Origin of the sequence: Paraburkholderia ferrariae NBRC 106233 (assembly GCF_000685035.1) — a bacterium.
Taxonomy (GTDB): domain Bacteria; phylum Pseudomonadota; class Gammaproteobacteria; order Burkholderiales; family Burkholderiaceae; genus Paraburkholderia; species Paraburkholderia ferrariae.
Map to the genome: position 1 here is coordinate 173015 of NZ_BAYB01000013.1, position 54467 is coordinate 227481.

Annotated in this window: 62 protein-coding genes and 2 pseudogenes (2 of these 64 running past the window's edge); 16 read left to right on the plus strand and 48 right to left on the minus strand. The window is 65.1% G+C overall.

Annotation, left to right across the window (positions count from 1 at the left end; translation table 11 throughout):
* The 4 genes from BFE01S_RS16010 to BFE01S_RS16025 form a co-directional block, all read right to left on the minus strand.
* Positions 1–46, minus strand: partial view of an electron transfer flavoprotein-ubiquinone oxidoreductase gene (locus BFE01S_RS16010; RefSeq protein WP_028226394.1) — the 5' end (the start) only. 1628 nt of this gene lie to the left of the window's left edge; only the first 46 of its 1674 coding nucleotides appear in the window; it begins with the start codon at positions 44–46; its stop codon lies beyond the left edge, outside the window.
* Positions 47–216: 170 nt separating this feature from the next.
* On the minus strand, positions 217–1797 hold the full coding sequence (locus BFE01S_RS16015; RefSeq protein WP_042337752.1) for an AMP-binding protein: 1581 nt from the start codon (positions 1795–1797) through the stop codon (positions 217–219).
* Positions 1798–1829: 32 nt separating this feature from the next.
* Positions 1830–2903, minus strand: coding sequence for a hypothetical protein (locus BFE01S_RS45045; RefSeq protein WP_052420900.1), 1074 nt, complete (start codon positions 2901–2903; stop codon positions 1830–1832).
* 50 nt (positions 2904–2953) lie between these two features.
* Positions 2954–4030 (minus strand): ABC transporter substrate-binding protein, encoded by a 1077-nt coding sequence (locus tag BFE01S_RS16025; protein WP_028226396.1) that lies wholly within the window; start codon positions 4028–4030, stop codon positions 2954–2956.
* A gap of 414 nt (positions 4031–4444) precedes the next feature.
* Here BFE01S_RS16025 and BFE01S_RS16030 point away from each other — a divergent pair, with 414 nt between their 5' ends.
* The 4 genes from BFE01S_RS16030 to BFE01S_RS16045 are packed head-to-tail and all read left to right on the plus strand — an operon-like array spanning position 4445 to position 7971.
* Entirely contained in the window at positions 4445–5632 is a 1188-nt protein-coding gene (locus tag BFE01S_RS16030) for an NAD(P)/FAD-dependent oxidoreductase (protein WP_028226397.1), read from the plus strand.
* Positions 5633–5642: 10 nt separating this feature from the next.
* Complete coding sequence (locus tag BFE01S_RS38835; protein ID WP_052420901.1) at positions 5643–6248, plus strand: HutD/Ves family protein; 606 nt, start codon at positions 5643–5645, stop codon at positions 6246–6248.
* A gap of 43 nt (positions 6249–6291) precedes the next feature.
* Entirely contained in the window at positions 6292–7041 is a 750-nt protein-coding gene (locus tag BFE01S_RS16040; RefSeq protein WP_028226398.1) for an electron transfer flavoprotein subunit beta/FixA family protein, read from the plus strand.
* Positions 7042–7971 (plus strand): electron transfer flavoprotein subunit alpha/FixB family protein, encoded by a 930-nt coding sequence (locus BFE01S_RS16045; RefSeq protein WP_028226399.1) that lies wholly within the window; start codon positions 7042–7044, stop codon positions 7969–7971.
* Between the two features lie 174 nt (positions 7972–8145).
* Here the strand turns inward: BFE01S_RS16045 and hutG are convergent, their stop codons facing one another.
* The 8 genes from hutG to dapA all read right to left on the minus strand — a co-directional run bounded on the left by hutG (position 8146) and on the right by dapA (position 16630).
* Positions 8146–8949 carry an N-formylglutamate deformylase gene (hutG, locus tag BFE01S_RS16050; protein WP_028226400.1) on the minus strand — a complete coding sequence of 268 codons (804 nt, stop codon included), beginning with the start codon at positions 8947–8949 and terminating at the stop codon, positions 8146–8148.
* A 5-nt stretch (positions 8950–8954) separates the two neighbouring features.
* Complete coding sequence (locus BFE01S_RS38840) at positions 8955–10193, minus strand: alpha-hydroxy acid oxidase (protein ID WP_084169937.1); 1239 nt, start codon at positions 10191–10193, stop codon at positions 8955–8957.
* 7 nt (positions 10194–10200) lie between these two features.
* A complete protein-coding gene (locus tag BFE01S_RS16060) occupies positions 10201–11637 on the minus strand; it encodes an FAD-binding oxidoreductase (RefSeq protein WP_028226401.1) in 1437 nt (478 codons plus the stop codon).
* A 28-nt stretch (positions 11638–11665) separates the two neighbouring features.
* Positions 11666–12826, minus strand: coding sequence for an ABC transporter ATP-binding protein (locus BFE01S_RS16065; RefSeq protein WP_084169939.1), 1161 nt, complete (start codon positions 12824–12826; stop codon positions 11666–11668).
* Positions 12827–12840: 14 nt separating this feature from the next.
* Positions 12841–13692, minus strand: coding sequence for an ABC transporter permease (locus BFE01S_RS38845; RefSeq protein WP_042337754.1), 852 nt, complete (start codon positions 13690–13692; stop codon positions 12841–12843).
* Positions 13689–14522, minus strand: a complete 834-nt coding sequence (locus BFE01S_RS16075) for an ABC transporter permease (RefSeq protein WP_028226402.1) — start codon at positions 14520–14522, stop codon at positions 13689–13691. The genes BFE01S_RS38845 and BFE01S_RS16075 overlap by 4 nt, the downstream gene beginning before the upstream one ends.
* A 77-nt stretch (positions 14523–14599) precedes the next feature.
* Entirely contained in the window at positions 14600–15670 is a 1071-nt protein-coding gene (locus BFE01S_RS16080; protein WP_028226403.1) for an ABC transporter substrate-binding protein, read from the minus strand.
* A gap of 36 nt (positions 15671–15706) precedes the next feature.
* Positions 15707–16630: a 4-hydroxy-tetrahydrodipicolinate synthase gene (gene dapA / locus BFE01S_RS16085; protein ID WP_028226404.1), complete on the minus strand. Its 924-nt coding sequence runs from the start codon at positions 16628–16630 to the stop codon at positions 15707–15709.
* Between the two features lie 395 nt (positions 16631–17025).
* Here dapA and BFE01S_RS45840 point away from each other — a divergent pair.
* Positions 17026–17992, plus strand: a pseudogene (locus tag BFE01S_RS45840) (IS3 family transposase); the annotation flags it as partial.
* Between the two features lie 11 nt (positions 17993–18003).
* On the opposite strand, the gene BFE01S_RS16095 reads toward BFE01S_RS45840, so the two are convergent.
* The 4 genes from BFE01S_RS16095 to BFE01S_RS16110 are packed head-to-tail and all read right to left on the minus strand — an operon-like array spanning position 18004 to position 24435.
* Positions 18004–19128 (minus strand): ABC transporter permease, encoded by a 1125-nt coding sequence (locus tag BFE01S_RS16095; RefSeq protein WP_028226405.1) that lies wholly within the window; start codon positions 19126–19128, stop codon positions 18004–18006.
* A gap of 2 nt (positions 19129–19130) precedes the next feature.
* Positions 19131–21890: a ribosome-associated ATPase/putative transporter RbbA gene (gene rbbA, locus BFE01S_RS16100; RefSeq protein ID WP_028226406.1), complete on the minus strand. Its 2760-nt coding sequence runs from the start codon at positions 21888–21890 to the stop codon at positions 19131–19133.
* Complete coding sequence (locus tag BFE01S_RS16105; protein ID WP_028226407.1) at positions 21887–22960, minus strand: HlyD family secretion protein; 1074 nt, start codon at positions 22958–22960, stop codon at positions 21887–21889. Before BFE01S_RS16105 ends, rbbA begins: the two co-directional genes overlap by 4 nt.
* A complete protein-coding gene (locus BFE01S_RS16110) occupies positions 22957–24435 on the minus strand; it encodes an efflux transporter outer membrane subunit (protein WP_042337755.1) in 1479 nt (492 codons plus the stop codon). The genes BFE01S_RS16105 and BFE01S_RS16110 overlap by 4 nt, the downstream gene beginning before the upstream one ends.
* 270 nt (positions 24436–24705) lie before the next feature.
* Between BFE01S_RS16110 and BFE01S_RS38855 the strand changes: the two genes are divergently transcribed.
* Positions 24706–25374 carry a TetR/AcrR family transcriptional regulator gene (locus BFE01S_RS38855; RefSeq protein ID WP_042337756.1) on the plus strand — a complete coding sequence of 223 codons (669 nt, stop codon included), beginning with the start codon at positions 24706–24708 and terminating at the stop codon, positions 25372–25374.
* 153 nt (positions 25375–25527) lie between these two features.
* Here BFE01S_RS38855 and BFE01S_RS16120 read toward each other — a convergent pair whose 3' ends face one another.
* A complete protein-coding gene (locus BFE01S_RS16120; protein ID WP_052420903.1) occupies positions 25528–26319 on the minus strand; it encodes a helix-turn-helix domain-containing protein in 792 nt (263 codons plus the stop codon).
* A 26-nt stretch (positions 26320–26345) separates the two neighbouring features.
* The gene (locus BFE01S_RS38860; protein ID WP_042337821.1) at positions 26346–26759 is read right to left on the minus strand and encodes a response regulator; all 414 of its coding nucleotides are present in this window, start codon (positions 26757–26759) and stop codon (positions 26346–26348) included.
* Between the two features lie 223 nt (positions 26760–26982).
* Between BFE01S_RS38860 and BFE01S_RS44340 the strand changes: the two genes are divergently transcribed.
* The 5 genes and pseudogenes from BFE01S_RS44340 (at position 26983) to cowN (ending at position 30452) form a co-directional block, all read left to right on the plus strand.
* On the plus strand, positions 26983–27450 hold the full coding sequence (locus BFE01S_RS44340; protein WP_156967034.1) for a PAS domain-containing protein: 468 nt from the start codon (positions 26983–26985) through the stop codon (positions 27448–27450).
* Between the two features lie 122 nt (positions 27451–27572).
* Positions 27573–29201, plus strand: a complete 1629-nt coding sequence (locus BFE01S_RS38865; RefSeq protein WP_042337823.1) for a sensor histidine kinase — start codon at positions 27573–27575, stop codon at positions 29199–29201.
* A gap of 459 nt (positions 29202–29660) precedes the next feature.
* The gene (locus BFE01S_RS16140) at positions 29661–29867 is read left to right on the plus strand and encodes a hypothetical protein (protein ID WP_028226411.1); all 207 of its coding nucleotides are present in this window, start codon (positions 29661–29663) and stop codon (positions 29865–29867) included.
* Positions 29852–30010, plus strand: a pseudogene (locus tag BFE01S_RS45845) (IS3 family transposase); the annotation flags it as partial. The gene BFE01S_RS16140 and the pseudogene BFE01S_RS45845, both read left to right, overlap by 16 nt.
* A gap of 34 nt (positions 30011–30044) precedes the next feature.
* Positions 30045–30452 carry a N(2)-fixation sustaining protein CowN gene (cowN, locus tag BFE01S_RS41930; RefSeq protein WP_281177401.1) on the plus strand — a complete coding sequence of 136 codons (408 nt, stop codon included), beginning with the start codon at positions 30045–30047 and terminating at the stop codon, positions 30450–30452.
* Here cowN and BFE01S_RS16150 read toward each other — a convergent pair.
* The 18 genes from BFE01S_RS16150 to nifH form a co-directional block, all read right to left on the minus strand.
* Positions 30427–30858, minus strand: coding sequence for a TOBE domain-containing protein (locus BFE01S_RS16150; protein ID WP_028226412.1), 432 nt, complete (start codon positions 30856–30858; stop codon positions 30427–30429). The genes cowN and BFE01S_RS16150 overlap by 26 nt on opposite strands.
* Before the next feature lie 61 nt (positions 30859–30919).
* Positions 30920–31696, minus strand: coding sequence for an ABC transporter ATP-binding protein (locus BFE01S_RS16155; protein WP_028226413.1), 777 nt, complete (start codon positions 31694–31696; stop codon positions 30920–30922).
* Positions 31697–31708: 12 nt separating this feature from the next.
* A complete protein-coding gene (gene modA / locus BFE01S_RS16160) occupies positions 31709–32467 on the minus strand; it encodes a molybdate ABC transporter substrate-binding protein (protein WP_028226414.1) in 759 nt (252 codons plus the stop codon).
* Positions 32468–32483: 16 nt separating this feature from the next.
* Positions 32484–33158, minus strand: a complete 675-nt coding sequence (gene modB, locus BFE01S_RS16165; RefSeq protein WP_028226415.1) for a molybdate ABC transporter permease subunit — start codon at positions 33156–33158, stop codon at positions 32484–32486.
* Between the two features lie 97 nt (positions 33159–33255).
* Positions 33256–34248 carry an LLM class flavin-dependent oxidoreductase gene (locus tag BFE01S_RS16170; RefSeq protein WP_028226416.1) on the minus strand — a complete coding sequence of 331 codons (993 nt, stop codon included), beginning with the start codon at positions 34246–34248 and terminating at the stop codon, positions 33256–33258.
* 14 nt (positions 34249–34262) lie between these two features.
* Entirely contained in the window at positions 34263–34715 is a 453-nt protein-coding gene (locus BFE01S_RS38875; protein WP_322787831.1) for a globin family protein, read from the minus strand.
* 286 nt (positions 34716–35001) lie between these two features.
* Positions 35002–35574 (minus strand): nitrogen fixation protein NifQ, encoded by a 573-nt coding sequence (locus BFE01S_RS16180; protein WP_028226417.1) that lies wholly within the window; start codon positions 35572–35574, stop codon positions 35002–35004.
* Positions 35575–35590: 16 nt separating this feature from the next.
* Complete coding sequence (fdxB, locus tag BFE01S_RS16185; RefSeq protein ID WP_028226418.1) at positions 35591–35893, minus strand: ferredoxin III, nif-specific; 303 nt, start codon at positions 35891–35893, stop codon at positions 35591–35593.
* Between the two features lie 18 nt (positions 35894–35911).
* Positions 35912–36115 carry a CCE_0567 family metalloprotein gene (locus BFE01S_RS16190; protein WP_028226419.1) on the minus strand — a complete coding sequence of 68 codons (204 nt, stop codon included), beginning with the start codon at positions 36113–36115 and terminating at the stop codon, positions 35912–35914.
* 13 nt (positions 36116–36128) lie between these two features.
* Positions 36129–36623: a NifX-associated nitrogen fixation protein gene (locus BFE01S_RS16195; RefSeq protein WP_028226420.1), complete on the minus strand. Its 495-nt coding sequence runs from the start codon at positions 36621–36623 to the stop codon at positions 36129–36131.
* Entirely contained in the window at positions 36616–37032 is a 417-nt protein-coding gene (nifX, locus tag BFE01S_RS16200) for a nitrogen fixation protein NifX (protein ID WP_028226421.1), read from the minus strand. The genes BFE01S_RS16195 and nifX overlap by 8 nt, the downstream gene beginning before the upstream one ends.
* Positions 37029–38432: a nitrogenase iron-molybdenum cofactor biosynthesis protein NifN gene (gene nifN, locus BFE01S_RS16205; protein WP_028226422.1), complete on the minus strand. Its 1404-nt coding sequence runs from the start codon at positions 38430–38432 to the stop codon at positions 37029–37031. Before nifN ends, nifX begins: the two co-directional genes overlap by 4 nt.
* A gap of 21 nt (positions 38433–38453) precedes the next feature.
* The gene (nifE, locus tag BFE01S_RS16210) at positions 38454–39962 is read right to left on the minus strand and encodes a nitrogenase iron-molybdenum cofactor biosynthesis protein NifE (RefSeq protein ID WP_028226423.1); all 1509 of its coding nucleotides are present in this window, start codon (positions 39960–39962) and stop codon (positions 38454–38456) included.
* A 221-nt stretch (positions 39963–40183) separates the two neighbouring features.
* Positions 40184–40663, minus strand: a complete 480-nt coding sequence (locus BFE01S_RS16215) for a hypothetical protein (RefSeq protein ID WP_028226424.1) — start codon at positions 40661–40663, stop codon at positions 40184–40186.
* 42 nt (positions 40664–40705) lie between these two features.
* Complete coding sequence (locus BFE01S_RS16220; protein ID WP_028226425.1) at positions 40706–41026, minus strand: hypothetical protein; 321 nt, start codon at positions 41024–41026, stop codon at positions 40706–40708.
* A gap of 13 nt (positions 41027–41039) precedes the next feature.
* Positions 41040–42599: a nitrogenase molybdenum-iron protein subunit beta gene (gene nifK / locus BFE01S_RS16225; RefSeq protein WP_028226426.1), complete on the minus strand. Its 1560-nt coding sequence runs from the start codon at positions 42597–42599 to the stop codon at positions 41040–41042.
* A gap of 86 nt (positions 42600–42685) precedes the next feature.
* The gene (gene nifD, locus BFE01S_RS16230; protein WP_028226427.1) at positions 42686–44149 is read right to left on the minus strand and encodes a nitrogenase molybdenum-iron protein alpha chain; all 1464 of its coding nucleotides are present in this window, start codon (positions 44147–44149) and stop codon (positions 42686–42688) included.
* Positions 44150–44254: 105 nt separating this feature from the next.
* Positions 44255–45136 (minus strand): nitrogenase iron protein, encoded by an 882-nt coding sequence (gene nifH, locus BFE01S_RS16235; RefSeq protein ID WP_028226428.1) that lies wholly within the window; start codon positions 45134–45136, stop codon positions 44255–44257.
* A gap of 386 nt (positions 45137–45522) precedes the next feature.
* On the opposite strand from nifH, the gene BFE01S_RS16240 reads away from it, so the two are divergent.
* The 5 genes from BFE01S_RS16240 (at position 45523) to BFE01S_RS16260 (ending at position 48107) form a co-directional block, all read left to right on the plus strand.
* The gene (locus BFE01S_RS16240; protein WP_042337757.1) at positions 45523–45942 is read left to right on the plus strand and encodes a group II truncated hemoglobin; all 420 of its coding nucleotides are present in this window, start codon (positions 45523–45525) and stop codon (positions 45940–45942) included.
* Between the two features lie 82 nt (positions 45943–46024).
* The gene (locus tag BFE01S_RS16245; RefSeq protein ID WP_028226430.1) at positions 46025–46633 is read left to right on the plus strand and encodes a hypothetical protein; all 609 of its coding nucleotides are present in this window, start codon (positions 46025–46027) and stop codon (positions 46631–46633) included.
* A gap of 84 nt (positions 46634–46717) precedes the next feature.
* Positions 46718–47341, plus strand: coding sequence for an ankyrin repeat domain-containing protein (locus BFE01S_RS16250; RefSeq protein WP_028226431.1), 624 nt, complete (start codon positions 46718–46720; stop codon positions 47339–47341).
* 74 nt (positions 47342–47415) lie between these two features.
* Complete coding sequence (locus BFE01S_RS16255) at positions 47416–47850, plus strand: ArsC/Spx/MgsR family protein (RefSeq protein ID WP_028226432.1); 435 nt, start codon at positions 47416–47418, stop codon at positions 47848–47850.
* A 14-nt stretch (positions 47851–47864) separates the two neighbouring features.
* The gene (locus BFE01S_RS16260; protein WP_028226433.1) at positions 47865–48107 is read left to right on the plus strand and encodes an FmdB family zinc ribbon protein; all 243 of its coding nucleotides are present in this window, start codon (positions 47865–47867) and stop codon (positions 48105–48107) included.
* A 37-nt stretch (positions 48108–48144) separates the two neighbouring features.
* Here the strand turns inward: BFE01S_RS16260 and BFE01S_RS44345 are convergent, their stop codons facing one another.
* The 12 genes from BFE01S_RS44345 to BFE01S_RS16320 form a co-directional block, all read right to left on the minus strand.
* The gene (locus BFE01S_RS44345) at positions 48145–48321 is read right to left on the minus strand and encodes a hypothetical protein (protein WP_156967035.1); all 177 of its coding nucleotides are present in this window, start codon (positions 48319–48321) and stop codon (positions 48145–48147) included.
* Between the two features lie 84 nt (positions 48322–48405).
* Complete coding sequence (locus tag BFE01S_RS16270; protein ID WP_028226434.1) at positions 48406–48702, minus strand: 2Fe-2S iron-sulfur cluster-binding protein; 297 nt, start codon at positions 48700–48702, stop codon at positions 48406–48408.
* 45 nt (positions 48703–48747) lie between these two features.
* Positions 48748–49599: an SIR2 family NAD-dependent protein deacylase gene (locus tag BFE01S_RS16275; protein WP_028226435.1), complete on the minus strand. Its 852-nt coding sequence runs from the start codon at positions 49597–49599 to the stop codon at positions 48748–48750.
* A 12-nt stretch (positions 49600–49611) separates the two neighbouring features.
* Positions 49612–50775, minus strand: a complete 1164-nt coding sequence (locus tag BFE01S_RS16280; protein ID WP_028226436.1) for a DegT/DnrJ/EryC1/StrS family aminotransferase — start codon at positions 50773–50775, stop codon at positions 49612–49614.
* Positions 50762–51043, minus strand: a complete 282-nt coding sequence (locus BFE01S_RS16285; RefSeq protein ID WP_028226437.1) for a hypothetical protein — start codon at positions 51041–51043, stop codon at positions 50762–50764. Before BFE01S_RS16285 ends, BFE01S_RS16280 begins: the two co-directional genes overlap by 14 nt.
* 1 nt (position 51044) lies before the next feature.
* On the minus strand, positions 51045–51263 hold the full coding sequence (gene nifT, locus BFE01S_RS16290) for a putative nitrogen fixation protein NifT (protein WP_028226438.1): 219 nt from the start codon (positions 51261–51263) through the stop codon (positions 51045–51047).
* Positions 51264–51293: 30 nt separating this feature from the next.
* Entirely contained in the window at positions 51294–52445 is a 1152-nt protein-coding gene (locus BFE01S_RS16295; RefSeq protein ID WP_028226439.1) for a cysteine desulfurase family protein, read from the minus strand.
* Between the two features lie 22 nt (positions 52446–52467).
* The gene (locus BFE01S_RS38880) at positions 52468–52872 is read right to left on the minus strand and encodes a DUF3024 domain-containing protein (protein ID WP_245621113.1); all 405 of its coding nucleotides are present in this window, start codon (positions 52870–52872) and stop codon (positions 52468–52470) included.
* Positions 52869–53147 carry a nitrogen fixation protein NifZ gene (locus tag BFE01S_RS16305; RefSeq protein ID WP_028226440.1) on the minus strand — a complete coding sequence of 93 codons (279 nt, stop codon included), beginning with the start codon at positions 53145–53147 and terminating at the stop codon, positions 52869–52871. The genes BFE01S_RS38880 and BFE01S_RS16305 overlap by 4 nt, the downstream gene beginning before the upstream one ends.
* Positions 53144–53506, minus strand: coding sequence for a nitrogen fixation protein NifZ (locus tag BFE01S_RS16310; RefSeq protein WP_028226441.1), 363 nt, complete (start codon positions 53504–53506; stop codon positions 53144–53146). The genes BFE01S_RS16305 and BFE01S_RS16310 overlap by 4 nt, the downstream gene beginning before the upstream one ends.
* Positions 53499–54329, minus strand: a complete 831-nt coding sequence (locus BFE01S_RS16315; RefSeq protein ID WP_028226442.1) for a 4Fe4S-binding leucine-rich repeat protein — start codon at positions 54327–54329, stop codon at positions 53499–53501. The genes BFE01S_RS16310 and BFE01S_RS16315 overlap by 8 nt, the downstream gene beginning before the upstream one ends.
* Positions 54326–54467 carry the end of a tetratricopeptide repeat protein gene (locus tag BFE01S_RS16320; RefSeq protein ID WP_042337758.1) on the minus strand. 437 nt of this gene lie beyond the right edge of the window, so the window shows 142 of its 579 coding nt (coding positions 438–579); the start codon falls outside the window, past its right edge — the gene reads right to left on this strand; the stop codon is at positions 54326–54328. The genes BFE01S_RS16315 and BFE01S_RS16320 overlap by 4 nt, the downstream gene beginning before the upstream one ends.

Sequence of the window (54467 nt, forward strand, 5' to 3'; positions counted from 1 at the left end):
TCGATTCGCGCGGGCCAAACTGCGCTGCGAAGTTATTCGTGTTCATTTCGACCGATATGTGACTGTGCGGGACGGCCACGACGCACGATCGAAACGCGCGTCGCGGTCTTGTGGAAGTCCCGGCACGCACCGCGCGAAACGGCACGGCCGGACTGCACGCCATCCTACGTCGCCAGATACCGGAAGCGCGCGACATCACCTCCGCTTATGCAGCATTCAAGCTTGCGTTAGCCTCGCTGGCGCGAGCGCGTCCCAGCAATCGTCGATCCGCTTCGACAACGACTGCTTCTGGATGCGCTGCGTGGGCGTTTTCGGAAACTCGTCCACGAGCGCGATGAAGCGCGGCACCTGAAACTTCGCCATGTTCGCCTCGCACCACGTAACGAACGCCTCGGGCGTGAACGTGCTCGCGCCCGGACGCAGCTTGACGAACAGCTTCAAGTCTTCGTCGGCGAATTCGTTGGTCACGCCGATCAGCGCGCTTTCCTCGACATCGGGATGGCCGTTCGCGACGTTCTCGACTTCCCACGCCGAGATGTTTTCGCCGCGCCGCCGCACGCTGTCCTTCTTGCGGCCGAGAAAGTACAGATAACCCGCCGCGTCCGCGCGGCCTAGGTCCCCCGTGTAGAGCCAGCCGTTGCGCAAGGTTTCGCGCGTTTTCTCCGGGTTGCGGAAATAACCTTCGGTGATGGTGCCGGGCTCGCGCGCCTTCACGCGGATTTCGCCCACCGACCCGTGCGGCAGCGGCACGTCGTCGTCGCCTACTATCTCCACGTCGAAATAGTCCACCGCCTTGCCGATGGAACCGATCGGGCCGTCGAGATTCACCACGCTGAAGCTCGACGTTTCCGTCATGCCGTAACCTTCGCGCACGGGAATGCCAAAGCGCTGCTCAAACGCCTGCCACACTTCCACGGGCGCGCCGCCGCCCCACGCGATGCGCACCGTATGCGCGCGGTCGCGCGGTGAAGGCGGCTGCTTGAGCAGCAGTTGCAGCACGCCGCCAACGAAGTGCAGATGCGTGGCGCGATAACGCTCGACTTCGTCCCAGAAGCCCGAGGCGCTGAAGCGCGGCACGAATGCGAGCGTAATAGGCTGCATCAGCGCCATCACGAGCACTTCGCTGCCGAACACGTGATAAATCGGGTCCCAGAAGTGCAGCACGCTGCCCGGCGTGATCGAGCCGATCCACGACGAACCGAGCGCCGCCGCGCGAACCATGCGGTCGCTCATCAGCACGCCCTTGGCGGGACCGCTCGTGCCCGAGGTGTAGAGAATCGCGCGCAAGTCCGCATCGTGCGCCTCGTATGCCGGTTCGGCCGTGTCGGCGTCGTCGCGCAGTTGCGCGAATTCGCCGCCGCCCGCCGCCGTGCGCCAGATCGTGCGCAAGCCCGCCACGCGCGCGGCCGCCGGTTCCAACGCAGGCGCGAACACGTCGTCGGCCAGCGCAAACGCAGGCTCGGAATCGGTCAAAACATGTTCGAGCACCGCACCCTTCAGATGCACGTTGACCGGCACCTGCACCGCGCCGAGCTTGCACAGGGCGAAGTACGCGAGCGCGTGATCGACATGATGCGAAAGCATCACGGCCACGCGCGTTTGCGCGCGCACGCCAGCGCGCGCAAGGCCGTTGGCGAGGCGGTTCACGCGCGCGTTGAGTTCGGCGTAACTCAGCGCGATGTCGCCCGAGCGGCAGAACACGTGGCCGGGATTGACTGCCGCGCAGTCGCGCAGCAGTTTGGGGATGTTGTCATCCGCCGAGAAATGCACACTCGATTGCACAGTCGATTGCGACATCGATCGTATCCTCGTTGCGTTGGCGGGGCCGCTTACCAGAGCCACGTTTTCGTGTCGGTGAAGGTCCAGCGCTCGAAGCCGCTCGCAGCGTCGTAGTGACGGTCGAGCCGTACGCGGCCGTTGAGCGTGCGCACGCTCATGTCGAAGAACGCGAACACGGCCGCGCGCATCTGTGCGGAATGCGGATACGGGAACGGCTCGAGGGTTTCGAAGCTCAACTCGGCCACGTCGTCGCCCAGCGACCTCCACTGCGGCGCATTCTTGAACGCGCCGATGATCGTCGCGTAAGTTTGCGCGAGCGCAGCCGGGCTGTTGCCTTCCACTTCCGTGGACGCCTTCAGCGAAGGCGTGAACTGCACCGCCAGCAGTTTCATGGCCGAGGCGATCATATGGCTCGCCGTATGCATGCCAAACTGCGCCACGATCACTTCGATCGCGTGCTTCACGTAGTCGGCCGCATAGTTCGCGCTGCCTTTCATGATGCGCGCCTCGGGCCATTGCGCCGGGTCGAGCTTAGGCGCTTTCGCCGCGTCGAACTCGGGCGAATGATCGACATGCTCCACGCGAAAGCGTTCTTCGGGCCGCAAATGGTGGTCGTACTCCATGAAATAGCCTTCGTCGTACGGATGGCCTTCCGCCACGAACTTGGTCGCGACCCAACCGAGACGCGGGCAGCCCAGCAATTCGCCATTGCGCGGGTGCCACGTCGACAGAATCGTTCGCCGTACTGATGAAGGAACCGTCAACGCGGAAATGCCGGGGAACGTGCCCCACGGGGGCATATAGCGAATCCACACTTTCTTCGGTGTTTCTTCCACATATTGCAGCGTGAGTCCGCCGATCGAATTGCTGAAATAGTGATACTTCGCGGCCGTCACGGCGGGCGGATCGTTGCGAATGCCGAGCTTCTCCAGCGCCTCCACGAAGCGCTGCGACTGCTCCGCCGCCATCAGCGTGCGCCAGACGTTGTTGAGCGCCGCTTCGCCCTTCTCGCGCAGCACGATGGCCGTCACGCCCGAGACCACCGACCAGCCGAATGCGCCCGCGATATCCACGCGTTTTTTCAGCGCCGTCATGTCTTCGCTGCCGAACTGCTTTGCTTCCATACTGCCTCCTGTTTCCCTGTTCACTACGTTTGCACTGCGATTCACCGGCATCACGACATCGTCCATTCCTTGAAGCGGCGCGTGACTTCGTCGAAATTCTTCGCCCACCACGAATCGTCCATCAGCACGCTGTTTTCCGACTGCAGGTCGGGAATCCACTTGCGGCTTTCGGGGCTCATCAGCGTGAGCGCTTTCTTGCTGCCCGGCGTATTGCCGATCAATTCCATGAACGCAGCCTGGCGGTCGGGGCGCGCGGCGAAGGCGAGAAACCTCATCGCGTTGGCCTTGTTCGGCGCGTTCTTCACCACGGCGAGATATTCGAAACCGTTGACGGTCTGCTCGAACGAAAAGTCGACGGACTGCCCCGAGGCCTTCGCGGGCTTCACACGTGACGCGTAGGTGTAGCTGAAGTCGGTTTCGCCGGTTTGCAGCAGCGTGAGCGTTTGTGGCGTCTGGTCGATCCACTTCACCACGTTCGGCTTGATGCGCTCCAGCACGCGAAAGGCGCGATCCACGTCGAGCGGATACAGATGCTTCGGCGAAACCCCGTCGGCGAGCAGCGCGGCCTCGAAGGTTTCGCTCGGCCGGTTGCGGAAGGTGCGGCGGCCCGGAAACGCCTTCACGTCGAAATACTCGCGGAAATTGCGCGGATGCTTGCCCGCCGGATACTTCGCCGGGTCCCACGCAATGCCGCCCACGAACACGTACCAGGGCAGCAAATTGTTCTTGATGTCGATGACGAGATCGCCGCGATCGAACATCGCGAGATCGAGCGGCTCCCAGAAGCCCGCGTTCGCGCCCGCCACGCCCAGCGCATTGGGCGCGTCGAACACGTCCCACTGCACGTTGTTGGTCTGGATCTGCGCCTTGAGCTTGGCGAGATCGGGCGTGTCGATGATCGTGACCTGCACACCCGTTTCTTTCATGAACGGCTTGACGACCGACTCTTCCACGGCCTGCCGGTACGCGCCGCCCCAGCTCACGAGCGTCATCTGACCGCCGGCGGCATGGGCTTTTTTCGAGGTGAGAATGGCCGGAGCGGCGGCCGCCGCGATTGCAATACTGGAGACACCCGAGACGAATTGCCTGCGTCCCGTTGAAACGCCTTCCTTTCGAAGCTTTGACATAGCGGGTCTTCTCACACTGGGGTTGGAATGACATGCCCGGCGAGTCACGGCGAGTTAGCCGGTTCTGGGTGCTGCGTGGAGCGAGCCGTGACAGTCACGCTATGCAGCCAGAATTCGGTGGGCCGTATCGAGTACGAATCCTTATTTAATGAATAAGGCGTGGTGATCCTGTGGTACGCCGCCGCGACAGCGGAATTCCCGGGGTTGCGGGCGCGTGGCCGGACGCCAAAATCCGGCAAAAGCCACGAATCCGCGCCCGTCATTCGCGTCGAAACCCGCGCAAACCGCCCCGTGCGGCGCGCCAGCGCGACAGCCGCTTTTACTAATCATCTGTCCTGCTTATATTGGCCGCCCGCGGTTTATGGCGTTCCACACTTCGCTCCATACCCTTTGCTCAGGAAAGGACGCGAAACTGTGGACAAATATGATGTGGTCGTGATTGGCGCTGGCGTGATCGGCAGTTCCGTCGCATTTCAACTGGCGAAGCTCGGCGCGAAGAACGTGCTCGTGCTCGATCGCGGCACGATAGGCGCCGGAACGACGTCGCAGTCGTCGGGCATCTTGCGCACCCATTATTCCGTCAAGGAAAACGTGGAACTCGCGCTCAAGAGCTGGGACGTGTTCAACAACTTTCCGGCGTATCTCGGCGACGAAGAAGCGTCGTGCGGACTCGTGAAGTGCGGCTACATGATCGTGGCGAGCGAAGGCGACAAGCTCGAACCGCTGCGCGCCTCGCTCGAACAACAAAAAGCCCAAGGCGTGCTGCTCGAACTGCTCGACGCGAAAGCCGCGCACGAACTCTTGCCGATCGCCCGTTTCGACGACGCCGCGCTGATCGGCTACGAGCCCGAAGCCGGTTTCGCCGACGCGTATCTCGTCGCCACCAGCTTCGCGCGCGCCGCCAGGCGCGGCGGCGTGACGATCCGCGAGAACGTCTCCGTCAACAAGATCCTGTTCGAGGGCAACCGCGTGGTGGGCGTTTCGACCAGCGCGGGCGACTTCGCGGCGGGCACCGTCATCAGCACGCAGAACATCTGGACACCCGAACTCGCGGGCTGGACCGGCCGCAATCTGCCCGTCATGCCCGAGCGCCACGCCGTGCTCACGCTCGAATGCGAAGCGGCCAAGTACACGTTCTCAATGCCCGTGTTCAAGGACCTCGCCTCGCCCGGCATGCTCTATTACCGCAGCTACGGCGGCAGCCAGATGCTCGTGAGCGAAGGCATCGTGGGCGAAAAACTCGGCGCCGCAGAAACCGAACAAGGCGACATTCCCATGGACTACGTGGTGGAAGTGGGCGCGCAGGTCGCCGAGCGCTTCCCCGAATACGAAACGGCGGGCATCGCCTCGTCGTGGACCGGCGTGTACGACGTCACGCCCGACTGGAATCCGGTACTGGGTCGCCTGCCCGGCATCGAAGGCCTCGTGGTCGGCTATGGCTTCTCCGGCCACGGCTTCAAGCTCTCGCCCACCGTGGGCCGCGTGCTCGCCCAGGAAGCGCTCGGCCTGCCCACCGACGTCTCGCTCGCCCCGTATTCGATCGAACGTTTCGAAACCGGCGCGCTGCTCACGGGCAAGTACGGCCTCGGCGCAGTGTCGTAAAGGCAATGCGATGAATTCGCCTGAACCGCGCTCGCTCGCCGCGCTGCCGCCCGAAGCGTGGCGCAACGGCGGCGGCGTCACGCGCACGCTGGCCATGCACGACAGCGGTGGCAATAGCGGCGGCGCCTGGCGCATCAGCATTGCCGAAGTCGAGCGCGACGGCCCGTACTCGCGCTTTGTCGGCATGACGCGCGTGTCGTTCGTGTTGCGCGGCGCGGGCGTCGTGTTGCGCGAAGGCGCGCTCGAGGTTTCGCTCGCGCCCGAGGAAGCGGTGGAATACACGGGCAACGCCGCGTGGAACGCGCGTCTCGTGAACGGACCGGTCACGGTGCTCAACGTGATGAGCACAACACAGCGGTATCGCGTGAAGGTGCGCGCACTCACCGCGCCCGAAACCGTTGCGGCCGGCGACATCGCCCTCGTGCTCACGCTCGACGGCGTCTGCGAGATCGCCACGCACGGCGCCGCGAACACGCAGCTCGAAGCGGGCCGCTACGCCATGTTCGACACGTTGCGCGCGCCCTTGCGCGTCGCGCCGCTCGCGGCGAACGCAGCGAATGCGCGCATCGTGCTCGTCACGCTGTCGCCTGGAGCATCGGCGTCGGCATTGACATGAACGAATGGATTTGAGCGCTTTTTAGTATCCCGAGGAAACCAGCATGAAAGTGATTACCGCAGTCAAGCGCGTCGTCGATTACAACGTGAAGGTCCGCGCGAAGGCGGACGGCAGCGGCGTCGATATCGGCAACGTCAAGATGTCGATGAACCCCTTCGACGAAATCGCCACCGAAGCCGCCACGCGTCTCAAGGAAGCGGGCCACGCGAGCGAAGTCGTGGCCGTGTCGTGCGGCGTGGCGCAAAGCCAGGAAACGCTGCGCACGGCGCTCGCCATCGGCGCGGATCGCGGCATTCTGGTGGAAACCGCCGTGGAATTGCAGCCGCTCGCCGTGGCGAAGCTACTGAAGGCCGTGATCGACAAAGAGCAGCCGCAACTGGTGATTCTCGGCAAGCAGGCCATCGACGACGACGCGGGCCAGACCGGCCAGTTGCTCGCCGCCCTGCTCGACTGGCCGCAGGCGACCTTCGCGAGCGCCATCGAGATCGGCGACGGCACGGCCACCGTCACGCGCGAAGTGGACGGCGGTCTCGAAGTGATCTCGCTGCGTCTGCCCGCCATCGTCACGACCGATTTGCGCCTGAACGAACCGCGCTACGTCACGCTGCCCAACATCATGAAGGCGAAGAAAAAGCCGCTCGAAACGCTCACGCCTGAGCAGCTCGGCGTCGATCCCGCGCCGCGCCTGAAGACGCTCAAGGTGGTCGAGCCGCCCGTGCGCAAGGCCGGCGTGATCGTGCCGGACGTGGCCGCGCTGGTCGAAAAACTCAAGAACGAAGCGAAGGTGATTTGAATGACAACTCTCGTGATCGCCGAACACGGCGAAGGTCAACTGAAGCCCGCGACGCTGCACACGATCGCCGCCGCACAGCAGATCGGCAACAGCGTACACGTGCTCGTGACGGGTCATGACGCGCGCGCCGTGGCACAAGCCGCCAGCCAGGCGGCGGGCGTGGACAAGGTCGTGCTGATCGACGCGCCGCATCTCGCCGACGCGCTCGCGGAAAACGTCACCGCGCAAGTGCTCGCGCTCGCGCCCGACTACACGCATCTGCTGTTTCCGGCCACCGCATTCGGCAAGAACGTCGCGCCGCGCGTGGCCGCGAAGCTCGACGCCTCGCAGATCTCGGACGTGATCGCCATCGACGCGCCCGACACGTTCCAGCGCCCGATCTACGCGGGCAACGCCATCGCCACCGTGCAATCCGGCGACGCCGTGAAGGTCGCCACGATCCGCACGACCGCGTTCGAAGCGGCCGCGGCGCAAGGTGGCAGCGCGGCGATTGCCGAAGCGCCGGCCGTGCCCGACACGGGTCTTGCGACGTTCGTGCGCCGCGAGATCGCCGCGAGCGACCGGCCGGACCTGACCTCGGCGCGCGTGGTGGTGTCGGGCGGCCGTGGCCTTGGCAGCGCGGAAGACTTCGCGCGCCTCGATCCGCTCGCCGAAAAACTGGGCGCGGCCATTGGCGCGTCGCGCGCGGCCGTGGATTCGGGCTACGCGCCCAACGATCTGCAAGTGGGCCAGACCGGCAAGATCGTCGCGCCGGAACTGTACGTCGCGGTCGGCATTTCGGGCGCGATCCAGCATCTCGCGGGCATGAAGGATTCGAAGGTGATTGTCGCCATCAACAAGGACGCCGATGCGCCGATCTTCGGCGTGGCCGACTACGGTCTGGTCGCCGATCTGTTCGAAGCGGTGCCCGCGCTCGCGCAAGCGCTGTAATACCGACGCGGCGTGCGCGCCGCGTGGTTATCGTTTCACCGAATCCTCACGCAGTAGCAGGTTCGCCGTCTTCGTTCGCGAAGGCGGTTTTTTTCGCGCCTACGTTGCGACATGCGCCCAATAAAAAAGCGGGCCGCGCCGCTTTGTTTCGTCGATACCGCTTGCTCGTAGTGCTTAGCGTGCCAGCGCGCTCACCGCGTCGAGCGCCGCCGTCACCATGCGCCCGACCACCGGCTCGACCTTGCCCGCGACTTCCGGCAAATACGCGAACGGCGCGGTCTCGCTCATATACGTGGACTGGCACATTTCGAGCTGCACCGCGTGCACGCCCTGTTTCGGCTCGCCATAAAAACGCGTGTTGTAGCCGCCCTTGAAGCGCCCGTTGGCGATCCACGTGAACGGCTGGTCGCCGAGCGTGGCCGTGATCGCTTCGAGCACGCTGGCGTCGCAACTGAGCCCACTGTTCGTGCCGAGATTCAGGTCGGGCAGCTTGCCTTCGAACAGGCGCGGCAGCACGCTCGCGATCGAATGCGCTTCCCACAGCAGCACCGCGCCGAATTCGGCGACAAGGCGGTCGAGTTCCGAACGCAATTGCGCATGATACGGTCGCCAGTACTGTTCGAGACGGCGCGCGACTTCGGCGGCATCCACACCCGCGCCATGGCGATACAACGGCTCGCCGCGAAACGTTTCGGTCGGGCACAAACCCGTGGTCGTCTGGCCCGGATACAGGCTTTCGCCCGAAGGCGGCCGGTTCAGATCGATCACATAGCGCGACACGCGCGCGCCCAGCACCGAGGCGCCCATCTGCCGCGCGAAGCCGTAAAGACGATCGAGATGCCAGTCGGTATCCGCGACTTCGCTCGCGATGTCGGTGAGTTGCGGGCGCACGTCGTTTGGAATGGCCGTGCCAAGATGAGGGATGGAAATGAGCAACGGCACGGTGCCGCGCTGGAAATCGAAGATCGGGAAAGTCATGCGGGTCATGTTGCGATGACGTTGAGGGGAGCAGCCTGCGTGGCACCGGTCATGGTCGTCATGCGGGTCACCTGCGGCGCTGGCGCCGATACCGCCGCCAGCGCGCCGCCATGCACAGCGAGACGATCCGCGCCGAGCGCCGCGATGCTCGTGCAGCCGAGCAAACGCATGCAGATGTCGAATTCCTTGTGCAGCAACGCCAGCACGCCGCGCGCGCCGTCCTGCCCCGCGGCGGCAAGACCGTAGAGCGGCGCGCGGCCGAGCAGCACGCCTTTCGCGCCCAGCGCAACGGCCTTGGCAATATCGCTGCCGCGCCGGATACCGCCATCGACGAGAATTTCCGCGCCGCGCGGCGCGATGGCCGCCGTGTGCGCGAGAATGTCGATGGAACTCAGCGCGCCGTCCAGTTGGCGGCCGCCGTGATTCGAGAGCACGACGCCATCGGCTTCATGCTGAAAAGCGAGCGCGGCGTCGGCGGCGGTCTGGATGCCCTTGATGAAAATCTTGCCGGGCCAATGTCGACGCAGCCACGCAATGTCGCGCCAATCGAGCGAGGTGTCCATCTGCCGCCCGAGCGCGGCGGCCTGTTCGGCGATGCCAGGCCCGAGTCGCGCGCTGCGCGCGAGATTCACGAGTTGCGGCACGCCGTGCACGCCCACTTTCGCGAGCCAGCGCGGATGCGTGGCGATGTCCCACAACAAACGCGGCGTCCAGCGCAGCGGCAAGGTGAAACCCGTGCGCGCGTAGTGATCGCGCTGGCCCGTCACGGGCGTATCCACGGTCAGCAGCAGCGTGGAAAACCGCGCGGCGCGCGCACGCGCCATGATGTCCTCGGCGATACGGCGATCCTGCTGCACGTAAAGCTGCAACCAGAGATCGCCGTCGGTGGCCGCGCGCACGTCTTCGAGCAGGCTGGTGGACGCCGTGGAAAGCGCGAACGGCAAACCCGCCGCGTGCGCCGCACGCGCGAGCGCTTCCTCGGCGCCGCGGCAGTACAAGCCGTTCAAACCGGTCGGGCCGACCACGGCGGGCCACGCGGCCGCGCTACCGCCGAGCGTAGTTTGCGTGCTCACGTTCGTGACGTCGACCAGCACTTGCGGCGCAAACGCGATCGACTCGTACGCCGCGCGATTGCGCCGCATCGTGATCGACTCTTCCGCGCCGCCTTCCAGATACGACCACGCGAAGTCGGGCAAATAGCGGCGGGCCGCTTCGCGGTAATCGGCAACGTTGGAATACGCCATCGCGCGCCTACGCAGCCACGGCGGGCACCACGCGTCCCGGATTCATCGTGCCGTTCGGATCGAGCAGTTGCTTCATCTGCTGCATCAGCGCGATTTCGTTGGCGTCCTTGTACAGCGACATCTCGGGCACGTGCAGCGAGCCAATGCCGTGCTCCGCACTGAACGTGCCGCCCATGCTCGCGGCGATGTCGTAAAGACGATGGCTCAGCGCGAGTTGCGTGCCGGCCTTGTCGGTCACGCTCGCCCAGTATTCATGCGAAAACATGGCGATGTAGTGCAGATTGCCGTCGCCCATATGACCGACCACAACCTGCCTGGCCTGCGGATAATGCTCCGCGAGCGTCTGTTCCGCGGCGGCCATGAAGTCGGGAATGCGATACGTGGGCACGGCGATATCGTGCGTGAGGCCCATGCCTTCGCGGCCGTTCGCCTCGGTCACGTGATGGCGGATGTGCCACAGGTCCGCGCGCTGCTGCGCGCTCGCGGCCACGATGGCGTCGACGATCACACCCGCTCCGAACGACGGCGCGAGCGCGTCGGTCAGGCGCGCGGCAATGGCTTCGTCGTCGCCGGAAGAGGCGGCCAGTTCGACCAGCACCATCCATTCAGGCGTTTCGCTGAACGGATTGCGCGCCTTCGCGGCATGACGCAGCGAGATTTCGAATTCGCTGCGGGAGATGAGTTCGAGCCCGACGAGTTCGCCCGGAAACGCCGCCTGAAGCTTGAGGCCTTCCTGCACGGCGTCGTTCACGGTAGCCACGCCGATCATGGCCGTGGCTATCGCGCGCGGTCGCGGGTACAGCTTCAGCGCGGCTTGCGTGACCACGCCGAGCGTGCCTTCCGCGCCCACGAACAGGTTCTTCAGATCGTAGCCGCTGTTGTTCTTGCGCAGCGTACGAATGCCGTTCCAGATGCGGCCGTCGGCAAGCACGACTTCGAGGCCGAGCACGAGATCGCGCGTGTTGCCGAAGCGCAGCACGTTGGTGCCGCCCGCGTTCGTGGCGATGTTGCCGCCGATCTGGCACGAGCCTTCGGCGCCGAGCGTGAGCGGGAAAATGCGGTCGACGTCGAGCGCAGCCTGTTGCAGGTCGGCGAGGATGCAGCCCGCTTCGACCGTCATCGAATTGTTGTCGGCGTTGATCTCGACGATGCGATTCATCTTCGCGAGATTCAGCAGGATGCTGTTGCCCGAGGCGTCCGGCACCGAGCCGCCGCACACGCTCGTGTTGCCGCCTTGCGGAAATACTTTCACGCCGCGCGCGTCGCACCACGCCAGCACCTTCGACACCTGCGCCGTATCGCGCGGAAACACCACGCACGCGGCGCGGCCCGAATGGCGCTTGCGCCAGTCGATCAGATGCGGCGCCATGTCTGCGTCGCTTTCCAGCATGTTGGCGACGCCCGCGAGTTCGCGCATCGCTTCGACAATCGTCGTTTGATTCATCGCTTGATTCGCTTGATTCATGAGTCGATCACTTCCTCAACACCACGGCGTCGCGCGCCGCCCAGCGCACGGCCAGTTGCTGCCCGACGTTCGCGCGCTCCGCCGCGCGCGCCGAAATGCCCTTCACGAGCAGCGTCGCGCCGTCCGCGAGCGTCAGCTCGAAACGCGTCATGCCGCCCACGAACGAGACCTGCGCGATGGTGCCCGCGCACGTATTGTCGTCTTCCGCGCACATTTGCTCGACGATGTCGATCTTCTCGGGGCGCACCAGCACCCTCACCTTCGCGCCGATGGCGTGCCCTTCCGTGCTGCGGACCTTGAGCACGCGGTTCGCGGAAACGCGCACCACGCCATCGGCCTGCACCACGCCTTCGATCAGGTTCGACTCGCCCACGAAGTCGGCGACGAACTCGTTGACGGGCTCGAAGTACAGTTCGTCAGGCGTGCCGAGTTGCGCAATGCGGCCGCCGTTCATCAGGCACACGCGGTCGGAGAGATTGAGCGCCTCTTCCTGATCGTGCGTGACGTAAACCAGCGTGGTGCCGAGATCGCGATGCAGGCGCTTGATCTCGCCCTGCAACTGGTCGCGCAGCTTCTTGTCGAGCGCGCCGAGCGGCTCGTCCATCAGAATCACCGAAGGCGAATAAACGATGCAGCGCGCGATGCCCACGCGTTGCTGCTGGCCGCCCGACATCTCGCGTGGCTTGCGATGCTCGTAACTGGTCAGGCCAACGCGCTCCAGCGCATTGCGCACGCGCTGCTGGATCTCCGACTTCGCCACACCGCGAATGCGCAGCGGAAACGCCACGTTGTCGAACACATTCAAATGCGGCAGCAGCGCGTAGTTCTGAAACACCATGCCGAGGCCACGCTCGCGCGGCGGCACCGTGGACACGTCCTTGCCGTCGAGCACGATAGTGCCTTCGGTCGGCGCGACGGCGCCCGCGATGATGTTGAGGATCGTGCTCTTGCCCGAGCCGCTCGGTCCGAGCAGGCTCAGGAATTCGCCCTTGCGGATCGAAAAGTCCGTGGGATGCAGAGCAACCGCGCCGCCGTACTGCTTGCCCACGCCGCGAAAGACGATCATGTCCTCCGTGTTACGCTGCGTCGCCGCGACGCTCGCCGCATGACCCGCGTGCGCGGCGGCGGCCTGCGGACGGCCGTCGTTATCCAGTAGAACGTATGACATGTATTTCTCCAACCTCAATGCGACGACTCGGGCGCAGCCGGCTGAAGCCAAACCGACACGCAACAGAAAATCAGCGAAAGCAACGTAAGCAACGCGGAGACGGCCGCGATCACGGGCGAAATATCCCATTGGATGCTGCTGTACATGCGCACCGGCAGCGTGGTCGTGGCCGGGCTCGTGAGAAACCACGCGATCACGACTTCGTCGAACGACACCAGGAACGCGAACAGCGCGCCCGCGAGAATCGACGGACGAAGCTGCGGCAGCACCACCTTGAAGAACACCGTGCTGCGCTTCGCGCCCATGATCGTGGTGGCGAATTCGAGCGCGGGGTCGAGCTTCTTCACGCCGGCCATCACCGTCATCATCATGAACGGCGTGACGTAAGCGACGTGGCTCATCACGAGGCCGAGCGTGGAGCCGACCAGATGCAGGCGCGACAGATACAGATACAGGCCGAGCGACATCACGATCACGGGCACGAGAATCGGGCTCATGAGCAGGAGCAGCACGAAACGCTTGCCGGGAAACTCGTGACGCACGAGGCCGTACGCAGCGGGCACGCCCAGCAGCACCGAAACCAGCATCGTCAGACTGGCCACTTTCAGGCTTTGCAGGATCGGGCCGACCCAGCTGTCCGATGTGAACAGATGCACGTACAGCGACGTGGACCACACGCGCGGCGGGAACGTCAGCTCGCCGTCGCCGCCGAACGAAATCGGAATGACGATAAGCGTGGGCACCAGAATGAACACGTACACCAGAATGGCGATGACGTTGCGTAGCCCCGCATAACGGCGCGCGAGACCATCGACCACCACACCGCGCCGGACCGCCGGCAGACTTGCTCGCATCGACGTGCTCATGCCATCACCTTTTTCGAATCGCGCTTCTGGAAGCACTCCGCGCCGAGCGCCGCGAGCGTGACGATACCGAGCAGAATCACGCCGATGGCGGACGCCATGTTCCAGTCCATCGTTTCGCGCGTGTAGAAGTCCACGAGATTGGACATCATCGCGTCCTTGCGCCCGCCCAGCAGCGCGGGAATCACGAAGAAGCCCATCGACATGACCGTAGTGCTCAACGCGGCGGCAGCCACCCCGGGCATCGACAAAGGCAGCGTGATGCGGAAGAAAATGCGCGGCGGCTTCGCACCCATAATTTCCGAGGCGCGGTACAGCGATTTATCGATGGCGAGCAAACTGGCGAGCACCGGAAACACGATAAAGGGAATCAGATAGTTCGTCATGCCGACCATCACGCCGAAGCGGTTGAACAGCATCGGCAATTGCACCTGCGTGGCGAACAGCACCGAAAGCAGTTTGTTGACGAGCCCGTCGCGGCCGAGCAGGACCGTGAACGCGTAGCTCTTCACGAGAATGCTGGTCCAGAACGGCACCAGCACAAGCACCATGTAGAGCGCGCGCTTTTTCGGTGTCTGCTTCGCGAGATGCATGGCGATGGGGTAACCGAGCAGCAGGCTGCACAGAGAGGCGCAGATGCTGATCTGGAACGTCGACCACAAAGTGCGCAGAAAGAGTTCACTGCCGAAAAGGCGTCGATAGGCAGAAAGCGACAGGCCGTCATTCACCCAGACACTCGTGTACACCACGTACATCAGCGGTACGAACACCACGAGAAATAAAAATACCGTTGCCGGGCCGACGTACAGCAACCCATCTTTTCTGCCTTTCATCACTCCTCCCACTGCTGAAATGCCCCACTGCAAACCGCGCGGCCGCCGCTTGTGCGACGGCTTTTTTGCCTGCCTCGTTACGACAGCACCCACTCCTTGAAGCGCAGCGTGAGTTCGTCGTAGTGCTCGGCCCACCAGACGTCGTTGCTGATGAGGTTCATCTTGTTGCCAGGGTCCGAAAGCCACTTGCGCACGTCGGGCTTGACGAGCGGCAGCGCCTTCTTGCTGGCCGGCGTGTTGCCGAGATAATCCATGAGCGCGGCCTGGCGGTCGGGACGCATCGCGAACTGCACGAACTTCATCGCGCTTGCCTTGTTTGGCGCATTCTTCAGGACCACGAGATATTCGAGGCCGGTGAGCGTCTGCTTGAACGAGAAGTCGATCGGTTTGCCCGCTTCCTGCGCGGCCTTCACGCGCGTCGAATAGGTATAGCTGTAATCGACCTGGCCGGTCTCCACGAGCGAGACCGTTTGTGGCGTCTGATCGACCCATTTGCCGATATACGGCTTGATGCGGTTGAGCGAGCGGAATGCGCGTTCCACGTCGAGCGGATAGATCTTTTCCGGCGGTACGCCGTCGGCGAGCAAGGCGATTTCGAGCGTTTCGCTCGCGCGGTTGCGCAGCGTGCGCTGGCCGGGAAACTTCTTCACGTCGAAGTAATCGGCGAAGGTTTCCGGGTGCTTGCCCGCCGGATACTTGCTGTTGTCCCAGCAAATTCCTCCTGTGAAGCCGTAGAAGGGCACGGCGAATTTCGTCATCGGAGCGATCAGGTCGTGCTGGTCGAACAGCGCCGGATCGAGCGGCTCCCAATAGCCGTTCTTCGCGCCCGTCATCGCCATCGGGCCCACGGCATCGAACACGTCCCACTGCACGTTGCTGGTCATCACCTGCGCCTTGACGCGGGCGAGATCAGGCGTGTCGACGAGCGTCACGTGTACGCCGAACTCCTTTTCGAACGGTTTCGCGAGCGCTTCTTCCACACCCTGATGATAGTTGCCGCCCCAGCTCACGACCGTGAGGTTGGTCGCGGCCGCCGCCTTGCGCGACGTGACGATCATCGGTGCGGCAACGGCCCCCGTGAGTAGCGTGGCGCCCGCCGCCTGAAGAAAGCGACGGCGCGGAAGCATGATGTTGTTATCGGATGACATGAAAATCCCTCTTGGTATCGATGGTCTCGGTGCGGTTCAAACGCCTGCTGCGGTGGTGGAATACGCTGCCTCGCGCGCGACGAGCGGCGCCATGACGTCGGCGAGACGCTGGCGCAGCGCGGCCGACGCGGCCTTGAGCGGCGGCAGCACGTCGCCGAAGGGCAAGCCTTGCAGCGTGAGCGCGGCCTTGATCGGCGCGGGATTCGGCTCGGCGAAAATGGCGTCGATCAGCGGGCGCAACGTGGCGTGCAGCGCGACGGCCTGGTCGAGCTGGCCGTTCGACGCGAGCGAGAGCACGCGCGCCCATTGCTTCGGCACGAGGTTCGAGCTGGAGATGATGCCGCCCACGGCGCCCATCGCCACGTGCAGCGGCAGCACGTCTTCCTCGCCGCTCAGGATGGCGATCTTCGACGCGCAGAGTTCGGCCGCGCGCATCTGCGTGGCGAGGTCGGGGTTGCATGCCTTGATGCCGACGACGCGCGTGAGCGCGGTGAGCTTCGCGACGGTTTCGTAGTGCAGCGAGACGCCGGTGCGATACGGGATTTCGTAGAGGATGATGTCCGCGTCGACTTCGTCGGCGAAGCGGCGGTAGTAATCGACGATCCCCTCCTGCGTGGGCCGGAAATAGTACGGCGTGACGACCATGAGCGCCTTCGCGCCGGCTTTCACGAACGCCTGCGCGTTGTCGATGGCGTCGCCGAGACCCGGCGAGAGAATGCCCGGCACCACGGGCAGCGCGCCCGCCGCCGCTTCGAGCGACGTTTCCACCACGCGCATGCGCTCCGCGAACGACAACGCCGTGTATTCGCCGGTGCCGCCGAGCGGCACCACGCCATCCGCGCCGGCCTCGACGAGTTTCCCGATCTGCGCCGCGAGCGGCGCGGCGACGAAGCGGCCATCCGCGCCGAGAGGAGTGGGAACTGCCGTCAAAATGCCTGCATAGGGGTGCAACTTGCTCATCGGTACGCTCTTCGAGATTGGGCCGGTCAACGTCGCCGGGAATTTGAATGAGACTCCATGGCTTGAACGATAAGGAGGCAAAAAAACCGGGCCTGCACCATCAGTGCCAGTTACCCTCTTTATAAGGCCGGGTTATTCAATGAAGATTGGAGCAGGCGGGATGAGGCTCCCCGGCCCTGCGCGGCCGCTTGATCGGCGCAAACGGCCGGGCGTTGAGGGTTTCCCCTGACATGATTTTTGCTGTTTTTCAGGGCGTCCGCTCACGGCGGGGATTGTCGCCTTACAAAAAGACGATGGGAACACCTGTTAGGCCGCCCTCGAGAGAGATAGCTTCTCAAATTCGGGAAATAGGTTAAGCGGTTTGGTCGGGGCCCGTGCCAGAGAGGTGGCCGCGCAAATGGAAGCGGCAGTTGCAGGAGCGTGCGGCAGACGTGTTTGGTGCGACCGGTGCGCCATCGAGCGAGCCGCCAGTGGACGTAAAAAACGCTGCACGCGAAGATCGGACAGTTGACGCTGGAGAACGATTTTTTTGTCAGGAGCGCTCGGCAAAGCCGGACTGCTGAGCGCAAAGCGATGATTGACCGTACGCATGCGCTGCCGGTTTCGCGACAGACGCGACTGGTTGGCATCGCGAGGCCAAGCGCGTATTACCGGGCGCAACCAGTCAGCGAAGTCGATCAGTTGCTGATGCGGCGAGTCGACGAACTGCACACGGAGTTTCCATTTACCGGGGCACGGATGCTGGCGCGCCTGCTGCGCCGGCAGGGCCATGGGGTGGGTCGCCGTCGCGTACGCACGCTGATGAAGCGCATGGGTATCGAGGCGCCGTACTGCAAGCCGAACACGAGCCGGCGCAATGCACAGCACAAGATCTGGCCGTACCTGCTGCGCTGCATGAAGATCGACCACGCCAATCAGGTGTTCGCACTCGACACGACGTACGTTCCGATGGCGCGCGGCTTCGTGTACCTGACGGCGGTGGTGGACTGGACGAGCCGCAAGATTCTCGCGCACCGGGTCGCCATCACGCTGGAAGCCACGCACGCCGTCGAGGCACTGGAAGAGGCGTTCGTCCGCTACGGACTGCCGGACATCGTGAACACCGATCAGGGTAGCCAGTTCACGGCGGGCACGTTCACTGAGGCCGTGCTCAGCCGGGGCGTGCAGTTGTCGATGGACGGCAAGGGCGCCTGGCGCAACAACGTGTTTGTCGAACGCATGTGGCGCAGCATCAAGTACGAAGAGATTTACCTGCGAGCCTACGATTCGGTCAGCCATGCCCGGCGCTCCATCGGCGACTACATCGAGCTTTACAACCGGAAACGGCCCCGTTCGAGCCTGGCGGACCAGACGCCGGATGAGGGATGCCCGCGCTACGCCATCTGGCTGATCGTATTGCGAAAGCGCCGCAGCGACAGCAGGAAGAGCACGGCGCCGATCACCACGAGCACGAGGAAGGGCCTCCATACGACGTCGAGGCCGGCGCCGCGGTAGAGGATGGCCTGCCCGAGCTCGACGAAGTGCGTGGTCGGTGCAGCGAGCATGATGTCCTGCACGGGCTTCGGCATGCTCTCGCGCGGTGTGATGCTGCCCGACAGCATCTCCAGCGGCAGCAGGACGAGCACCATCAGCATGCCGAACTGCGGCATGCTGCGGGCGATCGTCGCGAGAAATATCCCCATCGACGTCGTGGCAAAGAGGTGCAACGCGGCGCCGACGAGGAACAGCATCACCGATCCTTCGATCGGCACGTGCAGCGCGCCGCGCACCACGAACGTCAGCGAAAACGCGGCCGCCACGAGGACCACCAGTCCCATCGACCACACCTTGGCCAGCATGATTTCCGCAGGCGTGACCGGCATCACGAGCAGATGCTCGATCGTGCCGTGTTCGCGTTCGCGGATCAGCGCCGCACCGGTCAGAATGATCGACAGCATGGTTACGTTGTTGATGATCTCCATGAGCGCGCCGAACCACGACTGTTCGAGGTTCGGGTTGAAACGCATGTGCGTTTCGAGGTCGACCGGCGGCGCGCTGACGCTCCGGTAACGACGCACGAAGTCGCTGATTTCGCCGCTTACGATCTGCTGGACATAGCCACTGCCCGTGAACGCCTGGCTCATGCGGGTGGCGTCGACACTGAGCTGGATTTTGGCGTGCCGTCCGGCCAGCACGTCGCGCTGGAAGTTCGGCGGAATGCTGAGCGAAAACGTGTACTCGCCGGAGTCGAGCCCGTGATCGACCTGTGCAGCGCTGATCAGCACCGGCGTGCCGAACTGCGGCGGGAAAAACGCCGAGATGATGCGCGCCGACAACGGCGAGCCGTCCTCGTCGACGAATGCGATGGGCGCCATGTGCAGCGTGTCGGGCTGTGCCGTGGCGGCCGAATAGATCGAGGCAGTGAACGTGAAGGCGATCAGCACGAGCATGATCGGGTCGCGCAACAGGCTCCAGAGTTCTTTGACGCCAAGCCGGTAGACATTCGCAAATGATCGCATCGTCACCGCTCCTGCTTGCGAAGCAGCATGAGGGTCGTGCCGAGGATCACGGGCACGGCGGCGAGGAGCGGCCAGAACTGGGCACGCAGATCGGCGAAGCCGAGCGCCTTGTTGAACACGCCGCGGCTGATTGTCACCATGTAGGTGGCCGGATAGATCTCGCCGATGAGCCGCCCGCTGCCGCTCATCGAGGAGAGCGGATTGATGAGTCCGGCAAACTGCACCGCCGGAATCATGGTGCCGATCATCGTGAAGAACATCGCCGCGATCTGGCTGCGCGTGAAGGTGGACGCCAGCAAGCCGATGCCGGTCGCGACGACGCTGTAGACCAGCACCGCCGCCAGCAGCGTGAGGAAGCTCCCCTTCACCGGCACGCCGAACGCGATGCCGGCGAGCAGCGTCATCAGCAGAAAGTTGAGCACCGCCAGCAGGATGTACGGAACCTGCTTGCCGATCAGGAATTCGATCCGCGTCACAGGTGTGACGTACAGGTTGATGATGGAGCCGAGTTCGCGCTCGCGCACCACCGCAAGCGCGGTCAGCATTGCCGGCAACATCAGCAGCAGCAGCGGGATGATGGCCGGCACCATCGCAGGCAGGCTCTTCACGTCCGGGTTGTAGCGAAAGCGCGTCTCGATGTCGACCTGTGCCGCCGGCGCGGCGCCGAGCCGGTGCAGGCTCTGGTCCACCAGCCATGCGGCGTGCATGCCCTGGACGTAGCCGCGTATCGTTTCGGCGCGCTGCGGCATGGCGCCGTCGATCCACACGCCGATCTGGACGGGACTGCCGCGTTCGACGTCGCGCGCGAAGTCGGGCGGAATCTCGATCGCGAGCGACAGGTCGCCACTGCGCATGCGCCGGTCCATGTCGGCGTAGTCGGCCAGCGGGGCCTGCTGCACGAAATAGCGGGAACCCGCGATGTTGAGCGCGTAGTCGCGACTCAGTCCGGTCTGGTCGCGGTCGAGCACGGCGAAGCTGAGATTCTCCACGTCGAGGCTCACGCCAAAGCCCATCACGCACATCAGCACCAGCGAGCCCAGCAGCGCGAGCGCAGCCCGCACGGGGTCGCGGCGCAGCTCCAGCGCCTCGCGCCACATGTAGCTGAGCACGCGACGCGGGCTGAAGCGGCGATGTGCACGAGCGCCCGGGGCTTGCGGCAGTGCGCCCGCCGTGGGCGCCGGGGCGGCCTCCGCAGCGGTGCCGCCCTCGACCGTCTCGCCGCCGGCTTCGGTCAGATAGCCGATGAAAGCCGCTTCGAGCGTCGCGGTGCCACGCACGCGAATCAGCGCGGCAGGTGCGTCGCTCGCGAGCACGCGGCCCGCATGCATCAGCGAAATCCGGTCGCAGCGCTCGGCCTCGTTCATGAAGTGCGTGGAGATGAAGATCGTTACGTGGTCGCGGCGCGCCAGATCGAGCATCAACTGCCAGAAGGTGTCGCGCGCAACGGGGTCCACACCGGACGTGGGCTCATCGAGGATCAGCAGCTCGGGCCGATGCACCATGGCGACCGCCAGCGAGAGCCGCTGCCGGATGCCGGGAGGCAGGCTTTCGGGCAGCGCGTCCAGCGAGTCGGCGAGGCCGAAGCGGTTCACCATCTCGCTCACCCGCGCCGAGATGTCGTGCTCGCTCACATGGAAAAGCCGCGCGTGCAGCACGAGGTTCTGGCGCACGGTCAGCTCCCCGTACAGCGAGAACGCCTGCGACATGTAGCCGACCCGGCGGCGCGTCTGCATGTCGCGCGGATCGACGGGATGGCCGAATAGCGTGGCCGTTCCCTCGCTGGCCGGCAGCAAGCCCGTGAGCATCTTCATCGTGGTCGACTTGCCGCAGCCGTTCGAGCCGAGGAAGCCGAAAATCTCGCCGCGGCGGATGCGGAAACTCACGTGATCGACGGCGACGAAATCGCCGAAGCGCATCGTCAGGTCATGCGCCTCGATCGCGATGTCGGTGTGCGCGCCGTCCTGAAGCGGCGTGATGCGAACGGGCTCGTGGCCGCGCCGCCGGTCTTCGGGCAGCAGCGCGATGAAGGCGGCCTCCAGCGTATCGCAGGCCGTGCGCGCGAGCAGTTCGACCGGCGTGCCCGTGGCGAGCACGCGGCCCGCGTCCATTGCGACGAGCCAGTCGAACCGCTGCGCTTCGTCCATGTACGCGGTCGCGACGATCACGCTCATGCCCGGCCGACCCTCGCGGATATGCGCGATCAGGCTCCAGAACTGCGCGCGAGCGAGCGGATCGACGCCCGTGGTCGGCTCGTCGAGGATCAGCAGGTCCGGATCGTGGATCAGCGCGCAGCACAGGCCGAGCTTCTGCTTCATGCCGCCCGAGAGCTTGCCGGCGGCGCGCGCGAGGAACGGGTACAGGCCCGTGCTGCGCGTCAGGTCGTCGATGCGGCGGCGGCGCTCGCGGGCGTCGTGGCCGAAAAGCCGCGCGAAGAACTGCAGGTTTTCCTCGACCGAGAGCGTTGGATACAGGTTTCGGCCGAGCCCCTGCGGCATATAGGCGATGCGCGGACAGACCGCGTCGCGGTGGCGTGCCGACGCCATGTCGCCGCCGAGCACGCCGACTTCGCCCTGCTGGATCGCCCGCGCGCCTGCGGCGAGCGCGAGCAGGCTCGACTTGCCTACGCCGTCCGGCCCGATCAGGCCGGCCATGCAACCGGCGGGAATGTCGAGGGTGACGTCGTCGAGTGCGCTGACCCTGCCGTAGCGCAGGCTCACGCCTCGCAGACGGACGACGGCCCGCTCGGGAGGCGTCGGGTTCACTGCGGCACCCTGATCGCCAGACTGGCGGGCCAGCTGGCCGCAGCGTCGATCCTGACCCACGCCACGCCGGGCAACCCGGTCTTGACCAGTTTCAGATGTTGCAGCAGCAGTTCGCGGCTGATGCGGGCCTTGATGCGGAACATCAGCTTCTGCCGTTCGCTCGCGGTTTCCACGGTCTTCGGCGTGAACTGTGCCGTGCTGGCGACGAATGAGACCGTGGCAGGAATCACGTAGTCGGGTGCGGCATCGAGTACGATGCGAACCTCGGCGCCGAGCGCCACCTTGCCAGCGGCCGTCTCGGGCAGGAAGAACGTCATATAGACGTCCGAAAGATCCACCATGTTGAGGACCTTGCCCCCCGCAGGCAGCACTTCGCCCGGCTGGGCCACGCGGTACTGGACCCGTCCGTCGCGCGGCGCGACGAGCTGGCTGTCCGTGATGTCGGCATTAACCCGCGCGATGGTCGCCCCGGCGGCGGCCACCATCGAGCGCGCGGCGACGAGCTGCGCGCGGGTCGCGGTGATCGCCGCGTCGGCCGCAGCGACCTGGGCTTTCGCAGCGCTCACGGTGGCCTGTGCGCTGCGCTCGCGCGCGCGATCGTCGTCGAGCTCCTGCATCGACGACGCGCCTTCGCGCGACAACGTCTCCGAGCGTGCCAGCTTGCGCTGCGCGGCATCCAGTTCCGCTTCGCGCTGCGCGACGAGCGCCGCCGCCGCCACTTTGTCGCTTTCGCGCTGCGCGACTTGGGCCTCGATGCTCGCCGCGTTGTTGATCGTCTGCTGGTGCTGGGCCTGCGCCTCGTCGAGCTGCGCCTCCAGCACCTGCACCTCCATCTTCGCGAGCGGCTGCCCGGCCTTCACGAAGTCGCCCTCGTCGACATAGATGCTGTCCACGCGGCCCGCGAGCTTCGTCGCGACGTCGATCTCGGTGGCCTCGATGCGGCCGTTGCCGCTCGCGAAACCGGCGCCCGGACCGGTGTCCCGCAGATGCATCCATGCGTAGTAGCCGGTCGCCACGGCAACCAGCAGCAGCGCGGCAGCGGGTAACAGCTTCTTCATCGGGACATTCATTGCGACGGATCCTGTGTCGGAGGTTGTGCGGATAAGGACGGCGCCGGCTCCCCGCTGGCCGGCGGCAGCGCACCGCCACCGAGCGCCGCGTACAGCGCGACGCGGCTCGACAGCAACGCGGCGCGGGTCTGCACGAGCTGCTGCTGCGCGGCGAGCAGATCGCGCTGCGCATCGAGCACTTCGAGAAACGGCGTTGCGCCGTTGTCGTAGCGCAGCCTGGCGAGCCTCGCCCGCTCCGACTGCGATGCGAGCGTCTCGCGCGCGATGCGCACCTGGGCCGTCAGCCATTCGCGGGCCGACAGCGCATCGGATACGTCGCGAAACGCGGACTGGATGGCCTTTTCGTACTGCGCCACAGCCTCGGCGCGCTGCGCCTGCGCCACTTTCAGATTGGACAGGTTGCGGCCTGCATCGAAAACCGGCAGCGAGATATCCGGCAGGAATAGCCACGTACCCGAGCCCGATGCGAACAGGTTGTGCAACGCCGTGCTGCTCGTGCCAAACGAGCTGGTCAGCGAGATGCGCGGAAAAAATGCCGCGCGCGCCGCGCCGATGTTCGCATTGGCCGCACGCAACCGATGCTCGGCGGCGGCGATATCGGGACGGTTTTCAAGCAGCGCCGATGGCAGACCGGCGCCCAGATCGTTGCGCACGCTGGCGTCGTCGAGCGCCTGCGGAGCGGGCGGAAGCGCAGGCGGTGCGCCGACCAGCAGTTCGAGCACATGGGCTTCTGCGGCACGTGATTGTTCGAGTTGCGTATCGAGCGCTTGTGCCTGCTGCAGCAGTATCTCCGACTGCTCCAGATCGAGCCGCGAGATCGCCCCGACCTCGAAGCGCCGGCGGAAAATACGCAGCGACTCCGCGCGGCTCGCAATTGTTTCGCGGGTCAGCGCGATACGTTCGTCATACTGGCACAGGCTCACGTAGCTGTTTGCAACCTGTCCGATCAGGCTCACGGTGGCAGCGCGACGGGATGCGTCGCTCGCAAGGAAATCCTCCAGCGCAGCCGCCTTGAGGTTGTGCACGCGGCCCCAGAAATCGAGTTCCCAGTTGCTTTGGACGAGATCGAGGTCGTAGAGGCCGATGGTCGTTGGCTCTTCCAGCAGAAAGCCACCCGGCGCGCGCAGACGTGCGTACGCAGCGCCTGCGGAAACCGAAGGGAACTGGTCGGCACGCCGAACGCCATAGGTAGCTCGCGCCTGCTCGACCCGTTGCACGGCAATGCGCAGGTCGCGGTTCTGCTGTAGCGCCTGCACGATCAACGCCTGGAGTTGCGGGTCGGGAAAGTAGTCACGCCAGGACGTGCGGGACGCGGCCCCGGTGCCACTATCGGGCGCATCGCCCGGCCATGCGTCTGGAACCGGCATCGAGGGGCGTTCGTAATGCGGTGCGAGCGACATGCAACCGGCCAGCCCCCCTACGCCGAGGGCCACTGCCAGAGTACCCAGTGCGAGCTTCCGGCATCTGTTTTGCATTCCTGGAGGAATTCGGTTAGCAGAAGTCTGATCGCGCATTGCTTCGCCAGCATGTCCAATGAAGGGGATCACCGGCCGGCGAACAGCATGACCTGGTCCGATGTATTGAAGTACTCAGGCCAGACTTATAGCGGGAGCGAATACCGGCGATGTTGATCCAGATCAGCTAACGACCGGCCAGTCGGTATCTACTGTCGCGTCGGCAGACCATAAACTGCGGCATCGCGGCCCCGTCCGGTACGGCCGACTCGTGACTTCCTGGGAGGACATATGGCAGAACAGCGTGAAAGCAGTGGCAGGCGCCGCTTGCCACCGGAAATACGGAGGACGCAGATTCTCGACGCTGCGCTTGCCGAATTCTCCGAACGCGGCTTTGCGTTCACGCGGATCGACGACATTGCGGCACGGGCAGGGCTGTCGAAGGGGGGCGTCTATACGCACTTTCAAAGCAAGGATGCTGTGCTCGAGGCATTACTCGAGCTCCTGCTGAACACCCCGGCCCTTGACGAGCGCTCACTCACCGCCGGCGAAGTGACGGTGGAGCGTGTGCTCGACCTGCTGTCTGGCGAGCTGTACTCGTGGTGCACGCGCGAACCTTTCGTCGCCACGTTCCGGCTGCTGATGGCGGAGAGCGTCCGCCTGCCCGGCTTCGTGGAGCAATGGCGCGAGCGGGCAGAAAACGCATACGTTGCCGCAGTTGGCAAGATGGTGAAAAAAGGCGTCATGCAAGGACACCTGCGGCCCGGCGCGGCGACGAAGACCCCGCTGTTACTCATTGCGCCCATCACGCAGATGTGCGTTCGGCAAGCCATACGTTCGGAATCTTTAAGTCAGCGCGAACTGAAAAGTCATCGCACAGCCTATCGTGGACTTCTGTATGAGCTGCTTGAACCACGCCACATACAAGATCGCAGAAGCGCGCATGGGGTCGTGGAGTGAGGAACGGCGAGCGTGGGGATGGATCAAACGCGACAGGATAATGATCAGCCGCGCGGTGGGCGCGCCAGCGAGCCGCGGGTGGGTTTCCGCCGCGGACCCGGTGCGTCCGGCCCCGGTCTGGTGGCCTGTCTATTCGTGCCCAGCAGGCGCTTTTTACGCGTCACCCGCTGTTGTCACGTTCCGCAGTCCGTCGAGGTCGAGAATACGGATTTCCTTGCCGTGCGGCTCAATCAGGCCGCTCTTGTGCAATTTCGTCATCATGCGGCTGACGGTCTCCAGTTTCAGCCCCAGATAGTTGCCGATCTCCGCGCGGGTCATCTTCAGCGTGAAGGCGGCCGCGGAGTAACCGCGCGCCTGCCAGCGCTGCGACAGGTCGGCGAGAAAGGTCGCCACCCGCTCCTCCGCCGTCATGGTGCCGAGCAGCATCATCAGGCTCGACTCGCGCACGATCTCGGCGCCGAGCAGATGGTGGATGTGGCGCTGGATCGCCTTCACCTCCCGGGCCAGCACTTCAAGGAGACTGAACGGCATCACGCACACGGAACTGTCCTCCAGCGCGACCACCTCGCAGGCGTGCTGGCCGCCGGCAATGCCGTCAATGCCGAGCGTGTCCCCCACGATGGCAAAACCGGTGACCTGCTCGTGTCCCTCGCGGTGCCTCACCACGGTCTTGAACGAACCCGCGCGGACCGCATAGATACTCCTGAAGTCGTCGCCCGCAAGATACAGGGCATGCCCCTGCTTCACCGTGCGGACACATTGCACGGCATCGTTGAGCCGCTCCAGCGCCTGCGTATCCTCGCAACGCACGGCACACATGCGTGCCATCGCACAGCTTCTGCATTCCGTATCCGGCACCTGACGCGTTACGCGAGCCCGTATGGCGGGCTGTTCGAAAGACACGACAGATCCGGACAGCTCCGGGCGTTCAGCGGTGTCCAACATGCTTTTCTCCTTTGACGAAGGTTCGTTCACCGGGCCGGTCGCACGTCGACATCCTCGGCGAACTCCCGGATGATCTGGCACAGCAGGCCGGTATCGCCAGCCTTGTCCAGGAAGTGGCGCGCCCCCAGCGCAAGGCAAGCGTCCCGGTAGAACGGCAACGGTGAGCCGGTCAGTACGATTGGCACAACGCCCGGCAAATGCCGGGGCAGCTCGCGGAGCACCGCGAGGCCTGACGTGCCGCCGGCGAGATGCAGGTCGATGACGGCCACGTCGGCCCCGCATGCCCCGATTCCTGCCAGGGCAGCCACCGGCCCGTCGGCATGGCCGACGACCTCCACGCCGTCGATCGCCTCAAGCAGGGCGGTAAGGCGCCCGCGGATCGAGCCTGAGTCTTCGACCAGGAACACCTTCAGCCGGGATGCGTGCAAAGCGGAATTCATGACGAAATTATGCGCAACCCGCTGGGGCGGCGGAATCGGCGGCATCCGAGATTGATGTCGGTCTGCGGAACCCGCTGTCAGACTTTTCCTACACTGTCGCGGACGAAAATGCACGCCCTTTCCTCAGACAAGAGAGGAAAGGCAACCCGGGCGCGACCGGTCTAGAATGTCGGATACGAAAATGCATCCTTGGCGTATCGCCTTTCCCACGAGGTGGCCACCCATGCTTTCAAGTTTCCCGAATCCATTTCCCCGCGGGTCCCGCACCCACCCGGAAACCTCTGGATGTGCGGCTCAAGCCGCGATCGGTGCACCGCTGTCACGGTTCGTTCCGCCCCTCTTTCACGCTGCACCCTATCGGCACGTCGAGCACTTTGGCGCCACCGACGTATCGGAACGGCAGATGGAGCTCGGGCCGACCCTGTTCGGAATGCGCGCCCACGGCGAGGAATTTCCGATCGAGGCGTCGATTTCCCAGGTAATCGCAAAAAAAGGGAAACCCTATCCGGTGATGCTGCGCGATATCACGGAGGGGGTGCGGGCCAGGCAGGAGCTAAAAGCACCCCGCGACGAGTTGCGCCAGCCGTCCGCGCGCATCGACACCGTCCGCGAGGAACAGAAAAAGCACATCGCTCGACAGTTGCGTATCCTGCTGTCTGACGCCGCGCGCCGCGGTCGCCCATGCCCCTGAGTGCGGCACAGCTGTGCTGTGCCGACACGGATGCATGCAAGGTTGAAGGAGTCCCGCGGCCGCGCGAATCGCCGGTGCGATCAATCCAGAAAACGATAGATGCCGTGAAGAGGACTGCGACCATGCAGGACACGACAGATCTATTTGTATTGACATTAACGGCAGATCAATACCAGCGACGCCTTGTGCTGGCCGTATTGATTATTTCTGCCGCGATTTTTGTGGTCTTCGCACCATTCGCCCACCTGCAACTCGTGCCGGTATGGGCATTCATCCCGATCTATCAATCGGCGATCATCACCAATGACGTGGTAACGGCCGGGTTGCTGTTTGGACAGTTCGCGATCGTTCGCTCAAACGCGCTGCTCGCGCTGTCAGGCGGGTATGTATTTAGCGGTCTGATGGCGGCCGTCCATATGTTGACGTTTCCAGGGCTCTTTTCACCATCTGGCCTTCTCGGTGCCGGTGAGCAAACCACGGCATGGCTGTACATGTTCTGGCACGGGGGATTTCCGCTCGCTGCACTGGCTTATGCGCTTTGGGAGCGCACAACAGGTATCCAGCCCTGGCACTGCAGAGGTCCAGCCGCGATGATTTCGCTTTGCATTGTGGGCGCACTGCTCGCGGCAGGCGCCGTCACCCTGATCGCCACAGCAGGTCACGACTTGCTGCCGCAAATCATGCATGGCAACCAGCAGTCAGCGCAGATCACCGGAGTCGTGACGACGGTGTGGATGCTGAATCTGGTCGCACTGGCCGCGCTGTGGCGCAGGCAGCCGCGCTCCTTACTCGATCTCTGGGTCATGGCCGTACTGGTCGCGTGGCTGTTTGACATCGCGCTCTCGGCGGTACTGGATCACGGCCGCTTCGACGTCGGCTTTTACGCCGGCCGGACCTACGGGCTACTGGCCTCCAGCGTCGTGTTGTTTGCGCTGCTGTTCGAGAACAGCAGGCTGTATGCGCGAACGGCGCAGGCGCTGGAGGGCGAACGGCGCGAGCGCCGGCTCGTCCTCGAGAAGACGGCCGAGCTGAACGCGGCAAATGAACAGCTCGAGCAACGCGTTGCGGCCCGGACGGTGGCGTTGCGGGAGATTTCCGCGCTCAGCGCGTCAGCACGCGAAGCCGACATGGATCTCGAATGTCTGCTCGACCGGGTGCCTCAGGACGATGCGGAACTCGCACACAAGATTGCCGCGATGCTTCGACTGTTGGGGGAAGCCATGGCTTCGACGCGTCGCATTGCGTCTGACCTGCGGCCCCTGATGCTCGACGATCTGGGATTTGCTGCAGCCATCCAGTGGCTGCTGAAAAACTTCGGGGAAAGGCACGGCATTGCATGCACACTTCATGTCGAGCCGCCAGACCTGGATCTTCGTGATCCCCACGCGACAGCAGTCTTCCGGATCGTTCAGGAGTCGCTTGCAAACGTCGCGCGCCATGCCTGCGCCTCCCATGTCGAGGTCATCCTGGACTGCAAGAATCATCATCTCAGTCTCGTCGTCCGTGACGATGGCGTAGGCTTCGATCCCGCAAGCCCGCGCAAGTCAACCTCCTTCGGTCTCGTAGGACTGCGCGAGCGTGCGTACCTGCTGGATGGGACGCTCAGCATCGATGCAGCACCGGGTAAAGGAACGGCCATCAAGATTGACATACCCATGATCGCCCCGCTGCCCTCGCAGGCGGCGTCACAGCCCGGCCCAAAAAATGCGGCGGACAGCGGGACGCCCGTCGACGGACTTCCCGCTACGTAGTCGCCGTCGGGCGGTCGGGATCGCACGGCCAGCATCAGATCACTGATTCGCGAGGGCTCGCCGGCACGACCTGCCCTGTCTCGCCCATCCGCGCCGCATGAAATGCAGACGCGGACGAGTCTACACGTATTGCGGGGACGGTTGACGGCCTGTCACCCGCCGCTCTCCGGACCGCATCGGGTATCACCAGAGATGGCCCACCTGCCGGGCCGCGACACGCGATCGGTACCTCACGCCCACGACAGGAATCGAACGTTCGGTCAATTCACGAGATTCATCTGGCAGATCAGAAAATTCCTACAGACAGCACCGAAATCCTACCTGGATTCAGGCCTTGGCCGATTTCGACATCCGGCCGGATACGGCAAACTGCACACGTCCCCCCTTCATCCCGGGAGTGAGCAGGTTCTCGCGAAACCCCGCTGCGCTCCTGAACTGCATTCAGCGAGAAGTCCCTTGATGCTCAGCCACCACGAGATTGCTACCCTGCTGGTCGTCGCCAGCATGCCCACCCAGGCCGACATCCGGCGCGCCGACTTCTACTCCTTGCTTGAGCGCGGCCTCGTGCACGTAGAGGCATCGACGCGCGGAAAGCCTCGCGCGCAGATTTCCACATCCGGGCAGCAGTTGATGGGTCGTTTGAATTCGGCGTTCTTTCGCTCATGAAGCTGCACGGCATCAAGGCATGCACCAGGCGGCGATTTAAGGCCACTGCGGACAGCAAGCACCATCCGCCAGTCGCACCGAACCTGCTGCAACGTGAGTTCTTGCAGGCGAAGTCTGATCAGGTCTGGACAACAGGCATTACCTGTTTGTGAACTGACGAGATGCGAATCGAGTACGGTGACGGTAAGCCACCTTTGGGCCTTGCGATTACCCACATTTTTTTGTGGTTCAGCGCAGATATCGGGAGACGACGGCGTTCGAACCTTCAAGGGCATCGACTTCGACGGACAGACCCGTCGCATGATGAAGCGCATCGAACAACACACGCTATCTAGCGACGACCCATTCTGGGCGTACTTTCACGGACGTCGCCGAGCGACGAACGGGTCGCGCGACGACGATCTGCTGTTGCTGGCAAGCTTCGTCAACCAGATCCGCGAACGCTTCGAATCGCAGGGCGACGAGGAGGAGTTCCTCTGGCTCGAGCCGATCGAAAACGAATGTTTCCGACGCCTCACGACTGCCACGCAGCGGCACGCCGTGCCGCTCTTGCCCCAACTCATTGCGCGGCGACCGCCACCATGACCGAATAGGCCTTGAACACGGCGGTCGCCTCCATGCCGACCGCCAGCGCCAGTGCATCGACTGCGTCGTTGGTGACGCTGGCAGTCAGAATCGTGCCCCCGGGCAACGTCAGGCCGATCAACGACGAAACCGCGCCCCGCTCCACGCGGGAAATGGTTCCCGGGAACTGGTTACGCGCCGACAAGGCGTAGCCGGCGAAGTCGAGCACGAGTACCACCGCCGACGACTTGATCAACACCAGCGCCTCGTTTCCCGCCGATAGTTTCAGACGCTCCGCCGCTGCGGTGGTCATGGTTGCCGCAACCTGATGCCCACCGGGGACGGTGACCAGGACCTGGGTCGTCACCGGCCCCGGCGTCACGGCGTCGACGATTCCGGAAAGCACATTGCGTGCAGTCGTTTTCATTGCGATTCTCCTGAGAAGGCCAGCCACGGCTGGCCACGAACGGGTAGAGATACCCTGGATTTCATCCCTCCACGGGCATATGGAGCAGGTCGCGGATGTGCCGCTCGCGCACGTCGAGCGGCGACGCCCGACGCTCCGGCATCAGCTCGCGCGCCTCGCCGTTTCGCACGTCCACTTCCCTCACCACGCGTCCGTGCTCGATAACGAATGCGACGTCGGCGAGCGCAAGCACGTCGTCGACATCGTGCGTGATCATCACGACCGGAATCTTCCAGCGCGCGAACACGCGCGCGAGCTGCTTGCGCAATGCTTCGCGCAGCATCGGGTTCAGCGCGGCAAACGGCTCGTCGAGCAGCAACAGATCCGGCTGGCACGCAAGCGCACGCGCCATCGCCACGCGTTGCTGCTGCCCGCCCGACAGCGTGGCCGGACGGCTGTCCGCGAGCGCAGTCAGCCCGAACGTGTCGAGGAGTTCGCCGATCAGCGCGACCTGCTCGCGCGAGAGCCTGTGGCGGCGCCAGTTCGTCAGCCCGAACGCCACGTTGTCCCGCACGCTCAGATGCGGAAACAACGCGTAGTGCTGGAACAGGTAGCCGACGCCGCGCCGCTGCGGCGCCATATCGATACCCAGCGCCGAATCGAACAGGACGCGACCGTTGACGCGCACGTGGCCGCGTTGCAGGGCCAGCAGCCCGGCGATCGCCTGCAAGGTCAACGACTTGCCGCCACCCGACGGTCCGTAAAGCGCGATCACTGACGCGCCGGACACGAAGCGCGTGGCGAGCACGAAGCGCCGCGCCCCATCCGACACGATCGCGCCGAGATCGACATCGATCATGGCGTCGCGGACCTACGCGTGCGCGAAGCCATAGCGTTTCAGGATCTCCTGCGCCTGCGGGCTCAACAGATAGGCGATGAACGTTTTCGCCAGCGCGGGTTCGCGACTCGCGCTGACCGCGACGACCGGATAGGTCACGGGGACGTGCCCGCCGACGGCCTGGACGATGGCGACCTTGTCGGACATCAGCAGCGCGTCCGTGCGATAAACGAAACCCGCCTCGGCCTCGCCCCTCGCCACGTAATCGAGCACCTGCCGCACGCTGTCGGCCTGCACGAACTTCGGCGCGAGCGCATCCCAGAGCGCAGCCTTTTCGAGCGCCTGTTGCGTGTAGCTCCCCACTGGCACAGTCGACGTCTTGCCGATCGCGATGCGCCGCACCGCCGGATTCGCCAGATCCGACATGCTTTTCACCGGCGAGCTTTGGGCGGCGGGCACGATCAGCACCAGCGTGTTCGCCGCGAAGTCGCGGCGCGTGGCGGCGTCGAACAGCCCGGCGTCGACGCCGCGCGTGACGGTCTGCTCGTCGGCGCTTACAAACACGTCGACGGGCGCGCCCTGCCGGATCTGTTGCAGCAGCACGCCGGAGGCCGCGAAATTGAAGCGCACGGTGATGTCCGGATGCGTGGCCTCGAACTTCGCGCCCACCTCCTTGAACGCATCGGTCAGACTGGCGGCGGCGGAAACGGTGAGTTGCTGCGCCCTCGCAAGGGACGGCAGTGCAACAAGCAGCACCAGGGCGGCGAATAAAACAGACAGGAAACGTTTCAAGGCATGCTCCACGAAATCAGCGAAGAGAAAGAAAGCGCCCGGACAACACGAGCATCGCAATGGACAACACGGAAGTGACGAGCACCAGCAGTAATGCGGCTTCGTCGCGGCCATCCTGCATGGCGTCGTAGATGGCCATCGAGAGCGTCTGTGTCTGATGCGGGATGTCGCCGGCCACCATGAGCGTCGCGCCGAACTCACCCATCGCGCGCGCAAACGCGAGTAGCGTGCCCGCGAGAATGCCGGGCCACGCGAGTGGCAACGTCACGCGCACGAACACCGACCAGGGCGATTGGCGCAGTGTCAGCGCCGCGGCCTCGAGCGAACGATCCACACCCGCGAACGCGGCATTGGCCGACTTCAACACCAGCGGCAGCGCGACCAGGGCCGACGCGAGCACCGCGCCGTGCCAGTTGAAGACGATCGTGTAGCCGGTCTGCCGGTACAGCCATCCGCCCACGATGCTGCGCCGGCCGGCCGCCACAAGCAGGCCGTAGCCGATCACGGTCGGCGGCAGGACGAGCGGCAACATGAAGACCGCTTCGAGTGCGGTGCTGCCCGGAAAGCGCCGGCGCGCAAACAGCCAGCCGAGCGCGATGCCGGCAACGAGCGCGAGCACCGTCGCGAGGCCCGCCACGCGTAGCGACAGCCATAACGGCGACCAGTCCATCCGATGTAGGGAATCCGACATTTTCGACAATTCACGTTATCAAACGGGCGACCGGTCCATCGTTGCAAAATGTGAGCCATGTGCATATCGATGGCGCACCATGCCGCGCGGCAGCCGATCACGCGGCGGCTAGACCGGCCGCGCGCGCAAACAGCGCGAGCGACGCCCGCGCCTCGACCGGATCGTGCGTCGCGGGCTTGAGCAGGAGCTGGGTCGGGCCGAGCCGGTCGCACAGCGCCTTCGCACGCGCCACACATTGCTCTGGCGTGCCGATGATCGAGTTCGCGAGAATCACCGCTTCGGGCGCGCCCGGCGCGAACATCGGCGGCAGCTTGCCGGACGCAAACTGCACCCCCATCAGACGCGGATAGGCACGCACCGCCGCGACGCCATGCTCGACCGCACGACGGCTGTCCTCGTCGCAGTGAAAAAAACGCGCGATCGCGAACGGAAAGTCACCGCGTCGCGCACGCCCGGCCGCGACCTGCTCCGCGACCTCGCCGAAATCGGCCGACGGCGTCGCCATCAGGCCATAGCCGTGCTGTTCGGCAAGACGCTGTGAATCGCCGGCCAGGCTCGCGAGCCAGACTGGCACCGGGCGCTGGAGAGGACGGGGATATACCGCGACGCCTTCGTAGTGGAAGAAACGCCCGTCGAAGCGCGTTTGCGGCTCGTTCCACAACCGCTGGATCAGCGCGAGCGCCTCATGCATGCGCTCCCGCGCGACATCGGCGGACGCGATCCCCGCATGCCGGTACTGCTCGGGAAACGGGCCGCCCCGCGCGACGCCGAATTCGATGCGCCCGCCGCTCAGCAGATCGAGCGACGCGATGTCCTCCGCGACGCGCAGCGGGTCGTTCAGTGCGAGCAGCGATGCGCCCGTGCCGAGGCGGATCGTCGACGTGCAGGCGGCAATGTGCGAAAGCAGCACCGTCAATGCACTGCCGATCGCGAACGGACTGTAGTGATGCTCGGCGACCCATGCCGCGTGGAACCCCAGCTCTTCAGCCGCGATCGCGGTTCGTACGGTCTGCTCAAGCGCGTCGCGGGCATGGCCTTCGGGATTCTCGACGTTAAGAAAGACACCATAGCGTTGCGGGAAATCCGACATTTCAGTCTGATCCGTCAAATAGCGTCATGTCCGTGCAAGTTCCGGGCCGGAACACTGCCGTGCGGCGAGCGATCCTGCAAGACCGGCGTCGAGAACCAGCTGCGCACCGTGTCGTACTCGTAGCGGGTGAGCCGGTCGTGGCGCGCGCGCGGGGCGAGCAGATAGACGGAAAGCGGCTCCGCCCAGCCCCAGAAGTCGGCGCGCAGCGCGGTCGGGAAATTGACGTCGTCGAACGCGTGCCACAGTTGCACCAGCCACAACTCGCGCCCGTCCTCGTCGAGCAACAATGGCAAGCCCGCGCCCGCCTGCATGTGGGCATGGCGCTGGCTGTAATAGAGCGGTCCGCCGCAGGCCTCGACGACAAAGTCGGCGACCCGCTCCGTCACGCAATCGAAGCAGTCCCCGGCGTGGACGAACAGCGGCGTCGTCCTGAGCCGCCGCATGTGCTGCCTGACCAGATCGCGCAAGCCGGCTTCCTCACAGATGGCGAGCAGCCGATGTGGCGGGGCCGGTAACGGCGGACACAGCGTTTGCTCGCCGCGCGCGGGACGCTCGCGCGAAGACTGGACAACGGGCCAGTGCAATGTCCGGTAGCAGGCGCGCGTGCACGGTGTCCAGCGCGCGCGCGGCGGGGCCGCAGAGGTCGGGTCCATGAGCGTGTCGGGTTCCTTGTCCGGTTTGTTGGTTATATACCGCTGTACATAACGGTTCCCGTGACAAAGCAAGGACCACGCCTGGGCCGCCCGCAGGCCCCTAGCGCTCCGGCCCGAAACAATGCCCGTAATCCGTGCACACGCCGCAACTCGGCGCCTTGCAGACGGACAGCCCCTCGCGCTCGCAAAGTTGCTTATAGAAGAACTTCTTCCATTTCATGTCGTTGACGTTTTTTCCCGCAAGCCGTGGAAACCAGTCGCGAAGCAACGCGGAAAGCTCGCGCCGCGAGGGCAGCCGCAGATCCTGCCAGAGATGGTTGGCACCGAGACACGCGCAGGCCAGCGCATGGGCCACGCAGTTCACTTCCTCGGGCGTTCCGTAGCAAGGGTCGGCATGGTCCTTGAAGAGCGTCACGAGGTCTTCGACTTCGTCGTATCGCGGCCCGGGCGGCGATGCGCCGGTCGATACGTCCCACGCCAACGACAATGCCGCCTCGGCGCCGGGAAACCAGTGCGCGAGCAACCAGCGGGTTTCGTCCACGTTCAGTCCGCGGATCGGCAGCGCCCGCATGCCGTCCTCGTCGAAAGCCGACGACAGCACACCGGCGAGCGCCAGCACCGTCGGGTGCTCGGCGCTCACCGCGTGGTTCATCAAGGTTCTGTGGAAATCCATGATCGTCGGGGCCTGCTCAAAGCCGGGCCGCCGCGTGCGTATAGCACTTCTTCGGGCAGATCTTCGCGCACGCGGTACAGCCGATGCACCGCTCCCTGTGCGCGATGGTCATGACTTTCTTCTCGTACTCGTCGTCCTCGTCGTCGTCCAGGGCGATGCGGCCGCCTTCCTCGTCGAGCCCCACCAGTTCGAGCACGCCGCGCGGGCATACCCGGAAGCATCGCCCGCAGCCGATGCATTTTTCTTCGTCGAGCGTCGACACGAAAGTCGGCGTCCAGGTCTCGCCGCTCGGCAGCGTCACGCTAAAGAGATCGCTCACGTCCGTCTCCCGCGCGGCTCACGCCGAAGCCGCGGCTGCGGCTGCGGCTTTGCGCACGTCCATCAGCGCGGCGTGCGCGTCGTGACAGCGCTGTGCGACCGTGAGAATCTGCTCCCAGTTCGTCGGCAGTTCCTCGGACAGGTCGTGAAGATCCATCTTCGCCTGCGTCGCCTGTGCGTTGAGCTTCTTCAGGCGCGCCTTGAGTTCGTCGGCATCGGTCATCGTGTTCTCCCGCTCAGGCGCCGTATTGCGCAACGGACGGATAGGCCCGGATCATCTCGACGGCTTCGCTCAGGAACTTGCCGCCCGCCTCGGCCAGCTTCGCGAGCGACGCAAATCCGAAGCGGTGCACGTCGCGAAGCTGCTTGTTGACAACCACGAGACGCCCCGCGATCAGCACCATGCGCCCGAAGCCCTCGTGGCTCATCTTCATCATCGGCGATACCATCTGGCCGGTCTCCCGCTCGATCGCCACCGCGATCGCGTTGTAGAACAGTTCCAGATGCCAGAGCGTCTCGGGGTCGGGGTCGCCCACGATCGGAATCGCGCGGCGCTCTTCCGGCGTCAGGATGTACGGCTTGAGCAGTTTCAGGTCGCTCTTGCCTTCCCAGGTGCCGTGGGTATCCTGCGCGCGCAGTTGCCTCACGAGTTGCTGGACAAACGGCGTCGCGAGCAGCGCCTCTTCGCTGGCCGCATCGGCGGCCTCCGTGCCGGTAATGGCTTCAGCCATGGGATACCTCGTTGTCCTCATCGAAATCGAATGATGGCCTGCCTTCCTTCGCGAGCGCCTTGCGCAGCCACGGCGGCGGCGTGCCCTTCAACACGTCGCGCAGCTTCGCCAGAATGCCCTCGATCGGCTCCGGCTGCGGCACCTTGACCGGATGGATCTTCAGCGCGACCACGCGCGCCGCGCCCGAGCCGCCGATCGCGGCGACGTAGAGGATCGCGCAGTCTTTGACGGCATCGAGCTTCGGCGCGAGCTTGTCCTCGTCGCCGTCTTCTTCGAGCTTGCCGCCGAAGTCGAACGACTCGACGAACGTGTGGCCGTCGGCGGTCACGTCGTAGGTAACGATGCTCTTCGCCCAGCCAAAGTGCGCATCGACGTGCACCTTGTCCTGGGTCGCGAATGCGATTTTCATGGGGTGGACTCCTCGTGAATTCCCGTACCGGCCAAGACGACCGGAATCTTCACTTCGCGCGCGGCCAGATCGACCGAGGCCTGCGGCAGCGGCCAGTCGTCCGGATGGTGGTGCGCGATCTGCTCGATCATCAGGTTCGCGATCTCGAAGATCAGGTTCATCGTGCCGCGATAACCGACCTGACAGCGATGCGCGTTGCCGACGCGGTCGAACACCGGAAAGCCGACCCGCATCAGCGGCTTGCCCAGACGCTCCGCCATCTGCCGGCCGTGCGAATGCGTGATGAGCAGATCGCAGTTGCCCGCGGCGCGCTCCAGATCTTCGAGGTCGCCGAGCACGACTTCGGCAGCGGGCAACAGGGCATGCGACGGCGACGCGGTCGTGCTGACGCAGACGCTCAATTGCGCGCCCATCTCGTGCAGCAGCGCGCCGAGCGCGAGCAGCAGGTCCGGCTCCGCGCCGAGCGCCACCTTGATGCCGCCCGTGTAGAAGTGGCCGTCGAGCATCGCGTCGAGCAACTGGCTGCGCTGGCGGCGGTACTTCGCAGGCACGGGCCGGCCCGAGAGCAGCGCGAGGCGCTGCAAGAGCCGGTCGTTGGGTTCGAGGCCGGTGAGCCGCTCGAAGATCTCGAACGGCGTGCCGGCGATTTCCCGCAACGCCTGCGCGCCCTCGCGGGTCTGCTCGCCCACGCCGATCGTCAGCGCCGATGCACCCGCCGCGCGGATCTGCGCGAGCGTCGTGCCGCCGAGCGTGGTGCCGCGCCAGTCCGGCGCGATATGGCCGTCGAGCGAGCCCGACAGGTCCGGCAGCACGATCGCGTCGAGCCCGAATGCGCCGATGATCTCGCGCAGCTCGTCGATGTCGCCCGGCGACAGATGACTGCCCGGCAGCAGCGTGACCTGCCGGGCGACGGTCGGCAACGGCTTGACGAGCGCCTTGACGATGGCGGTGACCGCGTGCGCGTAGCCGTCCTCGAAGCCGCCGACGTAGTCGGGCGTGGACACGTAGACGAGTTCGGTGTCGTCGAGTTCGGGCTTGCGCTTGCGCACCGTCGCGAGATAGCCCACGACGTCGTCGCCCTTGGTTTCGGTGAGCCCGGTCGAGCAGATTGCTATGATCTTCGGCGCCGCCCGCTTGCGGATGTTCAACAGCGCCGTCTCGATGTTCTCGTAGCCGCCGAGGATCGTCGTGACCTCGTTCATCGCCGTGGTTTGCAGCGGAATCGCCTCCTTGAAGTGGCGCACCAGCAGCACGAGACCGAACGACGTGCAGCCCTGCGAGCCGTGCATCACCGGCATACAGGCGTCGAGCCCCATGAACGCGTAACTCGCGCCAAGCGGCTGGCTCATTTTCAGCGGGTTGACCGCACAGGCTTTCTTCGATTCGACGACGAGCGCCATGATGTCTGCTCCTCGCCGCGCTCAGGCCGGCATGCCCGGTTCGAACGCCATGGCCCAGGCACGCACGCCTGCGAACTGCGGGACGGGCGTTTCAGGCGGCACTTCCTGCGCAACCGCTGCCTGCACCGCGCCAGGCGTCTCGCCGTCGTCGCCCCACGGTGCCGGAATGCGCACCTGCTGCCACACGGGGTTATGAATCGCGCGATCGATCTCGTGCACGAGTTCGACGATGCCCTCATAGCCGCCATACGGGTGATGGCGCTCCTGGTTGATGTCGAGCCACGGCATGCGCGCCTTCAGCGCGACGAACTGCGAGCGGCCGCCCGAGAGCATGATGTCGGCCTTCGCGTCGCGCAGCATGGCGTACATCTCGCGCGGCGTCATGTCGTCGATCATGTGCGCGTCGTCGCCCATGATCTCCTTGATCTTTTCCTTGTCCTCCTTCGTACTCTTCTTGACGCTCGTGCCGACGATTTCGAGCCCCGCCTCCTGCAACGCGGCGACGACCGACCACGACTTCACGCCGCCGGTAATCAGCAGCACACGCTTGCCTTCGAGGCGCTCGCGGTAGCGCGCGATCCTCGCCCACGCGCGCGCCTCCTCGGCTTCGATCAGACGCTCCGTTCGGCCGATCAGATCGTCGGGCGCGCCCTGCTGCACGAGCAGCCTCGCAATCTGGCGCAGCGTGTCGCTCATGTCGCCGATGCCGTAAAACGAGCCCTCGAAATACGGAATGCCGTAGCGCTGCTGCATCTTCGTCGCAATGTTGATCATCGACTTCGAGCAGACCATCATGTTGACCTTCGCGCGGTGCGAACTCGCGATCTCGTTGTAGCGGCCGTCGCCGGAGATGCACGACAGGATGCGGATGCCGAGCGCGTCGAGCAGCGGCTTCGTCTGCCACAGCTCGCCCGAGAGGTTGTATTCGCCGATGATGTTGATGTCGTACGGCGTCGTGTACTCCGGCTCGCGCGTGCCGATCACATAGTCGAGCACCGCCTCGCCGCCGAGCTTGTTGCCGAGGTTCTTCGGCCCGGCGAAACCCGGCGCATTCACGGGAATCACCGGCTTGCCGAATTTTTCCGACGCGCGCTTGCAGACGGATTCAATATCGTCGCCGATCAGCGCGGTCACGCAGGTTTGATACACGAACACGGCAGGCGGGTCGTATTTCTCGATGATCTCGCGCACGCTTTTGAAAAGCCGTTTCTCGCCGCCGTAGATGACGTCGAGCTCGTTGATGTCGGTGGTAAAGCCGGTGCGGTAGAGCGTCGAGCCCGACGAGGCCGCATGACGGTTGTCCCACGAGTTGCCTTCGCACGCAATCGGCCCATGCACGAGGTGCGCCACGTCGACGATCGGCTGCAACGCGATCTTCGCGCCATCGAACGCGCAGCCGCCCGCCGCCGCGCCGGGAGAAAGCTGCTTCGTGCAGCCCTTCTTGCGCTCCTTCTCGCCTTTTGCCTGGTTCTTGTCGCAACCGGGTTCGTCGAAGACTTCGGCGATCTTGCCCTTGAGCGAAGGTGACATGACGGGCTCCTGACTATGTGGGGTCCACGATGACTGGCAAGTTCCGTACCACGGCAGCAACCGGCGCGCGGCACGGTCAAACCGCTTCGTTGTGCTGCCCGCTTGCCGGACGTTTGTCGTCATCGGAACGGACTTTGGGCGGTTTGAATGAATTGCGACATTGCCCCGCGCTGCAGACACGACACGCGGATGTTGGCGGTTTGCCCTGCTTCGTTACGCGCTCAGTTGTCGTCCGCGAGCACGTCGAGCGCCACGAGTTGCTCGTACAGTGCTCGCCGCGCACGCCAGTGCGACGCGCCCGCGAGACGTGCGTCGGCGCCCTCGAACGCGCCAATCGCATCGCGATCGTTCCAGTAGACGAGGCAGTCGCCACGTGCCTGCAATGCAGCCTCCGACGCATCGCGCTGCGTGACGACCTCGGGCTGGCACACGCCTCGCCCGAGCAGATAGTCGGCGCGATACAGCGGCGCGTCCCAGCCGTGGGCGTCGCCGATTGCGCAGATCGACGGGTACTGCGCCCGCGTGACGGCATCGGGCGTCGGCCCGGCGAATCCGAGCAGTTCGCGCGGCGTCGACACATCATGGATTTCCTCGGCATCGAGCGCGTCGGACGCCGCCACCTTGCGGACGAAATCCGCCTCGTCGTAGGCAAACCACGCCCTCGGTTGTTCGCCCGCCGGCATCTCCAGCACGTAAATCACGCGTTGCCCTCCTCTGGACGGTTCACGCCAGTTCGCATGCCGCTACTCGACACCCTCTGCAGCCGTCCTGGCCCATACCGCTTGCCGGATGCGCCGCGCGATGCCGGACGAACTCGCATCGAATTCACGCTGGGCCGCCGCCATCGTCCCCTGCGCGATGGCGGCCTGCTCGTGCGTCAGCGGCAGCCGACCGGCGACGTGCGTGGCGCCGGGCACGCCGCGCGCAATCGCCTGCCGGTTCGGGTGCTCGTCGAGCGGCACCAGGCGATCCGCCTCGCGCACGCCCGCGAGGCAGACCCAGCCGTCGATCACCTCGACCTTCCGGCCGTCCCGAGTGACTTTGACCAAAACCGGGGCTGCCATGGCTGTGCTCCGTTCAACGGATGATGTCGTAGCTGTAGTCGGTCTTCGCGGCCACGATCGTATTCGCGTCGAGCGTCTCGAAGAACTCGTCGAGCAAGGTCACGAGCATGCGCAGCGCGCCTTCATAGCCCCACGTCGGAAAGCGGTGATAGTGATGGCGATCGAAGATCGGGAACACCATCCGGATCAGCGGCGTCTTCGTGTCGCGCTCCAGGTACTTGCCGTACGTGTTGCCGATCAGAAAGTCCACCGGCTCCGTGAAGAGCAGCGAGCGCATATGCCACAGGTCGCGCTTCGGATAGACCTTGCAGCCCGCGCCGTACGGCGATGCATCGAAGAGCGCCTGCACCTTCGCGGCCCAGGTGTCGTTGCCGTTGGTCGCGAGCACGTGCGCCGGTTCCGCACCGAGTTCGAGCAGGAACTCCGCGTAGCCGAGCATCTGGTCGGGATCGCCATACAGCGCGAAGCGCTTGCCATGCAGGTGAGCCTGACTGTCTGCCATCGCGTCGACAAGCTGGCCGCGCTCCTTTTCGAGCTCGGCGGGAATCGGCTTGCCCGTCACGCGCGAGATTTCCATCAGGAAGCGGTCGGTGCCCGCCACGCCAACCGGCGCGTTCAGCACGACGACTTCCTGGCCATGTTCCGCGATGAACTTGCTGGTCTTCTCGCTGCAGAACTCCTGGAACACGAACGTCGCCTTTGCATTGAGCGCGCGCTCGACCTCTGCCTTGGTCGTGCCGCCCTCGTACATCCGGAACTCGCCGTCAGTCGGCGTATTCCACGTTTCGGACGGATCGCAGATCACATTGACCGTCACGCCGAACAGATCGAAGATCCGTCGAATCTCCTTCATGTTGCCGACCACGAAGCCGTCGAAACCGCCGATGAAGTTCACGCTGTCGTCCGGCACGCGCACGAGCGGCGCCGCGGTGCCTGCCTTGCCGTCCCAGAAGTGCTTCAGGATGCCGAGCAGCGCATTGTCGTAGCCGGTGACGTGACTGCCGACGAACGCAGGCGTATGCGCGAACGGCACGTCGTAGTCTTCCGGCACGCTGCCCTTCTGCTTGCTGTTCTTGATGAACGCGTCGAGGTCGTCGCCGATCACCTCGGCCATGCACGTCGTCGAAACGGCGATCATCTCCGGCTTGTAAAGGTTGTACGCGTTCGCGAGCCCGTCGATCATGTTGTTAAGGCCGCCGAATACCGCCGCGTCCTCGGTCATCGAAGAGCTCACGCACGACGTGGGCTCCTTGAAGTGCCGCGAAAAGTGCGACCGGTAGTACGCGACGCAGCCTTGCGAGCCGTGCACGAACGACAGCGTCTTGTGAAAACCGTTCGCCACGTACACGGCGCCGAGCGGCTGGCAAGCCTTGGCCGGATTCACGGTCAGCGAATCGCGGGCAAAGTTCTTCTCTTTGTAGTCTTCGGTCTTGGTCCACTCGACGATCTGCTTGACCGCCTCGTCGGGATGGTTGAATTCGAAGTTTTCCTTCTTGTTGCGAAAAATCTCCAGATACTCGGGCTCGCGGAACAACAGTTCGTGATCGAGAATCTTGTCGGCGGATTGGGGCATCACTGGCTCCTGAATCGGTAATCTGAACAGCCCGCGGGCGAAGCGCCGCTCGCGCGCCGCGGACTGGCTGCGTGAGGTCGGCCTCGTCAGGCGGCGCGCTTCCAGGGCGCTTTCGCAAGGCTCCAGACCGGGCTCGAAATCGCCATGTCCATGTCGCGCGCGAAGATGGCGAAGCCGTCGTAGCCGTGATACGGTCCGGAATAGTCCCAGCTGTGCATCTGGCGAAACGGCACACCCATCTTCTGGAACACGTACTTTTCCTTGATGCCCGAGCCGACGAGGTCCGGCTGCACCTGCTCGACGAACTTCTCGAATTCGTAGCCGGTCACGTCGTCGTAGATCAGCGTACCGTCCTTCACGTAATGCGTCGTGCGCTGGTAGTCGTCGTTGTGACCGAACTCGTAGCCGGTGCCTACCACGTCCATGCCGAGATCCTCGTAGGCGCCGATCACGTGGCGTGGACGCAGGCCGCCGACGAACAGCATCACCTTCTTGCCTGCGAGACGCGGCTTGTACTTCGCGATCACCGCGTCCACTAGCGGGCGGTACTTCGCGATGACCCGTTCGGCGTTGGCCTTGATCGTGTCGTCGAAGTGGCTCGCGATTTCCCGCAGGCTCTTCTCGATCATCGTCGGGCCGAAGAAGTTGTATTCGACCCATGGAATCCCGTACTTTTCTTCCATGTGCCGGCTGATGTAGTTCATCGACCGGTAGCAATGCAGCACGTTGAGCTTCGCCTTCGGCGTGTTCTCCAGCTCGGCGATCGAGCCGTCGCCGGACCATTGCGCGATCACGCGCAGGCCGATTTCCTCGAGCAGAATGCGGCTCGACCACGCGTCGCCGCCGATGTTGTAGTCGCCGATGATCGCAACGTCGTACGGCGTCGAGGCAAGCTCGGGGCGCTTGCCTGTTTCCGTCTTGTCGAATACCCAGTCGCGGATCGCGTCGTTCGCGAGGTGGTGGCCGAGCGACTGGCTCACGCCGCGAAATCCCTCGCAGCGCACGGGCACGATCGTATGCCCTTCGTACTGCTGGCTCTTCTTCTTCGACACGGCCTCGATGTCGTCGCCGATCAGGCCGATCGGACACTCGCTCTGGATCGAGATGCCCTTGTTCAGCGGAAAGAGCGACTGGATCTCGTCGATGATCTTGTCGAGCTTCTTGTCGCCGCCGAACACGATGTCCTTTTCCTGGAAGTCCGACGTGAACTGCATCGTGACGAAGGTGTCGATGCCGGTGGTGCCGATGTAGTAATTGCGCCGCGCAGCCCACGAATACTGGCCGCAGCCGACCGGGCCGTGACTGATGTGAATCATGTCCTTGATCGGCCCCCAGACGACGCCCTTCGAGCCGGCATACGCGCAGCCGCGGATCGTCATCACGCCGGGCAGCGACTTGATATTGGACTTCACGCCACAGTCGGGCTTGCCGTCCTCGAAGGTGCCCAAATGCTTGGCGCGCCGCTTGGCCATTTTCTCGGGATAGGCCTTCAGCACTTCATCGATCAGGGCCTTGTTCGCGGCCTTGCGCTCTTCAACCGTGGCGGTCATGGAATGCTCCATACGTGAGGATTGTGCATCGCTGGCCCAGCCCGCGCGCATCGCCGGATACATGCGATGCCCACGATACGCGCGGGCGTGCGGCTCAGCGCGGGTTCAGGCGGACAGTTCGGCAGCCGTCTTGCCGACCTGCGATTCGTCGATGGATTTCATGATGCCGTGCTCCATCAGCAGGTCTTCGAGCTGGTCCATCGTGATCGGCGTGGGAATCGTGCCGTTGCCCGCGTTGTTGTGCACTTTTTTCGCGAGCTGGCGATACTCGTTCGCCTGGTTCGATTCGGGCGCGAACTCGATCACCGTCATGCGGCGCAACTCCGCGTGCTGGACGATGTTGTCGCGCGGCACGAAGTGGATCAGCCGCGACCCGAGCATGCCGGCCAGCGCTTCGGCAAGCTCCAGCTCCTTGTCGGTCTGGCGCTCGTTGCAGACGAGGCCGCCGAGGCGCACGCCGCCGCTGTTCGCGTACTTGAGAATGCCCTTCGAGATGTTGTTGGCCGCGTACATCGCCATCATCTCGCCCGACATCACGATGTAGATTTCCTGCGCCTTGTTTTCGCGAATCGGCATCGCGAAGCCGCCGCACACCACGTCGCCGAGCACGTCGTACGAGACGTAGTCGACGCCTTCGTATGCGCCGTTTTCTTCGAGGAAGTTGATGGACGTGATGACGCCGCGGCCCGCGCAGCCGACGCCCGGTTCGGGACCGCCCGACTCGACGCAGCGGATGTCCTTGTAGCCGATCTTCATCACGTCATCGAGTTCGAGGTCCTCGACCGAGCCGGCTTCCGCCGCGAGCGAGAGGATCGTGTCCTGCGCCTTGGCGTGCAGGATCAGGCGCGTCGAGTCGGCCTTCGGGTCGCAGCCGACAATCAGGATCTTCTGCCCGAGTTCGGTGAGCGCCGCCAGCGTGTTCTGCGACGTCGTGGACTTGCCGATGCCGCCTTTACCGTAAAAGGCAATTTGCCGAAGTTGAGACATTGAGGTTCTCCAGTTCAGGAAAAAGGTTGAAACCAGGGTGGCGAATCAGTTGCGAATCAGGGCTGCAATGCCGCGACCATGTCCTGAGCCTGCCGTGTCCGTATGGTCTTCTTCTGTCGACTCACGCATCAGCCGGAGTGTGTCCGCGCGGACCGCTCCAGTGCAGCTTCCGTGCCATGTCGGCCCGAAACTTCGGAATCCCCGGTAAAACCTGGCCCGCGGCGCCGTTCGGCTGGCCGCGACGACTGCCGGCCGCCGTGTCGGCTTCCCGACAAAGCGTGCGCGTTTCGTCGCAAACAACACCGACGCCGCACCGCTTCGCCCCCGCGTGACTGCCGTATCCGGCCGTTTCGTCGCTGGTACGGTTGTTGCACTGAAGTGCGGCCATGAACCCGCCCACCATTCCTGTTGTCGACGTGCGCCCCGCCGCGACGCATTTCGAGTCCATCGGCGCAGAGCCCGCCGTCATACGCATCGTCGATGCGTTCTACCGGCAGATGGACACGCGGCCCGAGGCGCGCGAGATCCGCGCGATGCACGGCCCCGACCTCGCGCCGGTCAAGGCCGTGCTCGTCCGGTACCTGTGCGAATGGCTCGGCGGCCCGAAACACTATTCAGTCGAACGCGGCCACCCGCGGCTGCGCATGCGCCATGCGGCATTTCCGATCGGCGCCGCCGAGCGCGACGCGTGGCTCGCCTGCATGCGCGCGGCGCTCGACGAGACCGGCACCGACTGCGCCCTGCGCGACATGCTGATGCAGGCGTTCTTCAGGATTGCAGACTGGATGCGCAACACCGGCAACTGAGCTGCCATGCTTTCCCGATGAAGTACCCACCGGCGTCCTGCGAAGCCGCCGTCTCCGATCTCAAGAATCCAAGGAATCCGTCATGACCGAAACGCTTATCCGCAAGGAACTCGAGAACACCGCCCTCGCCCGCCTCGAACACGAAGGCCGTCTGCTCAACCCGGTCTTCAAGGGACTCACGAACACGTTCGGCCGGGTTGGCTTTCGTGGCGAGCTCGCGCTGCGCTTCGCGCCGAAGCTCGCCGACGAGGCGCGCCCGCCCGAGCTTTCCTGCGAGCAGGTAATGGCCGTCGCGCTCGCGGGCGAACAGCATCTGCCGTTCTTCGCGGGCTGGCTGTTGAGTTTCGAATCGTTGAAGGACGTGGCGGAAGTGCTCGGCGACACCCTGTCGGCAGGCGGCAAGTACTTCCTGTTCTGCGACAACATCGACCTCACCAGGCGTTATCAGGTGCCGTACAAGGGCGCGATGTTCTATGTGCTGCCGATCCTCGAATCGACGGTCTACAACGAACTGCTCGAACTGCTCTACCTGGAGAAGAACGAACTGAAGAAGAAGGACACGGCAGGCAAGCTCGACGCGGTGGCCGACACTGCCATGAAGTTCGACGTGACCTTCGACACGATCACCTACGCGGAGGGACTCGAACTGATGGGACCGGTACGCAACACCAACGAAAACCGGCCTGTTTGAATGCAGATCGAGCCGGAGGCCGGGGCGCTGCCGCCGCGCCTTCAGCCGTCCCACGATACCCCTTCTCCGAGCCGGAGCGCGATCATGTCCCTGCATGCCGAGACCGTCCCCGTCACGTGTGTCAAGCGCGTCACGCGCGAAAGCGCAAGCTGCCGGGCTTCGCCCCCCACCGATGCGAACCCGCGACAGAGCGCAAGCGCCGCGCTTGCGGCCTGGCTCTCGGGCCACGACTTCCCTGATGTCCACTCGCGCGGCATCGGTGGCGTCACGCCATTGATGCTGGCAGCGCTGCATGGCGAGGACTCGCTGGTTGACGCGCTGCTCGACGCGGGCGCGCGCTACGGCGCGCTCGACGACGAAGGCAACCACGCACTCTGGTACGCGTGTCTTGCCGGCGCACCTGCGCCGATCCTGCGGCTGATCGAGGCGGGTATCGAAATCGATCACGCGAACGACCACGACATCACATGCCTGATGCAGGCGGCCGCCAGCGGGCGGGTCGAGGTCATGCATCTGCTGTTGTCGCTTGGCGCGAGCGAAGGCGTGTTTGCCCCGGACGGGCGCGACGCGCTCGACATGGCCGCCGATCGCGGCTTCGAGTTGCTGCGAACGGCACGCCGGCTCGGCGACGCGAAACCGGGAACGCAAGGCGTCGAAGCCGGGCGTGCCGCGATTGCCGCCGACGCCTGCACAGACAAGGCCGCGTGACGCACAGGCAGACCACGCCCGGACGCGTTCGACTGTGGCACCCACATCAGGACTTGACGCCAGGACTTCACACCATGACACACATTACGTTCTACGAAAAACCCGGATGCGGCGGCAATGCAAAACAAAGAGCGCTGCTCGTCGCCGCGGGCCATACGCTGGAGGTGCGCAATCTGCTGCGCTGGCGCTGGACGCCGAGAACGCTGTTCGCGTTTCTCGAACCGCTGCCGGTGCACGAGTGGTTCAACCGCGCCGCGCCGGACATCAAGTCAGGGCGGATCACGCCCGAATCGCTGGACGCCGGGAGCGCGCTCGCCCTGCTGCTCGCCCAGCCGCTGCTGATTCGCAGGCCGCTGATGGAAGCGGACAACACGCGCATGGTGGGCTTCGATACGGCGCGCGTTCACGCGTGGGTCGGACTCGCACTGCCCGAAGGCCTCGGCCACCCACCGCGATCGTTCGAAGGCTGCGCCGCCGCGACGGGCGATTGTGCCGCCGCCGCTCATTGAACAGGAATGCCGCGATGCCGCTTTACGACTATCAATGCCGCAATTGCCACTTGCACTTCGAAGCGCTGGTGCGTGCCGGGACGACGCCGCTCTGCCCCCATTGCGGCGGCTCCCTGCTCGACAAACAGGTCAGCGCGCCCGCGCCGCCGGGCCGCAGCAAGGCGATCATCGCGTCGGCGCGCCGCCAGGCCGCGCGCGAAGGGCATCTGAGCCACTACTCGGCGGCCGGGCGCAAGAAGCTGCTGGGCCAAAGCTGAAAGACCGCCGTGCGCCAACTGCGCGGCGGTCAAATCGTCATCTGGAACAGCGGGCCCTGGCGCTGGCGATGTAGGCGCAGCCAAAGCAGCGTGGCCGGCGCGAGCGCAACAACTCATCGCGCGCGAGCCCTTCGACGAGCGTCATCACGACCACACCCGACTGCTCGACGATCGACAGGCGTGCGCTGTCCTCGATCGTGCGCGCCCCGCTCATACCGGTCCAGCCATGCGTGGCTCAGCACCAATGATGGCGATATCGAGCGGCGGCGCCTCGGTGGCGGTCATCGCCGATGTCCCATCAGACAAAGCCTAGCAGCTCGACGGTCACGGGCTCCTCGCCGAGCACCGCCTGGCACGCGAGGCGCGACTTCGACCCGACACCGACAATCGAGTCGAGCTTCTCGTTCTCCATCCGTTGAATCTTCGAGAGACTCTTGCGCCCTTCCTGTACAAACAAGTGGCACGCTCCGCATTCGGCCTTGCCGTCGCACTTGTGCGCGATGGGTTCGCCCGCATCGAGCAGGGCTTTCAGCAGCGTGGCGCCGGTCGTCGCGTCATAGGTCTTGCCCGAAGGCAGTACGGTCAGTATCGTCATGATGTTTCTTGTGGAAAGGAAGGGGCGAAAAAAACGGAGACAAAATCAGGCGGCCATCGCCGGCCGCAATGCGCTGACGAGTTCGTCAGCGAACGTCGCAAGCGGGGACGCGATACGGGTGATGCGCTGCTCGTCGAGAAAGCGCGCCTCCATGCGGGTGGGCTCGTCCGGCAGCACCGCCCAATGCACGTCCGACGAGCGCTTCATGATCTGGCGCGCGAAGCTGCGCGCGAGCTGGTCGTCGAAACGGCAGCCGAGAAACAGAAAGCTGCGTCCCGTGCGCCATGCCTGCACGGCGGGCGGAATCGGCGTCTGAATGTCGATTTCGGTCAGCACCTCGACATAGTCGCTGTCCGACACCAGATAGTTGGACGCCGGCGCGCGCGCGCCGATCGGCTTGTAGAGCAGCGCACCCGACTCCGGCACGTCGGCGAGCGGCGCGCCAAGCGCGTCATACGCGCCGAACCACTGTCCGAAGTGCTCCGACTGCGACAGCCCTTGCACCTGCGCCCACTGTCCGCCCGGACGCGCGCTGGCCAGCGCCGCCGCGAAGGTGTCGTCATACCAGCTGTCGACGTACAGCCCCGCGCCGCTCGACGCAAGCGCCCGGTGCAGCGCCGAGGGTGTCGGCGTCATGCCAAACGCGTCGTTCACAAGGCTCACCACCGACTTGCGGTGCTTGAAGTTTTCGATGAACTGCGCGGCCTGCGTGAGCCGGTTGCGGATCTTGTGCGGCACGCTGACTTTCGCGGTCATCAACTGCGCGAGCGCGACGGTGGTCGCGGGCACGCTTGCGTCCGGGCACAGCGCGAGCATGCCCGGACCGAGATACGGAATGACGGCGCCATCCCCGATCCGGCTGGCGATGCTCTCGACGGAAAATGAAGCGAGACTCATGAATGCGATCCCTCACAAATAGATGGCGGCGCCCGCGCCGACATTCGTCGCGGTGTCCTTGAGCGTCTTGACGATGTAGCGGACCTGATCCGCGTCGAGCAGCGTGTGCAGCGGCAAGGCGAGCGCGCGGTCGCCGATGCGCTCCGTATCGGGCAACGTGCCGCGCCGGCGTCCGATGGCATCGGCGGCGTTCATGTAGTGGAACTGCTCGTGTAGCGGATGGCTGTACGCGGCCGTTTCGATGCCGCACGCCTGCATGTCGTCGATCATCTGCGCGCGGGCGCTCTGCGTGAAGCGCTTGCCGAGATGCACGACATAGAGCATCCAGTGCACTTCCTCGACATCCTCCGCGAGATACGGCGGCTTGATGCCCTCGAAGCTCTGCATCGCTTCGTGATACCAGGCCTCCACCTGCTTGCGCTGCGCGAGCCGCTCGTCGAGCCCCGCGAGCTGCGCCAGCCCGAGCGCGGCGCTCAGCTCGCTCATGCCCGCCTGCATCGGCACGCGGGAGCCGACCGACACGGACCCGCGGTCCGCAATCCGCCGCTGACGCAGATAGCGCAGTTCGTGCGCGAGACGCTCGTCGTCGGTGACGAGCATCCCGCCTTCTCCCGCGCACAACGCCGACGGCGCCGAGAAGTCGAACACCGACACATCGCCGAAAGACCCGACCGCGCGGCCCATGTAGCGCGAGCCGAGCGCCTCGGTGCTGTCCTCGATCAGCCGCAGGCCATGCGCGTCGGCCAGCGCGCGCAACGGCCCCCAGGCGGCCGGATGCCCGTTGGTGTTGCCCGCGAGGATCGCGCGCGTGCGTGCGCCAATCTTCTGTTCGGCCTTCGCGACGTTCAGGCAGCCGCTCCAGTAGTCGATATCGGCGAACACCGGCGTCGCACCCGCCAGCGTGATCGCCTGCGCCACCTGATGCCAGGTGTGCGAGGCGCAGATCACTTCGTCACCCTGACCGATGCCGAGCGCGCGCAAGGCGATCCACGTGCCGAGCGTGCCGCTCGCCACCGCGACGGCGTGCGCGCGGCCGCTCCAGCCGGCAAATGCGGCCTCGAACGATCCGAGCATCGGGCCGCTGCTCCAGCGCGGCGATTGCAGCACGGCGTTGACGAGTTCGATTTCGCGCGCGCCGCAGGCCGGTTCGCTCAGGGCGATCTCATCGATCTCCATGCGCGGCTCCGTCTTCGGTGAAGATGACCATGACGGCTTCGCTGGCCTCGCGGGTGACGGACACGCACATCCCGTCCGACATGGCGAAATAGACGCGGCGGCCGCCCACCTCGAGCGCCGGCGTTTCATCCCGCATCTCGGCCGCGCTGATCCGCACGGCACGCACCGCCGGAAAACGCTGGCGCAAGCTCGCCGCCGCGTCCAGCAGCGTCGGCGCGGTGCCGAGCACCTCGGCGATCGCCTGGATCTGATCGGTATCGAGCGCCATGTCAGTCCTCGCCGTTCGCCACGCGCCGGGCCTCGACCGTGATGGGCAGCGCGGTGTCGTCCGCCATCGCGGGCAGTTCGAGCTGCCAGCCATTCGCGAGCGTGATGAGCCCGCCCCACATCTCGGGCCGCGCCATCGAGACGATCGGCTCCTCCAGATCCTTCTTCGGCACGTACGCGCTCAATGTGCCCTTGCTGTCCCTGCGGATCATGACTTTCACGACGGTAGCTCCTGGGTTCCTGGAAAAAATTCAGGCCGCGCGGACGGCCTCGCTTTCGAGTAGCGGCGCGAGCAAAGGCGGCAACGCCGCCAGCAGATAGTCGATGTCGTGCGCGGTCGTCGCCTCGCCGAGCGACAGGCGCACGGCCGCCAGCGCTTCGTCGCGCGGCACGCCCATCGCGGCGAGCACATGCGACGGCTCGCTGCCGCCCGACGCGCATGCCGAACCGGACGACGCGCACACGCCCATCTGTTCGAGCCGATGCAGCACCACCTCGGCCGGCAACACGCCAAAACGCAAGTAGCTCGTGCACGCGAGCCGCGGCGCAGCGGCGGAAAACACCTGCACGCCGGGCAGCGCATCGCGCAGTCCGCGTTCGAGCGCGTCGCGCAGCTTCGCGGTGTGGGCGGCCTTCGCGGCGACATCGCCTAGCGCGTCGAGTGCGGCCGCGAAGCCCGCGATGGCGGCCAGGTTCTCGGTGCCGCCGCGCCTGCGCCGCTCCTGGCTGCCTTGCATCTGCGGCTGCAATGCCGTGCCCTGGCGCAGCAGCAATGCCCCGATTCCCTTCGGTCCGCGAACCTTGTGAGCCGACAACGAAACGGCATCGACGCCAAGCCGCGAAAAGTGGAACGGCGCCTTGCCGACTACCTGCGTTGCATCGACATGCATCCGTGCGCCAGCGGCATGCGCGAGCGCATGCACTGCCTCGACCGGCATCAGCACGCCGGTCTCGTTGTTCGCCGCCATCAGCGAAACCAGCGCGACGTCGGGGCCGATCAGACGCGAGGCGCTATCGAGGTCGAGCGTGCCGTCCGCGTGCACGCCGATGAAGTCGACCGGCACGCCCTGCTCGATCAGCACGCGCGCCAGCGCAAGATGCGCCGCGTGCTCGACCGCGCTCAGCACGATCCGGCGGCGGCCCGGCTCCTGGACCGCCGCATGCAGGCCCAGCACGGCCAGATGGTTCGCCTCGGTCGCGCCGCTGGTGAAGATCACCTCCGACGGCTTGCAGCCCAGCACGCGCGCGACCGTCGCGCGCGCCGCCGCGAGCGCGCGTCTGGCTTGCTGACCCAGCGCATGCTGCGAGGACGCATTGGCCCAGACATCGGTCATGACCGACAGCATGGCCTGCACCACGCCGGGAGCGGTCGGCGTCGTCGCGTTGTGGTCGAGGTAGATCATCGCGGGCTCCGTCGTCAGTACTTCAAGGCCAGAACACGCGCGCGGCATCCACGCACAGACGGTTCAGCAGCATGGCCAGGTCGTGACTCGCGTATTGCGCCACCCAGCGGCGCGCGGCGTGGTCCCGCGCATGCAGATGCCACTGGCCGTCCTCGTCCCGCGCGAGCCACGCAATGTCGATCACGCCGCCCGCCGGGTCGACGTTGCGCGAGCAGCACGGGCTTTCGATCCGATACCCTTCGGGCTCCCGCGCGACACGCGCCCGCACGTACCGGTAGCGCACGCGGTTGCGCAGCGCGCGCTCGATCTGGCGCTGCGTGAAATCGGCCACGCGTGCGTCGCCCGCATCGGCAACATGCGCGGCGGACGGCGCGTTCCGTGCGCATGGTTCTCCGCACCCTTCGCCCCATGTCGTCGGCGTCGTCATGATTCGACCTCGCCTTCCTCGGGTAGCAGCCCGGCGGGCGCGGGCGCGATCTCGTCTTCCGTGCAGCCGACGACGCGGCGGCCGAATTCGACGAGATACACCGGCTCGCCGCTCTCGACCACCCTCCCCACGTTGACGATCTCGCCCACCGCGCCCGCAATCACCAGGCACTCGCCTACGCCTCGGTCCGGATAGCTGCCGTCATTGCACAGATCGTCGAGTGCGATCACACGCATGCCCCACGCGTAGGCGGGCTCAATCGGTTCCATGCTCATCGCGCCGTCCCCTCGTCGCTGCCCGTGCCGATCGTGCGCAGCGCGGCGGCGCGCTCGCCGAAGCGCTCGAGCACGTCGTCCGGAAGGTGATCGAGCGTGCACAACTCCTTCGCGCGCATGCCCACCCGATGACCGGTTTCGACGAAGTCCACCGCGTAGATGTAGAACTGCTGCAGGAACGTGTTGATGCTCGTGACGTAGCCGACGTCGCCCTTGCTCACCAGCACCTCGCCGATATCCTTGCCGGTGTAGGTGCCGTCGTTGCGAATCGCCGAGCGGGCGATCACGCGCTCGCCGAAGCTGAAACGCGGCGGGAATGCGATCTCGACCGTGTCGTCGTCCCGGTTGATGTCACCCATGGCTCGCTCCCGCGCAAGGCCGTATCGCAGCGTCGCGGACGTCGGGGGGCGCTCCGCTGCGCTGCCGGGCTAGCGCGCGCACCTCGTCGTCCGGATCGGTCAGCAGCGGCGTCAACGTGTGGGGCTGGGCGCGCCGCGCGGCTTCCCAGCGCACGCGCCAGTCGGCGTCGTGGAAAAAGCGCGTCGCGAGCGCGGGCGGCAGGCGTGTCGCCACGATGCGCCTCACCTCGGCTTCTCCATCGTCGGCCATGCGCAGCAGCGCCGGCATCTCAATGCGTTCGGCGACCCGCATTCTCACGACCCAATCCGGGTCCTGCGCCATCAACGGCAACAGCCCCGAAGGCAGACGCCGCGCCACCCACTCGCGCACGCCATAATCGCTATCCGTGCGCAGCTGGGCCAGCGCCGCCGGTTCGAGCCGCTGCGCGACGCGAATCCGCACCTCACGGTGCGGGTCCCGAGCCATGCGCGCGAGATGCGCCTGCGGCAGGCGCAGCGCGATTTGCAGGCGGACGGTCTCGTCGGCGTCGTCGATCAGTGCGGGCAGCCTGAACACATCGGCATGGCGCGCGGCTATCGCGCGCACCTCGAAATACGGATGATCGAGATGCGCATTGCCGAGCTCCGGATGCCAGCGGAAAAAGCGGTCGATGCGCCGCGCGTACGCATCCTGCATGCACGCGTGGCCGGGCTCGCATCCTGCCCCGTCCGGCATCTCGCGCAAGCCCCGATGTGCGCAGGCCGCGCAGTCGACCGGGCCGCCTTGCCAGTGACAAGGCGGGATGTCGCCCGATGGCGCGTGCACGGCGCGGCGCGCGTTCATGACGGCACCGCCCAGCCGCGCGCCGGATACGCACGCGGCACGCCCGCTCCGTCACCGTCGATGTCGTCCTCGCGGTGCATCAGTACATGCAGCAGCACCGCGCCGCCAACCTGGTCTTCCGGGTCGAGGCTTCGCAGT

Excerpts from the sequence above, each read along its gene's own strand:
- BFE01S_RS16080 (WP_028226403.1), bottom strand. The coding sequence starts at position 15,670 with ATGTCATCCGATAACAACATCATGCTTCCGCGCCGTCGCTTTCTTCAG.
- BFE01S_RS16095 (WP_028226405.1), bottom strand. The coding sequence starts at position 19,128 with ATGCGATCATTTGCGAATGTCTACCGGCTTGGCGTCAAAGAACTCTGG.
- BFE01S_RS38880 (WP_245621113.1), bottom strand. The coding sequence starts at position 52,872 with ATGACGACGCCGACGACATGGGGCGAAGGGTGCGGAGAACCATGCGCA.
- nifE (WP_028226423.1), bottom strand. The coding sequence starts at position 39,962 with ATGTCACCTTCGCTCAAGGGCAAGATCGCCGAAGTCTTCGACGAACCC.
- BFE01S_RS45045 (WP_052420900.1), bottom strand. The coding sequence starts at position 2,903 with ATGGAAGCAAAGCAGTTCGGCAGCGAAGACATGACGGCGCTGAAAAAA.
- BFE01S_RS16060 (WP_028226401.1), bottom strand. The coding sequence starts at position 11,637 with ATGAATCAAACGACGATTGTCGAAGCGATGCGCGAACTCGCGGGCGTC.
- BFE01S_RS16195 (WP_028226420.1), bottom strand. The coding sequence starts at position 36,623 with ATGGCTGAAGCCATTACCGGCACGGAGGCCGCCGATGCGGCCAGCGAA.
- BFE01S_RS16155 (WP_028226413.1), bottom strand. The coding sequence starts at position 31,696 with ATGATCGATGTCGATCTCGGCGCGATCGTGTCGGATGGGGCGCGGCGC.
- BFE01S_RS16120 (WP_052420903.1), bottom strand. The coding sequence starts at position 26,319 with ATGTTGGACACCGCTGAACGCCCGGAGCTGTCCGGATCTGTCGTGTCT.
- BFE01S_RS16045 (WP_028226399.1), top strand. The coding sequence starts at position 7,042 with ATGACAACTCTCGTGATCGCCGAACACGGCGAAGGTCAACTGAAGCCC.
- nifK (WP_028226426.1), bottom strand. The coding sequence starts at position 42,599 with ATGCCCCAATCCGCCGACAAGATTCTCGATCACGAACTGTTGTTCCGC.
- BFE01S_RS16180 (WP_028226417.1), bottom strand. The coding sequence starts at position 35,574 with ATGGATTTCCACAGAACCTTGATGAACCACGCGGTGAGCGCCGAGCAC.
- BFE01S_RS16255 (WP_028226432.1), top strand. The coding sequence starts at position 47,416 with ATGACACACATTACGTTCTACGAAAAACCCGGATGCGGCGGCAATGCA.
- BFE01S_RS16015 (WP_042337752.1), bottom strand. The coding sequence starts at position 1,797 with ATGTCGCAATCGACTGTGCAATCGAGTGTGCATTTCTCGGCGGATGAC.
- BFE01S_RS16190 (WP_028226419.1), bottom strand. The coding sequence starts at position 36,115 with ATGACCGATGCCGACGAACTCAAGGCGCGCCTGAAGAAGCTCAACGCA.
- BFE01S_RS16250 (WP_028226431.1), top strand. The coding sequence starts at position 46,718 with ATGTCCCTGCATGCCGAGACCGTCCCCGTCACGTGTGTCAAGCGCGTC.
- BFE01S_RS16280 (WP_028226436.1), bottom strand. The coding sequence starts at position 50,775 with ATGGAGATCGATGAGATCGCCCTGAGCGAACCGGCCTGCGGCGCGCGC.
- BFE01S_RS38835 (WP_052420901.1), top strand. The coding sequence starts at position 5,643 with ATGAATTCGCCTGAACCGCGCTCGCTCGCCGCGCTGCCGCCCGAAGCG.
- BFE01S_RS16260 (WP_028226433.1), top strand. The coding sequence starts at position 47,865 with ATGCCGCTTTACGACTATCAATGCCGCAATTGCCACTTGCACTTCGAA.
- BFE01S_RS16275 (WP_028226435.1), bottom strand. The coding sequence starts at position 49,599 with ATGAGTCTCGCTTCATTTTCCGTCGAGAGCATCGCCAGCCGGATCGGG.
- BFE01S_RS16065 (WP_084169939.1), bottom strand. The coding sequence starts at position 12,826 with ATGTCATACGTTCTACTGGATAACGACGGCCGTCCGCAGGCCGCCGCC.
- BFE01S_RS16075 (WP_028226402.1), bottom strand. The coding sequence starts at position 14,522 with ATGAAAGGCAGAAAAGATGGGTTGCTGTACGTCGGCCCGGCAACGGTA.
- BFE01S_RS16170 (WP_028226416.1), bottom strand. The coding sequence starts at position 34,248 with ATGTCGGATTTCCCGCAACGCTATGGTGTCTTTCTTAACGTCGAGAAT.
- BFE01S_RS16310 (WP_028226441.1), bottom strand. The coding sequence starts at position 53,506 with ATGGGTGACATCAACCGGGACGACGACACGGTCGAGATCGCATTCCCG.
- BFE01S_RS16270 (WP_028226434.1), bottom strand. The coding sequence starts at position 48,702 with ATGACGATACTGACCGTACTGCCTTCGGGCAAGACCTATGACGCGACG.
- BFE01S_RS16285 (WP_028226437.1), bottom strand. The coding sequence starts at position 51,043 with ATGGCGCTCGATACCGATCAGATCCAGGCGATCGCCGAGGTGCTCGGC.
- BFE01S_RS16315 (WP_028226442.1), bottom strand. The coding sequence starts at position 54,329 with ATGAACGCGCGCCGCGCCGTGCACGCGCCATCGGGCGACATCCCGCCT.
- BFE01S_RS38845 (WP_042337754.1), bottom strand. The coding sequence starts at position 13,692 with ATGAGCACGTCGATGCGAGCAAGTCTGCCGGCGGTCCGGCGCGGTGTG.
- BFE01S_RS38840 (WP_084169937.1), bottom strand. The coding sequence starts at position 10,193 with ATGGCGTATTCCAACGTTGCCGATTACCGCGAAGCGGCCCGCCGCTAT.
- BFE01S_RS16245 (WP_028226430.1), top strand. The coding sequence starts at position 46,025 with ATGACCGAAACGCTTATCCGCAAGGAACTCGAGAACACCGCCCTCGCC.
- BFE01S_RS16305 (WP_028226440.1), bottom strand. The coding sequence starts at position 53,147 with ATGAGCATGGAACCGATTGAGCCCGCCTACGCGTGGGGCATGCGTGTG.
- BFE01S_RS38855 (WP_042337756.1), top strand. The coding sequence starts at position 24,706 with ATGGCAGAACAGCGTGAAAGCAGTGGCAGGCGCCGCTTGCCACCGGAA.
- nifH (WP_028226428.1), bottom strand. The coding sequence starts at position 45,136 with ATGTCTCAACTTCGGCAAATTGCCTTTTACGGTAAAGGCGGCATCGGC.
- BFE01S_RS16110 (WP_042337755.1), bottom strand. The coding sequence starts at position 24,435 with ATGCAAAACAGATGCCGGAAGCTCGCACTGGGTACTCTGGCAGTGGCC.
- BFE01S_RS38865 (WP_042337823.1), top strand. The coding sequence starts at position 27,573 with ATGCAGGACACGACAGATCTATTTGTATTGACATTAACGGCAGATCAA.
- BFE01S_RS16105 (WP_028226407.1), bottom strand. The coding sequence starts at position 22,960 with ATGAATGTCCCGATGAAGAAGCTGTTACCCGCTGCCGCGCTGCTGCTG.
- BFE01S_RS16040 (WP_028226398.1), top strand. The coding sequence starts at position 6,292 with ATGAAAGTGATTACCGCAGTCAAGCGCGTCGTCGATTACAACGTGAAG.
- nifD (WP_028226427.1), bottom strand. The coding sequence starts at position 44,149 with ATGACCGCCACGGTTGAAGAGCGCAAGGCCGCGAACAAGGCCCTGATC.
- BFE01S_RS16140 (WP_028226411.1), top strand. The coding sequence starts at position 29,661 with ATGCTCAGCCACCACGAGATTGCTACCCTGCTGGTCGTCGCCAGCATG.
- hutG (WP_028226400.1), bottom strand. The coding sequence starts at position 8,949 with ATGACTTTCCCGATCTTCGATTTCCAGCGCGGCACCGTGCCGTTGCTC.
- nifX (WP_028226421.1), bottom strand. The coding sequence starts at position 37,032 with ATGAAAATCGCATTCGCGACCCAGGACAAGGTGCACGTCGATGCGCAC.
- BFE01S_RS38860 (WP_042337821.1), bottom strand. The coding sequence starts at position 26,759 with ATGAATTCCGCTTTGCACGCATCCCGGCTGAAGGTGTTCCTGGTCGAA.
- BFE01S_RS44345 (WP_156967035.1), bottom strand. The coding sequence starts at position 48,321 with ATGAGCGGGGCGCGCACGATCGAGGACAGCGCACGCCTGTCGATCGTC.
- nifN (WP_028226422.1), bottom strand. The coding sequence starts at position 38,432 with ATGGCGCTCGTCGTCGAATCGAAGAAAGCCTGTGCGGTCAACCCGCTG.
- BFE01S_RS44340 (WP_156967034.1), top strand. The coding sequence starts at position 26,983 with ATGCTTTCAAGTTTCCCGAATCCATTTCCCCGCGGGTCCCGCACCCAC.
- modB (WP_028226415.1), bottom strand. The coding sequence starts at position 33,158 with ATGTCGGATTCCCTACATCGGATGGACTGGTCGCCGTTATGGCTGTCG.
- BFE01S_RS16025 (WP_028226396.1), bottom strand. The coding sequence starts at position 4,030 with ATGTCAAAGCTTCGAAAGGAAGGCGTTTCAACGGGACGCAGGCAATTC.
- BFE01S_RS16150 (WP_028226412.1), bottom strand. The coding sequence starts at position 30,858 with ATGAAAACGACTGCACGCAATGTGCTTTCCGGAATCGTCGACGCCGTG.
- BFE01S_RS16220 (WP_028226425.1), bottom strand. The coding sequence starts at position 41,026 with ATGGCAGCCCCGGTTTTGGTCAAAGTCACTCGGGACGGCCGGAAGGTC.
- BFE01S_RS16295 (WP_028226439.1), bottom strand. The coding sequence starts at position 52,445 with ATGATCTACCTCGACCACAACGCGACGACGCCGACCGCTCCCGGCGTG.
- BFE01S_RS16240 (WP_042337757.1), top strand. The coding sequence starts at position 45,523 with ATGAACCCGCCCACCATTCCTGTTGTCGACGTGCGCCCCGCCGCGACG.
- dapA (WP_028226404.1), bottom strand. The coding sequence starts at position 16,630 with ATGAGCAAGTTGCACCCCTATGCAGGCATTTTGACGGCAGTTCCCACT.